The 56,677-nt window shown below is 72.0% G+C and carries 52 protein-coding genes (2 of these 52 running past the window's edge); 29 read left to right on the top strand and 23 right to left on the bottom strand.

The window, feature by feature from the left end:
- Together ACGFH8_RS24845 and ACGFH8_RS24840 are read right to left on the bottom strand one after the other, a co-directional pair.
- Positions 1-4,691, bottom strand: partial view of a collagen-binding domain-containing protein gene (locus ACGFH8_RS24845; RefSeq protein ID WP_393371219.1) — the 5' portion only. 103 nt of this gene lie to the left of the window's left edge; only the first 4,691 of its 4,794 coding nucleotides appear in the window; the start codon lies at positions 4,689-4,691; its stop codon lies beyond the left edge, outside the window.
- 215 nt (positions 4,692-4,906) lie between these two features.
- A complete protein-coding gene (locus tag ACGFH8_RS24840) occupies positions 4,907-5,236 on the bottom strand; it encodes a TraR/DksA family transcriptional regulator (protein WP_393371216.1) in 330 nt (109 codons plus the stop codon).
- 544 nt (positions 5,237-5,780) lie between these two features.
- On the opposite strand from ACGFH8_RS24840, the gene ACGFH8_RS24835 reads away from it, so the two are divergent.
- The 7 genes from ACGFH8_RS24835 to ACGFH8_RS24805 all read left to right on the top strand — a co-directional run bounded on the left by ACGFH8_RS24835 (position 5,781) and on the right by ACGFH8_RS24805 (position 11,479).
- Positions 5,781-6,764: a dehydrogenase gene (locus tag ACGFH8_RS24835; RefSeq protein WP_393371213.1), complete on the top strand. Its 984-nt coding sequence runs from the start codon at positions 5,781-5,783 to the stop codon at positions 6,762-6,764.
- Between the two features lie 2 nt (positions 6,765-6,766).
- Complete coding sequence (locus tag ACGFH8_RS24830; protein WP_393371210.1) at positions 6,767-7,165, top strand: 6-pyruvoyl tetrahydropterin synthase family protein; 399 nt, start codon at positions 6,767-6,769, stop codon at positions 7,163-7,165.
- Positions 7,162-8,232: a glycosyltransferase family 4 protein gene (locus ACGFH8_RS24825; protein ID WP_393371207.1), complete on the top strand. Its 1,071-nt coding sequence runs from the start codon at positions 7,162-7,164 to the stop codon at positions 8,230-8,232. The genes ACGFH8_RS24830 and ACGFH8_RS24825 overlap by 4 nt, the downstream gene beginning before the upstream one ends.
- Positions 8,229-9,047, top strand: a complete 819-nt coding sequence (locus tag ACGFH8_RS24820; RefSeq protein ID WP_393371204.1) for a class I SAM-dependent methyltransferase — start codon at positions 8,229-8,231, stop codon at positions 9,045-9,047. Before ACGFH8_RS24825 ends, ACGFH8_RS24820 begins: the two co-directional genes overlap by 4 nt.
- 66 nt (positions 9,048-9,113) lie before the next feature.
- Positions 9,114-10,052, top strand: coding sequence for a lysylphosphatidylglycerol synthase transmembrane domain-containing protein (locus ACGFH8_RS24815; RefSeq protein ID WP_393371201.1), 939 nt, complete (start codon positions 9,114-9,116; stop codon positions 10,050-10,052).
- 57 nt (positions 10,053-10,109) lie between these two features.
- Positions 10,110-10,775, top strand: coding sequence for a GTP cyclohydrolase II (gene ribA, locus ACGFH8_RS24810; protein WP_393371198.1), 666 nt, complete (start codon positions 10,110-10,112; stop codon positions 10,773-10,775).
- Positions 10,772-11,479: a RibD family protein gene (locus tag ACGFH8_RS24805; protein WP_393371196.1), complete on the top strand. Its 708-nt coding sequence runs from the start codon at positions 10,772-10,774 to the stop codon at positions 11,477-11,479. The genes ribA and ACGFH8_RS24805 overlap by 4 nt, the downstream gene beginning before the upstream one ends.
- A 26-nt stretch (positions 11,480-11,505) precedes the next feature.
- On the opposite strand, the gene soxR is transcribed toward ACGFH8_RS24805, so the two are convergent.
- Positions 11,506-11,964, bottom strand: a complete 459-nt coding sequence (gene soxR, locus ACGFH8_RS24800) for a redox-sensitive transcriptional activator SoxR (RefSeq protein ID WP_393371193.1) — start codon at positions 11,962-11,964, stop codon at positions 11,506-11,508.
- An 85-nt stretch (positions 11,965-12,049) separates the two neighbouring features.
- Between soxR and ACGFH8_RS24795 the strand changes: the two genes are divergently transcribed.
- From ACGFH8_RS24795 to ACGFH8_RS24780, 4 genes are all read left to right on the top strand, one after another.
- Positions 12,050-12,937: an NmrA/HSCARG family protein gene (locus tag ACGFH8_RS24795; RefSeq protein WP_393371190.1), complete on the top strand. Its 888-nt coding sequence runs from the start codon at positions 12,050-12,052 to the stop codon at positions 12,935-12,937.
- A gap of 61 nt (positions 12,938-12,998) precedes the next feature.
- On the top strand, positions 12,999-13,460 hold the full coding sequence (locus ACGFH8_RS24790; RefSeq protein ID WP_393371187.1) for a GNAT family N-acetyltransferase: 462 nt from the start codon (positions 12,999-13,001) through the stop codon (positions 13,458-13,460).
- 71 nt (positions 13,461-13,531) lie between these two features.
- On the top strand, positions 13,532-16,243 hold the full coding sequence (locus ACGFH8_RS24785; RefSeq protein ID WP_393371185.1) for an Hsp70 family protein: 2,712 nt from the start codon (positions 13,532-13,534) through the stop codon (positions 16,241-16,243).
- 37 nt (positions 16,244-16,280) lie between these two features.
- Positions 16,281-16,853 carry a nucleosidase gene (locus ACGFH8_RS24780; RefSeq protein WP_393371184.1) on the top strand — a complete coding sequence of 191 codons (573 nt, stop codon included), beginning with the start codon at positions 16,281-16,283 and terminating at the stop codon, positions 16,851-16,853.
- Between the two features lie 3 nt (positions 16,854-16,856).
- Here ACGFH8_RS24780 and ACGFH8_RS24775 read toward each other — a convergent pair whose 3' ends face one another.
- A complete protein-coding gene (locus tag ACGFH8_RS24775) occupies positions 16,857-18,035 on the bottom strand; it encodes a low temperature requirement protein A (protein ID WP_393371181.1) in 1,179 nt (392 codons plus the stop codon).
- A gap of 124 nt (positions 18,036-18,159) precedes the next feature.
- Positions 18,160-19,344: a low temperature requirement protein A gene (locus ACGFH8_RS24770; RefSeq protein WP_393371179.1), complete on the bottom strand. Its 1,185-nt coding sequence runs from the start codon at positions 19,342-19,344 to the stop codon at positions 18,160-18,162.
- A 170-nt stretch (positions 19,345-19,514) separates the two neighbouring features.
- Between ACGFH8_RS24770 and ACGFH8_RS24765 the strand changes: the two genes are divergently transcribed.
- The 5 genes from ACGFH8_RS24765 to ACGFH8_RS24745 all read left to right on the top strand — a co-directional run bounded on the left by ACGFH8_RS24765 (position 19,515) and on the right by ACGFH8_RS24745 (position 26,881).
- Positions 19,515-20,363 carry a S1 family peptidase gene (locus tag ACGFH8_RS24765; RefSeq protein WP_393371176.1) on the top strand — a complete coding sequence of 283 codons (849 nt, stop codon included), beginning with the start codon at positions 19,515-19,517 and terminating at the stop codon, positions 20,361-20,363.
- A gap of 96 nt (positions 20,364-20,459) precedes the next feature.
- On the top strand, positions 20,460-21,485 hold the full coding sequence (locus ACGFH8_RS24760; RefSeq protein ID WP_393371174.1) for a sugar kinase: 1,026 nt from the start codon (positions 20,460-20,462) through the stop codon (positions 21,483-21,485).
- A gap of 110 nt (positions 21,486-21,595) precedes the next feature.
- Positions 21,596-22,204 carry a bifunctional 4-hydroxy-2-oxoglutarate aldolase/2-dehydro-3-deoxy-phosphogluconate aldolase gene (locus ACGFH8_RS24755; RefSeq protein ID WP_393371171.1) on the top strand — a complete coding sequence of 203 codons (609 nt, stop codon included), beginning with the start codon at positions 21,596-21,598 and terminating at the stop codon, positions 22,202-22,204.
- Positions 22,205-22,526: 322 nt separating this feature from the next.
- Entirely contained in the window at positions 22,527-26,240 is a 3,714-nt protein-coding gene (locus tag ACGFH8_RS24750; RefSeq protein WP_393371168.1) for a S8 family serine peptidase, read from the top strand.
- Positions 26,241-26,386: 146 nt separating this feature from the next.
- Entirely contained in the window at positions 26,387-26,881 is a 495-nt protein-coding gene (locus tag ACGFH8_RS24745; RefSeq protein ID WP_393371165.1) for a DUF1772 domain-containing protein, read from the top strand.
- 33 nt (positions 26,882-26,914) lie between these two features.
- Here the strand turns inward: ACGFH8_RS24745 and ACGFH8_RS24740 are convergent, their stop codons facing one another.
- The gene (locus tag ACGFH8_RS24740) at positions 26,915-27,397 is read right to left on the bottom strand and encodes a MarR family winged helix-turn-helix transcriptional regulator (protein WP_393371162.1); all 483 of its coding nucleotides are present in this window, start codon (positions 27,395-27,397) and stop codon (positions 26,915-26,917) included.
- A 136-nt stretch (positions 27,398-27,533) separates the two neighbouring features.
- Here ACGFH8_RS24740 and ACGFH8_RS24735 point away from each other — a divergent pair, with 136 nt between their 5' ends.
- Positions 27,534-28,094 carry an NADPH-dependent FMN reductase gene (locus ACGFH8_RS24735; protein ID WP_393371160.1) on the top strand — a complete coding sequence of 187 codons (561 nt, stop codon included), beginning with the start codon at positions 27,534-27,536 and terminating at the stop codon, positions 28,092-28,094.
- A 75-nt stretch (positions 28,095-28,169) separates the two neighbouring features.
- Here ACGFH8_RS24735 and ACGFH8_RS24730 read toward each other — a convergent pair whose 3' ends face one another.
- Complete coding sequence (locus ACGFH8_RS24730) at positions 28,170-29,108, bottom strand: SDR family NAD(P)-dependent oxidoreductase (protein WP_393371157.1); 939 nt, start codon at positions 29,106-29,108, stop codon at positions 28,170-28,172.
- Positions 29,109-29,226: 118 nt separating this feature from the next.
- On the opposite strand from ACGFH8_RS24730, the gene ACGFH8_RS24725 reads away from it, so the two are divergent.
- The gene (locus ACGFH8_RS24725; RefSeq protein WP_393371154.1) at positions 29,227-30,132 is read left to right on the top strand and encodes a LysR family transcriptional regulator; all 906 of its coding nucleotides are present in this window, start codon (positions 29,227-29,229) and stop codon (positions 30,130-30,132) included.
- A 25-nt stretch (positions 30,133-30,157) separates the two neighbouring features.
- Here ACGFH8_RS24725 and ACGFH8_RS24720 read toward each other — a convergent pair whose 3' ends face one another.
- Positions 30,158-31,075 (bottom strand): RNA polymerase sigma-70 factor, encoded by a 918-nt coding sequence (locus ACGFH8_RS24720; protein WP_393371153.1) that lies wholly within the window; start codon positions 31,073-31,075, stop codon positions 30,158-30,160.
- On the bottom strand, positions 31,072-32,277 hold the full coding sequence (locus ACGFH8_RS24715; protein WP_393371150.1) for an NAD(P)/FAD-dependent oxidoreductase: 1,206 nt from the start codon (positions 32,275-32,277) through the stop codon (positions 31,072-31,074). The genes ACGFH8_RS24720 and ACGFH8_RS24715 overlap by 4 nt, the downstream gene beginning before the upstream one ends.
- Before the next feature lie 124 nt (positions 32,278-32,401).
- On the opposite strand from ACGFH8_RS24715, the gene ACGFH8_RS24710 reads away from it, so the two are divergent.
- On the top strand, positions 32,402-33,706 hold the full coding sequence (locus ACGFH8_RS24710) for an MFS transporter (protein ID WP_393371148.1): 1,305 nt from the start codon (positions 32,402-32,404) through the stop codon (positions 33,704-33,706).
- A gap of 75 nt (positions 33,707-33,781) precedes the next feature.
- On the opposite strand, the gene ACGFH8_RS24705 is transcribed toward ACGFH8_RS24710, so the two are convergent.
- The 3 genes from ACGFH8_RS24705 to ACGFH8_RS24695 are packed head-to-tail and all read right to left on the bottom strand — an operon-like array spanning position 33,782 to position 36,402.
- Positions 33,782-34,267 (bottom strand): GNAT family N-acetyltransferase, encoded by a 486-nt coding sequence (locus ACGFH8_RS24705; protein ID WP_393371145.1) that lies wholly within the window; start codon positions 34,265-34,267, stop codon positions 33,782-33,784.
- Between the two features lie 48 nt (positions 34,268-34,315).
- Entirely contained in the window at positions 34,316-35,332 is a 1,017-nt protein-coding gene (locus tag ACGFH8_RS24700; protein ID WP_393371143.1) for a phosphotransferase family protein, read from the bottom strand.
- Entirely contained in the window at positions 35,329-36,402 is a 1,074-nt protein-coding gene (locus ACGFH8_RS24695) for a LacI family DNA-binding transcriptional regulator (RefSeq protein ID WP_393371141.1), read from the bottom strand. Before ACGFH8_RS24695 ends, ACGFH8_RS24700 begins: the two co-directional genes overlap by 4 nt.
- A gap of 113 nt (positions 36,403-36,515) precedes the next feature.
- Between ACGFH8_RS24695 and ACGFH8_RS24690 the strand changes: the two genes are divergently transcribed.
- The 3 genes from ACGFH8_RS24690 to ACGFH8_RS24680 are packed head-to-tail and all read left to right on the top strand — an operon-like array spanning position 36,516 to position 39,618.
- Entirely contained in the window at positions 36,516-37,670 is a 1,155-nt protein-coding gene (locus ACGFH8_RS24690) for a Gfo/Idh/MocA family protein (RefSeq protein ID WP_393371138.1), read from the top strand.
- Complete coding sequence (locus ACGFH8_RS24685; protein ID WP_393371136.1) at positions 37,667-38,818, top strand: dihydrodipicolinate synthase family protein; 1,152 nt, start codon at positions 37,667-37,669, stop codon at positions 38,816-38,818. The genes ACGFH8_RS24690 and ACGFH8_RS24685 overlap by 4 nt, the downstream gene beginning before the upstream one ends.
- A complete protein-coding gene (locus ACGFH8_RS24680) occupies positions 38,815-39,618 on the top strand; it encodes a sugar phosphate isomerase/epimerase family protein (RefSeq protein ID WP_393371134.1) in 804 nt (267 codons plus the stop codon). The genes ACGFH8_RS24685 and ACGFH8_RS24680 overlap by 4 nt, the downstream gene beginning before the upstream one ends.
- A 63-nt stretch (positions 39,619-39,681) precedes the next feature.
- On the opposite strand, the gene ACGFH8_RS24675 is transcribed toward ACGFH8_RS24680, so the two are convergent.
- Positions 39,682-41,241 (bottom strand): acetolactate synthase large subunit, encoded by a 1,560-nt coding sequence (locus tag ACGFH8_RS24675; RefSeq protein ID WP_393371131.1) that lies wholly within the window; start codon positions 41,239-41,241, stop codon positions 39,682-39,684.
- 107 nt (positions 41,242-41,348) lie between these two features.
- Between ACGFH8_RS24675 and ACGFH8_RS24670 the strand changes: the two genes are divergently transcribed.
- Positions 41,349-41,876, top strand: a complete 528-nt coding sequence (locus ACGFH8_RS24670; RefSeq protein WP_393371129.1) for a hypothetical protein — start codon at positions 41,349-41,351, stop codon at positions 41,874-41,876.
- Positions 41,877-42,005: 129 nt separating this feature from the next.
- Positions 42,006-42,635, top strand: coding sequence for a hypothetical protein (locus ACGFH8_RS24665; protein WP_393371127.1), 630 nt, complete (start codon positions 42,006-42,008; stop codon positions 42,633-42,635).
- 80 nt (positions 42,636-42,715) lie between these two features.
- Here ACGFH8_RS24665 and ACGFH8_RS24660 read toward each other — a convergent pair whose 3' ends face one another.
- From ACGFH8_RS24660 to ACGFH8_RS24650, 3 genes are all read right to left on the bottom strand, one after another.
- Positions 42,716-43,063, bottom strand: coding sequence for a cupin domain-containing protein (locus tag ACGFH8_RS24660; RefSeq protein WP_393371125.1), 348 nt, complete (start codon positions 43,061-43,063; stop codon positions 42,716-42,718).
- A gap of 63 nt (positions 43,064-43,126) precedes the next feature.
- Positions 43,127-43,864, bottom strand: a complete 738-nt coding sequence (locus ACGFH8_RS24655) for a PP2C family protein-serine/threonine phosphatase (RefSeq protein WP_393371776.1) — start codon at positions 43,862-43,864, stop codon at positions 43,127-43,129.
- Positions 43,865-43,866: 2 nt separating this feature from the next.
- Entirely contained in the window at positions 43,867-44,667 is an 801-nt protein-coding gene (locus ACGFH8_RS24650; RefSeq protein ID WP_393371773.1) for a GntR family transcriptional regulator, read from the bottom strand.
- A gap of 150 nt (positions 44,668-44,817) precedes the next feature.
- Here ACGFH8_RS24650 and ACGFH8_RS24645 point away from each other — a divergent pair, with 150 nt between their 5' ends.
- Positions 44,818-45,099, top strand: a complete 282-nt coding sequence (locus ACGFH8_RS24645) for a hypothetical protein (RefSeq protein ID WP_393371122.1) — start codon at positions 44,818-44,820, stop codon at positions 45,097-45,099.
- Between the two features lie 317 nt (positions 45,100-45,416).
- A complete protein-coding gene (locus tag ACGFH8_RS24640; RefSeq protein WP_393371119.1) occupies positions 45,417-48,491 on the top strand; it encodes a S8 family serine peptidase in 3,075 nt (1,024 codons plus the stop codon).
- A 60-nt stretch (positions 48,492-48,551) separates the two neighbouring features.
- On the opposite strand, the gene ACGFH8_RS24635 is transcribed toward ACGFH8_RS24640, so the two are convergent.
- Positions 48,552-49,325, bottom strand: a complete 774-nt coding sequence (locus ACGFH8_RS24635) for an SDR family NAD(P)-dependent oxidoreductase (RefSeq protein ID WP_393371117.1) — start codon at positions 49,323-49,325, stop codon at positions 48,552-48,554.
- A 251-nt stretch (positions 49,326-49,576) separates the two neighbouring features.
- Positions 49,577-50,221 carry an alpha/beta fold hydrolase gene (locus ACGFH8_RS24630; RefSeq protein ID WP_393371114.1) on the bottom strand — a complete coding sequence of 215 codons (645 nt, stop codon included), beginning with the start codon at positions 50,219-50,221 and terminating at the stop codon, positions 49,577-49,579.
- A 73-nt stretch (positions 50,222-50,294) separates the two neighbouring features.
- Here ACGFH8_RS24630 and ACGFH8_RS24625 point away from each other — a divergent pair, with 73 nt between their 5' ends.
- Both ACGFH8_RS24625 and ACGFH8_RS24620 read left to right on the top strand, forming a co-directional pair.
- Complete coding sequence (locus ACGFH8_RS24625; RefSeq protein ID WP_393371111.1) at positions 50,295-51,650, top strand: serine hydrolase domain-containing protein; 1,356 nt, start codon at positions 50,295-50,297, stop codon at positions 51,648-51,650.
- Between the two features lie 46 nt (positions 51,651-51,696).
- Entirely contained in the window at positions 51,697-52,332 is a 636-nt protein-coding gene (locus ACGFH8_RS24620) for a hypothetical protein (RefSeq protein WP_393371108.1), read from the top strand.
- Here ACGFH8_RS24620 and ACGFH8_RS24615 read toward each other — a convergent pair.
- The 4 genes from ACGFH8_RS24615 to ACGFH8_RS24600 form a co-directional block, all read right to left on the bottom strand.
- Positions 52,306-52,986 (bottom strand): hypothetical protein, encoded by a 681-nt coding sequence (locus ACGFH8_RS24615; RefSeq protein WP_393371106.1) that lies wholly within the window; start codon positions 52,984-52,986, stop codon positions 52,306-52,308. The genes ACGFH8_RS24620 and ACGFH8_RS24615 overlap by 27 nt on opposite strands.
- A 72-nt stretch (positions 52,987-53,058) precedes the next feature.
- On the bottom strand, positions 53,059-53,547 hold the full coding sequence (locus ACGFH8_RS24610) for a response regulator transcription factor (RefSeq protein ID WP_393371103.1): 489 nt from the start codon (positions 53,545-53,547) through the stop codon (positions 53,059-53,061).
- Between the two features lie 103 nt (positions 53,548-53,650).
- On the bottom strand, positions 53,651-54,046 hold the full coding sequence (locus tag ACGFH8_RS24605; protein ID WP_393371100.1) for a pyridoxamine 5'-phosphate oxidase family protein: 396 nt from the start codon (positions 54,044-54,046) through the stop codon (positions 53,651-53,653).
- A 45-nt stretch (positions 54,047-54,091) separates the two neighbouring features.
- Positions 54,092-55,024, bottom strand: a complete 933-nt coding sequence (locus ACGFH8_RS24600) for a LysR family transcriptional regulator (RefSeq protein ID WP_393371097.1) — start codon at positions 55,022-55,024, stop codon at positions 54,092-54,094.
- Between the two features lie 121 nt (positions 55,025-55,145).
- On the opposite strand from ACGFH8_RS24600, the gene ACGFH8_RS24595 reads away from it, so the two are divergent.
- Positions 55,146-56,393, top strand: coding sequence for an MFS transporter (locus tag ACGFH8_RS24595; protein ID WP_393371094.1), 1,248 nt, complete (start codon positions 55,146-55,148; stop codon positions 56,391-56,393).
- A gap of 23 nt (positions 56,394-56,416) precedes the next feature.
- Here ACGFH8_RS24595 and ACGFH8_RS24590 read toward each other — a convergent pair whose 3' ends face one another.
- Positions 56,417-56,677, bottom strand: partial view of a hypothetical protein gene (locus tag ACGFH8_RS24590; RefSeq protein ID WP_393371091.1) — the final stretch only. The gene runs 642 nt beyond the window's last position; the window shows 261 of its 903 coding nt (coding positions 643-903); the start codon falls outside the window, past its right edge; it ends in the stop codon at positions 56,417-56,419.

Below are 56,677 nucleotides of genomic sequence, written 5' to 3'. Positions count from 1 at the left end.
CCGGTCACCGGGAGCTTTCCCTTCACCGGGATGGTGATGGTGGACTCGGGGGAGAGCGGCGCCGGACCGTCCGGCGGGGTGCCGGTGGCCGTCGCGGTGTTGCGCAGCGAGCCGTGGTGGTAGTCGGCCTTGCTGACCGTGTACGTCGCCGTGCAGGTCACGGCAGCGCCGGCGGCCAGCGTTACGGAACCGTTCGGGGTCCGTTCCGGACCGCAGGTGATCGGCCCCAGGTTGGCCGCAGCGGCCGGGGCGGTCAGCGTGTCGGTGACCGTCACACCGGTCAGCGCCACCTGGCCGGTGTTCGTCACCACGAACCGGAACGGCACGTGCTGGCCCGGTCGGCTGATCTTGTCGGTGCTGCTCGACTTCACCACCGTGATCGCCGCACCCCGAGTGGCCGTCACCTCGGCGGTGGCCGGTCCGGAGCGTACCGGGGTCGGCGGTTGCTGACCGGGAATGGTCGGCGGCGTGCCGACGGCGACGGCGGTGTTGGTGACCCTGCCGGCCTCGATGTCCGCCGCAGTCACGGTGTAGGTCGACGTGCAGGTGGTGCTTCCCCCGGCCGGCAGGGTGACGTCGCCGTTGGCCACCGGCGGCGTGCCGCAGGTGATCGTCCCGGGTGTGCCGGTGCCGGAGAACGCGGTCTCGTCGACCGTCACCGCGCTGAGCGAGGTGTTGCCGGTGTTGGTCACCACGAACTGGTACGTGACCGTGTCACCGGCCGCGGAGACCACCGTGGGCGTGACCGCCTTGGTGATGGCGATCTCCGGGTGCGGGATCGGAATGTCCAGCGACGACGGCGGGGAGACCGGCGGCGGTCCGGTCGGTGGTGTGCCGGTGGCCGTGGCGACGTTGACAAGCGCCGTGCCGGCGAAGTCCTCCGCGGTCACCGTGTAGGTCGCCCGGCACTGGATGTCGGCGCCCGGCGCCAGGGTCACCTCGCCGTTCGGGATGTTCTCTGGACCGCAGGTGATCGGCCCGAGCCCGTTGCCCACCGACGGCGGCAGCACGGTGTCGGTGACGCTCACGCGGGTGAGCGTGAGGCCACCGGTGTTGACCACCAGGAAGGTGAACGGCACCTGCTGCCCCGCCGCGGTGATCGCCGCAGTCGTCGACGACTTGATCACGTCGATGGCGGCGACGAGCCCCGCCTCGGGGATGGTCAGCGTCGAGGGCGGCGAGTTCACCGGCGTCCCGCCGGGCGGCGTCCCGTGTGCGGTGGCGGTGTCGGTGACGCCGCCGTTGTCGAGGTCGGCCTGCGTGACGGTGTACGTCGCGGTGCAGCCGGTGGCCTCACCCGGCGCGAGCGTGGTCGTCGCGCAGGTGATCGGCCCGAGGTTGGCGTTCGACGACGGTGGTGTCTGGACGTCGGTCACGTTGACGGTGGTCAGGGTGAGGCCGCCGGTGTTGACCACGTGGAACCGGTAGGGCACCTGCTGTCCGACGGTGGTGATCGCGGTGGTTTCGGAGACCTTGATGACCGAGATCGCGGCGACCAGTCCGGTCTCCGGGATGGTCAGCGTGGACGGCGGTGAGTCGATGGGAGTGTCACTGCCCGGCGGGTTGCCGTGTGCGGTGGCGACGTCGACGACCGCGTTGTTGTCCAGGTCGGCCTGGGTGACGGTGTAGGTGGCGGTGCAGGCGGTCACCGCACCGGGCGCGAGCGTGGTCTGCGGGCAGGTGATCGGCCCGAGGTTCGCGTTCGACGAGGGTGGGGTCTGCGCGTCGGTGACGGTGACGTTCGTCAGCGTGACGCCGCCGTTGTTGATCGCGAGGAACTGGTAGGGCACCTGCTGCCCGACCGTCGTGATCGACGTGGTGGTGGACGACTTGACCACCGCGATCGACGGGGTGACGTCGGCCGCCGGAATGGTCAGCACCGACTGGTCCGAGTCGACCGGTTCCTCCGTGCCCGTCGGGGTGCCGTGCGCGGTGGCGATGTCGGTCACCTCGTCGTGGTCCAGGTCGGCCTGGGTCACGGTGTAGGTGGCGGTGCACGTCGTGGTCTGGCCGGGCCCGAGCGTGGTCTGCGGGCAGGTGATCGGCCCGAGGTTCGCGTTCGACGACGGGGGATCCTGCACGTCCGTGACGTTGACGCCGTTCAGGGTCAGGCCGCCGCTGTTCGCCACGAGGAACTGGTAGAGCACCTGTTGACCCACCGAGCTGATCGCCGCGGTGGTGGAGAACTTCACAAGCGCGATGGCCGGGGCCACCTCACCGTTCGGGATGATCAGCGTCGACGGCGGCGACTGCACGGGTGGGCCGCTGGGCGGGGTGCCGTGCGCGGTGGCGGTGTCGCGTACCGCGCCGAAGTCCAGGTCGGCCTGGGTGACCAGGTACGTGGCGGTGCAGGCGGTCCGCGCGCCGGGGGCGAGGGTGGTGGCGGCGCAGGTGATCGGGCCGAGGTTCGCGTTGGACGACGGCGGCGTCTGCACGTCGGTGACGCCGACGTTGGTCAGGGTGAACCCGCCGGTGTTGACCACGTGGAACGAGTAGGGCACCTGCTGCCCGATGGTGGTGATCGTGGTGGTGGTGGACGTCTTCAGCACCGCGATCGAGGCGACCAGGCCGGTCTCCGGCAGGGTCAGCGTCGAGGGCGGCGAGTCCACCGGCGTGCCGCCGCCGGGCGGGGTGCCATGGGCGGTGGCGGTGTTGGTGACCTGGTCGTTGTCGAGGTCGGCCTGGGTGACGGTGTAGGTGGCGGTGCACCCGGTCCGCGCGCCGGGCGCGAGGGTGGTGACGGGACAGGTGATCGGGCCGAGGTTCGCGTTCGACGACGGCGGCGCCTGTACGTCCGTGACGTTGATGTTGGTCAGGGTGAGACCGCCGGTGTTGACCACGTGGAACGAGTACGGCACCTGCTGTCCGACGGTGGTGATCGACGCGGTGGTGGAGGTCTTCGTCACCGTGATCGACGGGGTCAGCCCCGACTCGGGAATGGTGAGTGTCGAGGGTGGCGAGGTGACCGGCGTGCCACTGGGCGGCGTGCCCTGTGCGGTGGCGGTGTCGGTGACCCCGTTGTTGTCGAGGTCGGCCTGGGTGACGGTGTAGGTGGCGGTGCAGGTGGTGGTCTGGCCGGGCGTGAGGGTGGTCACCGGGCAGGTGATCGGGCCGAGGTTGGCGTTCAACGACGGCGGCGCCTGCACGTCCGTGATGCCGATGGTGGTCAGGGTGAGACCGCCGGTGTTGGCGACCAGGTAGCGGTAGGGGACCTGCTGCCCGACTGAGGTGATCGACGCGGTGGTGGAGGACTTGACGACCGTGATGGCGGCGGTGAGCCCCTGCGCCGGGATGGTCAGGGTGCTCGGGTCGGAGACGACAGGTGGACCGGTGGGTGGGGTGCCCTGGGCGGTGGCGACGTTCGTGACACCGCCGTTGTCCAGGTCGGCCTGGGTGACGGTGTAGGTGGCGGTGCACGCGGTCCGCGCGCCGGGGGCGAGTGTGGTGGCGAGGCAGGTGATCGGCCCGAGGTTGGCGTTCGACGACGGCGGGGTCTGCGTGTCGGTGACCGAGATGGTGGTGAGCGGGACGCCGCCGGTGTTGACCACGTGGAACGAGTACGGGACCTGCTGGCCGACGCTCGTGATCACCGTGGTGGTCGACGACTTGATCAGGTCGATGCCCGCCGGCGTGCCGCCCGCGCAGGAGAGCGTGGTGCTGAACGGGAAGTAGTGGATCTCGCCGCCGCGGTGCTCCAGCGTACGGGTGATGACGCTGCCCTCGGTGTTGCTGGCCGAGAGGTCGGTGAGGCTGGCGTTGGGGGCGTAGATGGTGCCCTCGACCGTGGCCGCACCCGGGGTGAGGGTGAGCGCGGTGGCGGTCGGGAAGTTGAACAGGATGTAGCGCGCCTGCGGGCCGCCGATGCCGGCGAAGTTCGGGGCGGTCCAGGCGAAGTCGTTGCCGACGCCGCTGGTGTCCACGTTGACCAGCAGCGGGGTGTCCGCGGTGGGCTGGCTGGCGAAGGTAAGCGTCTGGATGTTGTTCAGGTCGTTCGCGCTGAGGTTGAGCACGTTCGTCACGCCGGGGGTCAGGGTGACCACGGCGTTGCTGCCCGCCGGGATCGGCCGGGGCAGCACGTCACCGTTCGGTGTGCGCAGCACCACCGTGTTGTCGCAGGTGGCCAGCCCGGCGGTGGTGTCGCGGAAACTCGCGAAGGCGCCGACGAAGTTGATCGGGGAGGCGGGTCCGACGCTGGCGACCGGCTGCCGGGTGACCAACTCGACGCGAGGTGCGGCGTCGTAGTTGTCCGACGGCAGGATCCGGGTGTTGACCTGGGCGCCGTTGTTGTCGGTGTCGCGGACGAACGTGCCGGTCAGGTCGCCGACCTTCGCGTATCCGCTGCTGAGCACCTGGAGGCGGCTGCCGCCGACGCTGCCGGCGAAGTTCACCCGTCCACCCACGACGAGAGCGGTCGGGTTGGCGTCACCGGGTACGACGAACGACCCCGCGGTCGCGCCGGCCACCTGGTAGGTGCCGAAGGTGAGGTCGCCGCCGACGGCGAGGGTGCCCTCGTTCTCGTTGTCGAACACACCGGCGTTGCCCTCGGTCATCACTCCGAAGCTCAGCGCCTCGGCGACCGGGTTGACCGGCCCGATGGCCTCGGCCGCGACAAGTCGTTGGTTCGGCGGGGGTTCGGCCGGCGTCGGGGCCAGCAAACCGTTGACCGCGAGCACGCCCGCCACGGCGACCATGGCCGCCGCCTGTGACCTGCGGCTACCCCACCACGAAATCCTCATCACGCCCCCGTTGGTTCGAATGTGCCAGGGGAGCGTATAGGGGCAAAAGAGCATTTGATGGGCTTTTGTCCGTTTTGCGGGTCGAGCGGCCGCAGACGAGATCAGGCCGCGCGGGCCGGACCGGTTTCACCTCCGGTCCGGCCCGCACGCGTTTCACACCAGCCCAGGTGTCAGCCCTTGTGCTTCTCCTGGCACGGCACGCAGAAGCGGACATGCGGGAGGACTTCGAGGCGTTCGGCCGGGATGCTCTTGCGGCACCTCTCGCAGGCGCCGTAGGTACCATCCGCGATCCGGCCCAGCGCGCCGGTGATCTGCTCGAGGTGGCGGCGGGTGGCCACCAGCAGAGCGGCCTGGTTGTGGGCCTCGCCCGGGTCGCCGGTGTCCGCGTTGAGTTCGGTCAGTTCCCGTAGCCGAGCCGTCTGCGTCGCGAACTCGTCCGCCAGGGACGCTCGTAGATCAGCCAACCAGCCGTGCTCGACAGCGCGTTGATCGATGCTCATGGTCTGCCCTTCAGAAGAACGAGGAAAAAGAAAAAGGGCCGAAGCTTGAGTAGCTTCGCCCTGCGGTCGTTTCGGGATGCAACGATTCCGCGGGAGGGCCTCGGCCGGTGCGCGCCAGGCTCGACGCCCCGCGCGTGGGCACGATGTACAAGGCGCCGACGACCGGCACTCCCATGCAGGCCTTGCCGCGCGGAACTGTCACGACGCGGGCAGCACTGCCAGCCGTCACGTCAGTGACGGCTGGCGAGCGGAAGGTCACCCACGGCATGCCCCCACCATAGGGCGGCGGATGCCCTAAAGCCAACGTCCCTTGATCCATGATCGACGCATCGGGACAGGCGATGGCACCCCGGGCGGGATCGGACTTCTGAGCACGGTCGAGGCACGACACCGGTGACGCGTCACCAGCACGGCGAGCAGCGTCCTCGGCCGATCACCGGAGAACGTCGAACTGTGGACGCGGTACCTCCGTGTTTATGATCGACGACCCCGACCGGGGACGGCCGCGCTGTTCGGCCGGGAGTAAGAGGTGAGGTGCGCGACGGTGATCCGCGAGGCGTACGCCTGCTGGGTGCGCGAGCCCGGCACGGCGGAGATCCGGCCGGTGTCGCTCCCGACGCCAGGCCCCGACGAGGTGCTGGTCCGGGCCCGCTACTCCGGGGTCAGCCGGGGCACCGAGACGCTTGTCTTCGCCGGCCGGGTGCCCACCGACCAGTACGCGGCGATGCGCGCGCCCTTTCAGGAGGGTGACTTCCCCGGCCCGGTGAAGTACGGCTACCTCAGCGTCGGCGAGGTCGAGCACGGCCCGCCGGAACTGCTCGGCTGCACGGTGTTCTGCCTGCACCCGCACCAGAGCGCGTACGTCGTGCCGGCCACCGCGGTGGTGCCCGTACCGGACGGGGTGCCACCCGCCCGCGCGGTGCTCGCCGGCACGGTGGAGACCGCGATCAACGCGCTCTGGGACGCCGCGCCCCTGGTCGGCGACCGGGTCACCGTGATCGGCGCGGGCATGGTGGGCTGCTGCGTCGCCGCCCTGCTCGCCCGGTTTCCCGGTGTGCAGGTCGAACTCGTCGACACCGATGCCCGCCGGGCCGGGGTGGCCGGCGCGCTCGGCGTCGAGTTCGCCCAACCGGCCGACGCGAGCGGCGACCGGGACCTCGTCGTGCACGCCAGCGCCACCGGCGCCGGCCTGCAACAGGCCCTGGACCTGCTCGCGCCGGAGGGCACTGTCATCGAGCTGAGCTGGTACGGCGACCGCCCGGTGCAGGTGTCGCTGGGCGGGTCGTTCCACTCCGGTCGGCTCACCGTACGCAGCAGTCAGGTCGGCATGGTCGCTCCCGCCCGGCGGGGACGGCGCAGTTACGCCGACCGGCTGGCGCTCGCCCTGGACCTGCTCGACGATCCGGCCTTCGACGCGCTGATCACCGGCGCGTCCCGGTTCGCGGAGCTGCCCGACGTGCTCGCCAGCCTGAGCGCGGGCGACCTGCCCGCGCTCTGCCACCTCATCACCTACGACGACGGGGAGTGACCGTGTTCAGCGTGACCGTTCGGGATCACATGATGATCGCCCACAGTTTCCAGGGCGAGGTGTTCGGTCCCGCCCAACGCCTGCACGGGGCGACGTTCGTGGTGGACGCGACGTTCCGCCGCACCGACCTGGACGCCGACGGCATCGTGGTCGACATCGGCCTGGCCACCGAGCAGCTGCGGGCCGTACTCGGCGAGCTGACTTACCGCAACCTCGACGACGAGCCGGCCTTCGCGGGGGTGAACACCACCACCGAGGTGCTGGCCCGTACGGTCGCGGATCGGCTGGCCGAGCGGGTGCACGCCGGCCAACTGGGCGCCGGCGCCCGCGAGCTGGCGGGCATCACCGTCACCCTGCACGAGTCGCACGTCGCCTGGGCCAGCTACGAGCGGTCACTGTGACAGACGCGGGCCGGACGACGCCCGCCACCGGCCGTACGGTGCACGTCGTCCTGCCCGGCGACATCGACGACCCGGCCACACCCAGTGGCGGCAACACCTACGACAGGCGCGTCTGCGCGGGGCTCGGCGACCGGGCCTGGGCGGTGCACGAGCACGCGGTGCCCGGAGCCTGGCCGAGCCCCGAGCCCGCCGAACGGGCGGCGCTGGCCGCGGTGCTCGCCGGCGCGCCGGACGACGCCGTGGTGCTGCTCGACGGTCTGGTCGCCTCGACCGTGCCGGACCTGCTCGCCCCGCACGCCGACCGGTTGCGCCTGGTCGTCCTCGTGCACATGCCGTTCGACGACGAGGCGGAGGGCCGGGCGTTGGCCGCCGCGCGGGCCATCGTCACCACGAGCGAGTGGACCCGCCGCCGCCTGCTGCTGCGCCACCCGCTGCGCCGCGACCGGATCCGGGTCGTGCCGCCGGGCGTCACGGCCGCTCCGCTGGGGCCCTCCGGCTCGACCGCCGGGGACCGGTTGCTCTGCGTGGCCCCGGTCACCCGGCACAAGGGCCACGACGTGCTTGTCGACGCGTTGACGGTGCTGGCCGAGGTGCCCTGGACGCTCGTCTGCGCCGGCGCGCTGACCCGGGAGCCCGATCTGGTGCGCCGGCTGCGCGACCAGCTCGCCGACGTGGGCCTCGCCGACCGGGTGCGGTTGGCCGGGCCGCTGACCGGGGCGGCACTCGACGCCGCGTACGCCGCCGCCGACCTGCTGGTGCTGCCCTCGCGGGGCGAGACGTACGGCATGGTCGTCACCGAGGCGTTGGCCCGGGGCCTGCCCGTGCTGACCACCCGGGTGGGTGGCCTGCCCGAGGCGCTCGGCCGGACCGCCGACGGTGACCTGCCGGGACTGCTGGTGCCACCTGACGATCCGGCCGCCCTGGCCGGCGCGCTGAGCTGGTGGTTGGGCGACGACCTGCTGCGGGCCAAGCTGCGGTCGGCGGCTGTCGGCCGGCGGCACACCCTGACCGACTGGTCGGTGACGACCGCGTCGCTGGCCACCGTGCTGGAGGAGGTGGCGGGATGACCGTCGAGGAGACCCTGCCGTTCGCCGACTGGTTGCGCCTGCGGGAACCGGCCGACGCGGCGGCGCGCGCCGAGGATCTGCTGGACGTCGTACGCCCCCGGCTGACGGGTGCCACGCCGACGGTGATCCACGACCTGGGCAGCGGCACCGGTTCGATGAGTCGCTGGCTGGCCACCCGGCTGCCCGGCCCGCAGCACTGGGTGCTGCACGACCGCGACGCCGACCTGCTGGCCCGCGCCGCCGAGGGCATGACCGGGGTGGTCGCCGCCGACGGCGCGCCGGTCACCGTACGCACCCGGTGCGGCGACCTCACCCGGCTCGGCGCCACCGATCTGGCCGACGGTTCCCTGGTCACCGCGTCCGCGCTGCTGGACATGCTGACCGCCGAGGAGATCGAACGCGTGGTGGCTGCCTGCGTCGGCCGACCCACCCTGTTCGCCGTCTCGGTGACCGGGCGGGTTCGACTCACCCCGGCCGACCCGCTGGACGCGGCGGTCGAGGCAGCGTTCAACGACCACCAACGACGTACCGTCGACGGCCGACGACTGCTCGGCCCGGACGCCGTCGCCGCCACCACCGCCGCGTTCGCCCGGCGCGGCGTCGACGTGCGGGAACGGCCCAGCCCGTGGCGGCTCGGCCCGGAGCAGGCCGACCTGGCCGCCGAGTGGTTCCGGGGTTGGCTGGCCGCGGCCCGCGCGCAGCGTCCGGACCTGGCCGGCCCGACCGAGGAGTACGCCCGGCGTCGGCTGGCCGACGCGGCGGCCGGCCGGCTCACCGTCCAGGTCGAACACACCGACCTCCTCGCGGGCGGATGAACCGTTCACACCCTGGGTACGTGGACTAGAACAAATGAACGATCTTCAAGGGGAGGGCCGGCGTCGATGTTCTGGGCCTGGGCACGAGTGGTCGGCGGGGTGGGTCTGCTCGCCGTCCTGCTGTGGCAGGTGGGCAGCGGCCCGTTCCTCGCCGGGGTGCGGCTGATCGACGTGCCGGCGTTGGCCGCCGCGCTTGTCATCGGGGTGCTCACCACGGTCTGCGCGGCGTGGCGGTGGAGCCTGGTCGCCGGTGGCCTGGGCGTGCGGCTGCCGCTGGCGACCGCGGTGGCGCACTGCTACCGGGCGGTCTTCCTCAACGCCACCCTGCCCGGCGGAGTGCTCGGCGACGTGCACCGGGCGGTCCGCCACGGCCGGGACGCCGGTGACGTCAGCCGGGGCATCCGCGCGGTGGTCTGGGAACGTACCGCCGGGCAGGTGGTGCTCGTCGGCGTCGCGCTCGTGGTGCTCGCCGCCTTCCCGTCCCCGGTGCGGTCGTATCTGCCGGTCGCCGCCGCGCTGCTGGTCGCGGCCGGGCTGGTCGCCGTGCTGCTGGCTCGGGCCGTGCCGAACGCCGGCCCCTCGCGCTGGGCGCGGGCGCTGCGCACCGCGGGGGCGGACGTGCGATCCGGGCTGCTGTCCCGGCGCACCTGGCTCGGCGTGCTGATCGCCTCCGCGGTGATGGTCGCCGGTCACCTGGCCACCTTCCTGGTGGCGGCCCGCACCGCCGGCTCCGACGCCCCGCTGTCGCGGCTGCTGCCACTGACGCTGCTCGCCCTGCTCGCCATGGGCCTACCGCTGAACGTCGCCGGCTTCGGCCCCCGGGAGGGGGTGGCCGCCTGGGTGTTCGGCGCGGCCGGCCTCAGCGCGGCCGAGGGCGTCGCCACCGCCACCGTCTACGGTGCACTGATCCTCGTCGCCAGCCTGCCCGGAGCCGCGGTGCTGCTGGTGCGACGGAACCGACACCCGGTCGCCGCCCGGGAAGCCGCCCCCGTCGGCGGCTGTTGAGTCGGTGGTGAGGAACACGCGTCGCCGCCCGTCGGTGGCGCCGGACAGAGGAGTCCCATGCCCGAATCATTGCCGGTCGCCACGATCCGTACGCAGGTCACGGTGCCGTTGACGTTTCCCGACGGCTACGCCACGACGGTCCGGGTGTTCTCGTTCAAGGGCCTGGTCGACGGCCGGGAGCACCTCGCGCTCGGCCTGGGTGACTGGGCGGGCGCGCTGGACCGGCTCGCCGCCGGGGGAGAGCCGCCGCTGGTCCGCCCGCACAGCGAGTGCCTGACCGGCGACGTGTTCGGCAGCCAACGCTGCGACTGCGGGCCGCAACTGCGCGAGGCGGTGCAGCGGATCGCCGAGGCCGGTGGTTTCCTGCTCTACCTGCGGCAGGAGGGGCGGGGCATCGGCCTGTACGCCAAACTCGACGCGTACGCGTTGCAGGACGCCGGGCTGGACACCTACCAGGCGAACGTCGCGCTGGGCCGTGGTGAGGACGAGCGGGACTACAGCGCCGCCGCGCAGATGCTCACCGCGTTGGGGGTGCCGCGGATCCGACTGCTGAGCAGCAACCCGGACAAGGCCGTGCAGCTGACCCGCCTCGGCGTGGACGTCGTCGAACAGGTGCCCACGAGCGTCTTCCTCTCGCCGGCCAACGCCGACTACCTGGCGGCGAAGGCCGCCAAGGCGGCGGAGATCGTCTCGGCCGCGCCCGACCTGCCTGTCGACAAGTGAGCGGCACACCGGCGCCGACGCGGCCGTACGTGCTGCTCAGCTGCGCCACCTCGATCGACGGGTACATCGACGACGCGTCCGACAAGCGGTTGCTGCTGTCCAACGACGACGACCTGGACCGGGTCGACGCGGTCCGGGCCAGCTGCGACGCGATACTTGTCGGCGCCGGCACCGTCCGCCGCGACGATCCCCGGCTGCTGGTGCGTTCGGCGAGCCGCCGGGCCGAACGGGTGGCGTGCGGGCGGCCCGCCTCGCCCACGAGGGTCACCCTGACCGCCCATGGTGACCTCGACCCGACCGCCCGGTTCTTCACCGCCGGTGACCCCACCCGGCTCGTCTACTGCGCCACGAGCGTGCGGGAGAAGACCGAGGAACGCATCGGTCGACTGGCCACGGTGGTGGACGCGGGGGAGCCGGTCGACCCGGCCTGGCTGCTGACCGACCTGTACGCGCGGGGCGTACGGCGGCTGATGGTGGAGGGCGGCGGGACGGTGCACGCCCAGTTCCTCGCCGCCGGTCTCGCCGACGAGCTGCACCTGGTGGTCGCCCCGTTCTTCGTCGGCGACGGCCGGGCGCCCCGGTTCGTCGGCGAGGGGCGCTTCCCCTGGCACCCGGGCCGGCGCGCCCGGCTGGCCGAGGCCCGCCAGATCGGCGACGTGGTGCTGCTGCGCTACGCCCTGTCCGACCGCTGCACCGAAGGCTGACACCGTCTGCCCGTGCCGGAGGCGCGTCACCGCGGCGTCGGCAGGCGGCGGGCGCCGGGGCCCTCGCGGCCCAACACGTCGCGGGGGTTTGTCAGGTGGCAGGCCCGCAGGGACAGGCAGCCGCACCCGATGCACGCGCTGAGGTCGTCCCGAAGTGCCCGCAGGTGCGCGATCCGCGCGTCGAGGACGCCGCGCCAGTCGGCGGACAGGCGAGCCCAGTCGTCGCGGGTCGGGGTGCGCTCGCTCGGCAGCCGGTCGAGGGCCTCCCGGATCACCGTGAGCGAGATGCCGACGTGTTGGGAGGCCCGGATGAACGCCACCCGGCGCAACGTGTCGCGGCTGTACCTGCGCTGGTTGCTCGCCGTCCGGCTGCTGCGGATCAGGCCCTTGCGCTCGTAGAAGTGCAGCGCGGAGATCGCGACGCCGCTGCGGTCGGCGACCTGGCCGACGGTGAGTTCGTGAAACGTGATGCGAGCCCTGGGCATGGGACCAAGCCTAGGGCTTGACCTCAATCGAGGTTGAGGCCAGAGAATCGGCGGCGTCCAGAACCGCGAATCAGGGAGCACCCTCATGGCACACGTTCTCGTCATCGGCGCCACCGGCAAACAGGGCGGTGCCGTCGCCGAGCTGCTGCTCGAGCACGGCCACGACGTCGTCGCCTACGTGCGGTCGCCCGAGTCGCCCGCCGCGGTGACGCTGTCCACCGCCGGAGTCCGGCTGGTCACCGGCGACCTGGCCCACCCCGAGGGCCTGGCCGACGCCGCCAAGGGCGTCGACGCGATCTTCGGTCTGTCCGTACCGTTCGGGGCCGGCGGTAGGGACGAGGAGGTCGCCCAGGGCCGCCACCTGGTCGACGTCGCGGCCCGCGCCGACGCGCACCTCGTCTACTCGTCCGTCCGCGGCGCCGGCCGGTCGACGCCCACCGACCTCGACCACGCCGACAGCAAGCAGCTCGTCGAGGCGTACCTGCGGGACCAGCGGGTCCGGGCGACGGTCCTCGGGCCGGTGTACTTCATGGAGAACGCGCTCAACGTCGGGTTCAGCCGCCTGACCGACGGTGTCCTGGCCAACCCGCTCACCGCCGGCAAGCCCCTGGACCAGGTGACCGTCCGCGACATCGCCGGCCTCGCGGTGCACGCCGTCGAGCACCCGGACCTGTTCGTCGGCGAACGGATCGACGTCGCCTCCGACCGGGTCACCGGCGACGAGGCCGCCCGCATTCTCGGCGACGTGCTCGGCCGCGAGATCCCGTACCAGCAGATGCCGTTGGACCAGGTCCGGCAGTGGGCCGGCGACGAGATCGCCGACATGTTCCAGCGGTTCGAGGAAAACACCGACTTCGTCGACATCGACGGGCTGCGCGCCAGGTACCCGGAGGTGACCTGGCACCGCTACGCCGAGTGGGCCCGGACCGTCGACTGGGACCGCGTCCTGGCCGCCCGGCCGAGCTGGCAGTAGTCCGCCCGGCCGAGCTGGCAGTAGTCCGCCCGGCCCGGCCACGACCGATAGGGTGGCCGGCGTGCCGCGACTCGTGCAGATCACCCCGGACAACGTGGAAGCCGCCTGCCGCGTGAGCGTGCGACCGGACCAGGAGAAGTTCTCGTCCCCGGTCGCCTGGTCTCTCGCCGAGGCGTACGCGCAGCCCGACGTCGCGTGGCCACGGCTGATCGTCGAGGGTGACGACATCGTCGGCTTCCTGATGGGTTTCTTCGACATCGTGTGGAACCCGGACAGCCCGGACGACAGGCGCTCGGGCCTGTGGCGGCTGAACATCGCCGCCGAGCACCAGGGTCGCGGGTACGGCCGCTTCGCGGTGCGGGCCGTCTGCGCCGAGGCGCGCGAACGCGGGCACGACCGCGTGTTCACGACGTGGGAACCGGGGGCGGACGGCCCGGAGCGGTTCTACCTCAAGCTCGGCTTCCGCCCCACCGGGGAGACCAGCGGCGGGGAGGTCGTCGGGGTACGGCACCTGACCGACTGATCAGCGGTGCGGCGTTGCCTGCGTACGATGCGGGGTCGAGTTCCCCTCGTCACGGCGGAGGTATCGGGCAGATGGCAGGCCAGCACGAGGGTTTCGCCCTCGGCGTCGACCTCGGTACGTCCAACACGGTCGCGGTGCTGCGCTGGCCCGACGGGCGGACCCGACCGCTGCTGATGGACGGTCAACCGCTCAGCCCCTCCGCCGTGTACGCCGACCCGGACGGCACCCTGCACACCGGGTGGGACGCCCGGCGGTTGGCGCAGACGGACCCGGCCCGGTTCGAGGCGAACCCGAAGCGTCGGGTGGACGAGCCGACGGTGGTGCTCGGCGACCGCTCGTACCCGCCGGCCGACCTGCTCGCCGCGGTGCTGGCGGCGGTCGCGCGGGCCGCGGTGGGTGCCGTGGGGTTTCTGCCCCCGGCCGTGCTGACCTGCCCGGCCGCCTGGGACGAGACGCGTCGGCAGGTGCTCGCCGACGCCCTGCTGCTGGCGGGCTGGCCGCAGGTGGCCGAGCACACCCTGGCCGGGCCGACACCGCCGGGCACCCGGCTGCTGCGCGAACCGGTGGCCGCCGCCCGCTACTACACGCAGGTGCTGCATCGGCCGGTGCCGGTCGGCGACGCGATAGCGGTGTTCGACTTCGGCGGCGGGACGCTCGACGTGGCGGTGCTGCGCAACGAGGGCGCGGACCCGTGGGGTGACTCCGGCTTCAGCGTGGTCGCCGACGGTGGCCTGCCGGACCTGGGCGGCCTGGACCTCGACGCCGCGTTGGTGCAGCGGGTCGGCGAGCTGCTCGGGGAACGGCACGCCGCGCAGTGGGCCCGGCTGATCCGGCCGGAGGACCCGGCGCAGCGCCGTGACCAGGTGCGGCTCTGGGACGAGGTACGAGGTGCGAAGGAGACGCTGTCCCGCTCGACGGTGGCGCCCGTCGCGGTGCCGGGGGTGGCCGAAGCCGTCCAGCTCACCCGGGCCGACGTCGAGCGGGTGGCCACTCCGCTGCTGCGCCGCGCCGTGGAGCGGGCCCGGGAGGTGATCGCCGCCGCCGGGCTCAGCCCCGACCAACTCGCCGGGCTGTTCCTCGTCGGTGGCTCGTCGCGGATCCCGCTGGTGGCCCGGATGCTGCACACCGAACTGGGGGTCGCGCCGACGGTGCTCGACCAGCCCGAGCTGCCGGTGGCCGAGGGCGCGCTGACCGACCTGCCGCTGCGCCGACCGCTGCCGGCGTACGCCGGGCCGCAGCTCGCCCCGCCCGCACCGGCTCCGGTGAGTCCGCCCGCGCCGTCGGCCGGGCCGACCGTACCGTCGCAGCCCTGGCCGGGCTCGGCCGCGCCGGCGGGTCCGGGTTGGGCCGGTCCCCCCGCGCCGCCGGCGGGTCCGCCCGCACCGGGAGGGGCGGGTGCCGCGCCTGCGGGTCCGCCCGGCGCGGCGCGCTGGCGGCGGGCGCGCTGGGTGGTGCTGGGCGCGGTGCTGGCCCTGCTCGGGGTGGGCGCCGCCGCGACGCTGTACCTGACCCGGGACCGCTACCCCGATCTGGAATTCGCGGCGCTGCGCGAACTGTCCCGGCCGAAGGCCGGCGGCGAGCGACCGGCCGACATGTGGACGGCCGTGCTCGACGACCGGGCCTACCTCGGGTTCCCCCTGCCGGACGACCGGCTGGAGGTGGTGGCCGTCGACACCGGCACCGGCGACGAGCTGTGGCGCAGGGCGACCGACGTGCGGGCCGACGACTGGGAGGCGATCATCGCCGTCCCCGGGGCGGTCATGGTCCTCGCCGACGCACCCGGCGACAGCACGCCGCGCCCACTGGCCGTCCTGGACGGTCGTTCGGGCGCCCAGCGCTGGCAGCGCACGGTCCGCGGTGACGACGACATCTACGTCGCCGACGACACGGCGGTGCTCGTGGATCGTGGCGCGGCCCAACTGGTCGGCCTGCGCCTGAGCGACGGCACCCAGAAGTGGACCAAGCCGAACCCCCGCGACCAGTACGACGGCAGCCGCACAGTGGTCCGGCCGGTGGGCAGCGACGAGGCGGCGGGCGGACCGGCCTTCCTCGACGGCACGCCCCGCGACCCGTGGACGGGCAAGGGGCGGCGACTCGTCCAGGTGGGTGCGGACCGGTCCGTGCGGCTGCTCGACCTGGCATCCGGCGCCGTGCTGCGCCAGTGGGGCAACGTCGCCGACCTCGACGATCTGGTGGTCGCCCACGAGGACCGCCTGTTCGTGGCCGCCAGCGAGGGCGGGTACCAACTGCTGGCGTACGACCTGGGGTCCGACGCGGAACCTGTGGTGCTCTACCGCTCCGGGAACGACGAGCAGCGCGCGAAGGCACTCGTGGCGTGCGGTGAGCGGCGGGCCTGCCTGTTGCAGGTGCCGAACAACGACGCCCAGCGCACCGAGGTGGTGGCGGCCACCGAGGGCGAACAGGCGGCGCACTGGCCCGCGCCGGGCGTGACCGACCTGGTGCCGGTGGGGGAGCAGGTGCTCGCCCAGCGGGAGTACCCGGAACCGGCGGTCACCCTCTTCGACGCCGCCGGCAAGCCGGTGTTGCGGAACCGGGGCGGTGTGGGGGTCCGGCTGGACGAGGGCAACCTGCTGGTCTTCGCCAAGGCGCCCAGCACGTTCGCCGACAACCGCGTGCTCGCCGGGGTGTGGACCGAATCCGGTGAGGTCGACGAGTTGGGCGAGCTGAAGGACGTCCGCAGCGCGTCCTGCTCGTGGAACACCCACGTGATCGCCTGCGGGGCGGAGAAGGACTTCGTCCTCTACCGCTTCACCAAGGACTGAACCCACCCCTGCGGAGCTGACCTCGTACGATGCTCCGGTGAATCTTCGGGGTACGGTCCGCGCCGATCGTCCGCTCGTGGTGCTCGCCGTCGGGGAGGAGGCCCGTTACCTCCCTCCCGAGCTGCCGGTGCTGCTGACCGGCATGGGCAAGGTGAACGCCGCCAGCGCGGTGGCCGCGGTGCTGGCCGCCGGGCCGCGCCCCGCCCTGCTGCTCAACCTGGGTACGGCGGGCGCGTTGCGCCCCGGGTGGGCCGGCATCCACGAGGTCGCCACCGTGCTCCAGCACGACCTGGACACCGACCTGCTGCGCACGCTCACCGGCGAGACCTACGGGGCGCCGCTGACCCTGGCCGCCGAGGGCGCGGTGCTGGCCACCGGTGACACGTTCGTGGCCGACGACGCGGCGCGGGACCGGTTGGCGCGGCGCGCCGACCTGGTCGACATGGAGGGGTACGCGGTGGCGTGGGCCGCCGCGCAGGCGGGTGTGCCCTGCCGACTCGTCAAGCAGGTGAGCGACGAGGCGGGGGACGGCGCGGCGCGCACGTGGCGGGAGTCGGTGGACGCGTGCGCCCGGGACCTCGCCGAGTGGGCCGGCCAGCGCTTCGGCTGACCGTCAGTCGTCGGGTTGCCGTACCCGCAGACCGGGCGTCGTCTCCCGGGCGGCTCCCGGTATCAGGATGTGCGCCGCCAGCCCGAGCGCCACGAACGTGGTGACGAGCAGCGGCGGCCACTGGCCGGCCCAGGGCAGGGTCAGCAGCGGCACCGGCAGGCAGAGCATTCGCCGCCACGGCACGATCATCGACACCAGCAGGGTGAACAGGACGCGACCGATCACGAACAGCGCCGGGCCACCCAGGATCAGGAGGAGCCACCCCACCGGTGTCCGGCCGGTCGGCCGGGTGACGACCAGGTCGAACGAGGCCGCCGTGGCGACCACGCCGGCCAGCATCACCAGATGGGTGTACGGAGCCACCCGCGCCGGACGGCCCGCCCGCGCCCCGGCCTCCAGCAACTCGCCGGCCCGGAACACGTAGACCTGCCACAGCAGAAGCATGATGGCGAACGCGCAGAACAGCGCGGCGACCCGGAGTCCGGCGAACTCGCCCCGGCTGACCTGCAGGGTGGGCACCAGGATGATGTCGCCGAGGGCCAGGATGACGAACTGTTGATACCGCTCGCCCAGGTGCGCCGTGGTCCGTTCGTACTGGTCGAAGGGCACCCGGCCCAGCCCGGGCGTGGGATAGCGGGCCGCCGCGGAGACCAGGTCGATCGTGACGGCGACGACCCAGAGGGTCCAGTTCACCTCGCCGGACAGCGCACCGGTGATCCAGAAGACGCCGGACACCAGGAACCAGAACAGGAACCGGGTCGCGCGGATCATGGCCGACCGGTGTCGCTGCTGGTACAACCTCGTGATCAGGATGATGCCGCGAATCACGTGCGTGCCGACGTACGCCATGGCGAAGACCAGCGCGTGCCCACTGGTGATCTTCGGCAGCGACGCGCCCATCCCCACCGCCCCGACCATGGCGACCATCAGGATGACCTGGATCGGGCGCTGCTGCGGGTCGTAGAACTCGGTGGTGGTGGAGGTGACCGACCAGGTCCACCAGATCGCCGTCAGCATCAGCAGCACCGTCGCCGCGCCGGACCAGGTGTGGCGTCCCGCAAGCAGCGTCGAGGTCAGCGCGAGGGAAGCCACGAAGACCACGTCGAACAGCAATTCCAGCAGCGTGGCCCGGGTCGACCCGTCCGGCCGGCGTACCAGTGCCGCGGTGCCTCCGGTGGTCATGCCCGGCCTCCCGCCGTGTCTTCGGAGAATTATCGGCGGCCCCGGCGCGGACGTCCCCGGATCGGCGATTCCCGCCGGTCGGGGGAGGAGGGCGGCCTGGTGGGCTCGCGCACCTCGCCCGAGGTCAGGCGTCCTCGGCCCGCCGGACGTTCAACCCGGGCGCGGTCTCCCGGTCTCCGGCGGGGACGAAGATGTGACCGGCCAGCGCGAGCGCCACGACGGCGGCGACCAGCAGCGGCGGCCAACCGCCGGCCCACGGCAGCACGAGCAGTGGCGTGAGCTGCCAGGCCACTCGCCGCCACGGCACGCTCCAGCCCACCAGCAGGGCGAGCAGGACGCGGCCGAGCACGAACAGCGTCGGACCGCCGAGGATCAACACGAGCCACCGCACAGGTGTCGTCCCGGTCGGATGGTGGACGACCATCTCGAACGAGGCCGCCGTGGCGACCACACCGCCCAGCAGCACCAGATGGGTGTACGGAGCCAGCCGCACCGGTCGGTGCGCCCTGGCCTCGGCCGCCACCATCAACTCGCTGGCGCGGAAGACGTAGATCTGCCAGAGCAGCAGCATGGTGGCGAACGCGCAGAGCAGGGCGAGGACCCGGAAGAACTCGAGTTCGCCGCGGCTGACCTGCAGGGTCGGCAACAGCACGATGTCGCCGAGGGCCAGGATGACGAACTGCTGGTACCTCTCGCCCAGGTGCCCGGTGATCCGCTTGTACTGGTCGATGGGCACCTTGCCCAGCCGGGGCGTGGGGTAGCGGGCCGCCGAGGCGACCAGGTCGATCGTGATGGCGATGGTCCAGAGCCCCCAGTTCGGACTGTGCGACAGCGCGCCGGTGACCCAGAAGACACCGGACACCGTGAACCAGAAGAGGAACCGGGTGGCCCGCTCCCTGGCCGTCTGGTGTCCCTGCCGGTGCAGGGCGACGACCAGGATCACGCAGCGACTCACGTGCGTGCCGACGTACGAGATCACGAAGAGCAGCAGGTGCGCGACGCTGACCATCGGCAGCGCTACCGCCATCCCCACCGAACCGACCATGGCGATCATCAGGACGGCCTGGATCGGGCGCTGCCGCGGGTTGTAGAACTCGGTGGTGGTCGCGGTGAGCGACCAGGTCCACCAGATGGCCGTCAGCATCAGCAGCACCTTGGCGCTGCCGGACCAGGTGTGCTCCTCGGTCAACAGTGTCGACAGCAGCGCGAGGGCGGCCACGAAGACCACGTCGAAGAGCAACTCCAGCAGCGTGGCCCGGGTCGACCCCTCCATCCGACGTACCAGCGCCGCATCTTCTCCGGTGGTCATGCCCGGCCTCCCGCCGTGTTCCCGAGGATTATCGGCGGCGTCGACGGGGCCCGTCCGCGGATCGGCGATTCCGCACCGGCCGGTGCGGGGACGGCCCGAGGTTGCCACGGCGTCGGACCCGGGGCGATGCTTGAGGGCATCCATCATGCTCGATCCTCGCGGAGGTTCGGATGCGCCGCTCCCCGCTCGTCGCCCTCGTCCTGACCACCCTCCTGCTCGTCGCGCCCAGCACGGCGCGCGCCGCCGCCCCCGACCGGGCCGCCGACGCGGCGGCCACGCTCGCCGGGGTACGCACCGCGGGCACCGCCTGGGGCCTCGACCCCGCCACCGGCCGGATGACCCTCACCGTCGACGACACCGTGGCCCCCGCCGAGCTGGCGACGCTGCGGGCGACCGCCGACCGGGCCGGCGTGCTACTGCGCCGCGAACCCGGAACGTTGCGCCCGCTGATCGCCGCCGGCCAGGGCATCTACGGCGGTGGGGCGCGCTGCTCGCTCGGCGCGAACGCGCGCAGCGGCAGCACCTACTACGTGATCACCGCCGGGCACTGCACCACCGCCGCGGCCACCTGGTACGCCGACAGCGCCCAGACCACGGTGCTCGGCACCCGGACCGCCACCAGCTATCCCACGAACGACTACGGGCTGATCCGCTACACCGGCCGGATCGCCCATCCCAGCGCGGTCTACACCTACCCCGGTCTGCTGACCATCCAACGGCCCGGCACCGCGTACGTCGGTCAGGCGGTCTGTCGCAGTGGCGTCACCACAGGCGTGCGGTGCGGCACCGTCACCGGCCTCAACCAGACGGTCAACTACGCCACCGGCGTGATCTACGGCCTGATCCGCACCAACATCTGCGCCGAGCCGGGCGACAGCGGCGGACCGCTCTACGTGGCATCGACAGGCACCATTCTCGGCATCCTCTCCGGTGGCAGCGGCAACTGCACCGCCGGCGGCACCACCTACTACCAGCCGATCGGGGAGGTGCTGGCCGCGTACGGGTTGACGGTGCCCTGATCGTCGAGGTGTGACGTATGACGGGTTGCCCGTCTCGCGCCCGAACACCTAGGCTCGGCGGCGCCCAGGATCCCCGCCGCGAGGACGTGTGCCCCGATGCCTACCGACTCCCCACCCGACGACGCGACCGTCCCGGCGGGCCCCGCGCCGATCGAGGTTGCCGCGGTCGGGGAGACGATGGTGGTGCTCTGCCCCGCGCCCGGCGAGCCGTTGGAACACGCCGGACAGGTCGCCGTCTCGGTCGGCGGCGCCGAGTCCAACGTGGCCGGCTACCTGGCCCGGCTGGGGCACCGGGCGGCCTGGGTGAGCCGGGTCGGCGACGACCCCTTCGGCCGGGCCGTCGTCCGGCACGTCGCCGCGACAGGCGTCCGCGTCGACCACGTCAGCGTGGACCCGACCGCCCCCACCGGCCTCTACGTCAAGGACCCCGGCCCGGAGGGCACCGCCGTGCACTACTACCGGGCGGGCTCGGCGGCCTCCCGGATGGACCCCGGCACGCTGGCCGCGCCGGGTCTGGCCGGCGCCCGTGTGCTGCACCTGTCCGGGATCACGCCGGTGCTCTCCGCCTCCTGCCGCGAGCTTGTCGAGCACGCCGTGGCGGATCGGCCACTGGCCGGTGCGCTTGTCAGCTTCGACGTCAACCACCGGGGTCGGTTGTGGCCCGCCGAGCAGGCCGCCGACGTGCTGCGCGACCTGGCCGACCGCAGCGACCTGGTCTTCGTCGGTCAGGACGAGGCGGAGACGCTGTGGGGCACCGCCGACCCGGCGGCCGTACGCCGGCTGTTGCCCGGCCCGGAGACGGTGGTGGTCAAGGACGGCGCGGTGGGTGCCACCGCGCTGCGCCGAGACGCCGAGCCGGTCTTCGTCCGCGCGCCCCTGGTGGCGGTTGTGGAACCGGTCGGCGCCGGAGACGCGTTCGCGGCCGGCTACCTGGCGGGGCTGCTGCGCGGCCTCGACCCCGTGCGCCGCCTGCGCCTCGGTCACCTCGTCGCCGCGCAGGCGTTGACCAGCAGCGGCGACAACGCCCCGGTCCCGCCGTGGGCCTGGTTCGAGCGGCTGATCGACGCCCCCGTCGAGGCCTGGTCGCCACTCGACCTGACCGGCGCGCTGGCGGCGGCCTGAGGGGCGCCCTCGGCTCCCGACCGGGCCAGGTCGGCGTTCGACCGGGCCAGGTCGGCGTTCGACCGGGCCAGCAGGCAACAGATTCACCGCGATCTCGGATGGAGTGCACCATGACCACAGCGGATTTCGAGCACATCTTCGGCGGCGCCCGGGTGATGGCGATCCTGCGCGGCCTGCCGGTCGCCGAGACCGTTCGGCTCGCCGAGCGCGCCTGGGACCTCGGCATCGACGTGGTGGAGGTCCCGGTGGCCACCCCGGACGCCGTACCGTCGCTGCGCGCCGCCGTCGAGGCGGGCGCCGAGCGGGGCCGGATCGTCGGCGCGGGCACCGTGCTCGACGCCGAGCAGGTCGCCGCGGCCGCCGACGCGGGCGCCAGGTTCACCGTGGCGCCCGGCCTCGACCTCACGATCGCCGACGCGGCCGCCGCGCGTGGCCTGCCGCACCTGCCCGGCGTGGCCACTCCCACCGAGGCCCAGCAGGCGCTGCGGCACGGCCTCACCTGGCTCAAGGCGTTTCCCGCGATCACGCTCGGGCCGGCCTGGTTCAAGGCGATGGCCGGCCCGCTGCCGCAGTTGCGCTTCGTCGCGACCGGCGGCCTGGACGCCAGCAACGCCGGCGCGTTCCTCCAGGCCGGCGTACGGGTGGCAGCCGTCGGCTCGGCCCTCTCCGACCCCACCCAACTCGACGCCCTCGCCAAGCTGACCAGCCCGTCCCTCTAACCCTCCCGCCCACCCCGCCCCCGCCCCCGCCGTCCCGCCCCCGCCCCGCCGCCCCGCCGCTGGGCGGCGGGCGGCAGGCGGCAGGCGGCAGGCGGTTGATCATGAGGTTGTTGTCACGACACGCCGCGACGGTCGGCTATAACTCCATGATCAACGGTGCGGGAAGGGTGGGAGGGCGGGACGCGGGCGCGGGCGGGGGGAGTGGGTGGGTTGGTGGCGGGGTTGTGACATGGCGTATGTGCGTCGGGGTGCGGGGCGCGGTGGGGGTGGGTGATGCGTCGATGCTGTGCTGCGTACCACTTCTCGACGCAAAGAGGTCATCTTGGCTCTGTCTCGCCGGCGTCGCCGATCCGGGCTGATCGCCCTCGGCACCGCCCTCACCCTGGCGGCCGGGTTTACCCCACCCGCCGCGGGGGCGTCCGCCGCCCCGCCGACCATCCCCGACCACCCGACCGGCCTTCCCCCGGCCGCTGCCGGACGGGCGTCCACCGTCACGTTGATCACCGGTGACACGGTCACGGTGACGACCGCCGCGGACGGCAGCACCGTGTCGACAGTGCGCCGCCCGGACGGCAGCACGCCGACCTTCCACCGCACCGTGCTCGACGGCGACACGTACGTCTACCCGGACGCCGCGCTGCCGTACGTCACAAGCGGCGTGCTGGACCGCCAACTGTTCAACGTCACCGAGCTGATCGCCGACGGCTACGACGACGCCCACACGGACAAGCTGCCGCTGATCGTCACCATGACCGACGCGGCGGCCCGCGCCCGCACCCGTCCCACAGTGGACGGTGGCGAGCTGGTCCGTCCGCTCGACAGCGTGCGGGGCGCCGCGCTGACTCGCCAGCGCGCCACCGCCGACCGGTTCTGGACCGCCCTCACCGCCGGCGCGGCCCGGCGTACGGGTGCCGCGCCGACTCTCGCCAACGGCATCGCCAAGGTCTGGCTGGACGGACGGGTGCGCGCCGACCTGGCCGACTCCACCGCGCAGATCGGCGCCCCGGACGTCTGGGCCGGGGGCAACACCGCCGCCGGTGTCGACGTCGCGGTCCTCGACTCCGGTGCCGACGCCGAGCACCCGGACCTCGCCGGTCAGATCGCCGAGTCCAGCAGCTTCGTGCCCACGGAGCCGGACATCCTCGACTACAAGGGCCACGGGACGCACGTCGCCTCGACGATCGCCGGCAGCGGCGCCGCGTCCGGCGGAGTCGAACGGGGTGTTGCCCCCGGCGCCCGCCTGCACATCGGCAAGGTGCTCAACAGCGAGGGCAGCGGGCAGGATTCATGGATCATCGCCGGTATGGAGTGGGCGGCCCGCGAGCAGAAGGCCCGGGTCGTCAGCATGAGCCTGGGCGGTGAGGCCACCGACGGCAGTGACCCGATGAGCCAGGCCGTCGAGCGGCTCAGCGCCGAGACCGGCGCCCTGTTCGTGATCGCCGCCGGCAACGGCGGGCCGAACAGCATCGGCAGCCCCGGTGCGGCGAACTCCGCGCTCACGGTGGGCGCCGTCGACTCGACCGACCACCTCGCCGAGTTCTCCAGTCAGGGGCCCCGGGCCGGCGACGGTGGGCTCAAGCCCGAGATCACCGCGCCGGGCGTGGACATCCTCGCGGCCCGCTCCCACTACGTACGCGGTGGGTCGGGGGACTACACGCTGATGAGCGGCACCTCGATGGCCACCCCGCACGTGGCCGGCACGGCGGCGCTTGTCGCCGCCGCGCACCCGGACTGGACCGGTCAGCGCATCAAGGAGGCGCTTGTCAGCACGGTCAAGGCCACCCCCGGGTACACCCCGTACCAGGCGGGTGCCGGCCGGGTCGACGCGGTTGCCGCCACCCGGGCCACCGTCTTCGCCACCCCGAGCGCCTACTCCGGCTTCCAGGCCTGGCCGCAACAGCCGGGGATGACCGTCGACCGGACGGTCACCTACACGAACCTCGGCAGCGCCCCGATCACGTTGAAGCTGGCTCTCGACGCGGCCGCCGCGCCGGCCGGCCTCTTCGCCCTCTCCGCCGACACGGTCACCGTGCCCGCCGGCGGCACCGCCACGGTGAAGCTGACCGCGGCGTACGACAAGCTGCCGGTGGAGAAGCAGGTCAGCGGCATGATCGTCGCCACCGACGACGCTGGCACGGTCCGTGGTCGGACGCTGATCGGCGCCGGCAAGGAGGGCCAGCGGCAGAACCTGACGCTCGTCGCCAAGGACCGGGACGGCAAACCGCTCGTCGGCAAGGTCATCCTCACCACCGACGGGCTGTTCACCGCCGTGGACCTGCCCGAGAGCGGCACCGCCACGCTGCGGCTGCCGGTGGCGAGTTGGACCGGCTGGATCACGGCGGACGTGCGCGGCGTGAACGGCCCGCGCTCCCGGGGCATGGCGATGCTCAGCTTCACCGACGTCAACCTGGACCGCGACCGCACCGTCACCCTGGACGCGCGGGCCGCCCGGCAGGTACGGGCCATGGTGCCGCAGCAGGTCACCGCCACCTCGCTGCGGATGGACATCCACCGGTCCACCGCGAACGGTCTCACCGAGAGTCAGGTGCTGCCCAACGACTCGTACGACAGCATGTGGGCGTTGCCGACGAGCCGCAAGGTCACCGACGGCGAGTTCGAGTTCGGCGCCCGGTGGCGGCTCGAACAGCCGGCGTTGACGATCTCCGCCGCCGGCCGCTCGTACGACGATCTGCTGGTGAAGCGGGCGAGCCCCGCGCTGCCGGCCGGTCGTCGCCAGGTGGACGCGGTCTACGTCGCCGACGCGTCGGCGGCCGGGCTGGCCAAGCGTCCGGTCCGGGACCGGGCGGTGGTGGTGCGGCGCAGTGACACCGTGGACATCGCCACCCAGGCGCGGCTCGTCGCGGCGGCCGGCGCGACGCTGCTGCTGGTGGTCAACGACGGCGGCGGTCGGCTCGACCCGTGGGACGAGACGCCGTGGAGCCCGCAGAGCCCGGCCCCGGTGACCGTGGCGACGCTGACCGCCGACGAGGGTGACCAGCTCATCGCGGCGCTGGGCCACGGCCCGGTGCGGCTGGCCGTCGAGTCGCACCCGGAGACCACCTACCTGTACGACGTGGCGCACCACTGGACGGGCACCGTGCCGGCCGACCCGACCTACCGGCCCGCCAAGCGGGAGCTGGCCCGGGTCGACGTGGAGTTCCGCAACTACCGGCCGGGCAAGGCGCTGGAGTTCCGCACCGACGTCTGGAAGGGCCTGGCCTCGGGCAACCAGGAGACCGTCCCGGCCCAGGGCCGGCGCACCGACTGGGTGACCGCCGGCGAGCGGTGGGTCGACGACGCGTACATCGTCGGCGAGACGGGCCAGCACCTGATGGAGGTGGCCACCTACCCGGCCGGTCGGCCGAGCGCCGTCGAGTGGTTCGTGCCGATCCAGCGACCCCGGATGGGTGGGGGTTACGTGCCGGTACGCTACCTGGACACCGTCTACCTGCCCGCGCCCGGCTGGGGCGACGGGGGTGGGCACATCGGTGAGGCGCGGGCCAACTACGACATGGTCAACCGGACCACCCTGTACCAGGGGGACCGGGAGCTGAACTGGGGCAACGCCGAGTATCTCCAGGTCTCCGGTCTGGCCGCGCAGCGTCTGCCGTACCGGCTGGTGGTGGAGAACGACAGGGCCGCCTGGACCAACCCGTACTCCCGGCAGACCCGCACCGAGTGGGGCTTCACCTCGGCCGCCACCGGGGAGGAGTCGTCGTCGGTGCTGCCGATGATCCAGCTGGACTACCGGGTGGCCCTCGACTCCGCCGGGACGGCGTCGCGGCGGGCGCCGCTGACGGTGGTCGCCGGCCACCTGCCCGGCGTCTCGGGCACGGTCGGCACGGTGACCGTCGAGGTGTCCTACGACGACGGGGCGACCTGGCGCAAGCAGCGCCTGAGCCGGCACGGGGACGCCTGGCGTACCTCGTTGGCGGCGCCGGCCGGCGCCGGTTTCGTGAGCCTGCGCACCACCGCGCGGGACGCTGCCGGCAACACCGTGAGCCAGCGCATCACGCGGGCGTTCGGCCTGCGCTGACGGTGCGGTCGGCCGTCGGTCGGGGTGCCTCGCCCAGCCCGACCGGCGGCCGGTCCGCGCGGGTCGCGGATTCTCGGCGTACCGGTCGAGTCGGTGCCGGGGCCCGCGTCTGGTCAGGACGCGCGCCAGCGGGTGCAATGGGGCGCATGGGATTCCTGAGTACCGCGAGTCTGTTCGTCGCCACGGTGACCACCGGTCTGACCGCCGGGCTGTTCGCCGCCTTCGCGTACGCGGTCATGCCGGGCCTGGGCCGCACCGACGACCGGACGCTCGTGCTCGCCATGCGACGGATCAACGAGTCCATCCTCAACGTCTGGTTCGCCGCCTGTTTCGGCGGCGCGCTCGTGTGCACGCTGCTGGCGGCGGCGCTGCACCTGGACGCGGGGCGCCGGGCGGTGCTGCCGTGGATCGTGGCCGGGCTGCTGCTCTACCTGGTGGTGCTCGGTGTGACGGCCGCGGTGAACGTGCCGCTCAACAACGTGCTGGCCCGGGCCGGTGACACCGACACCGACCTCGCGGCTCTGCGGCACCGCTTCGAGGCGAGTTGGGTACGCGCCAACGTGGTCCGCGCGGTCGCGTCGACAGGCGCGTTCGGGCTGCTGGCGTGGGCGCTTGTCGAGGCGGGGCGGCTGCCCGGCTGAGTCGCCGGGTGACCGACCGCGGCGGTTCCGGGCTCAGTCGGTCGTCTCGGCGTTCTCGGCGGTGCCGGCCCGCTGGAAGGCGCGGGCCAACTCGGCGAGGTCGTAGCCCTCGAAGTGCTGCAGGAAGCGGCGGCGTACGGCGGCCAGGTGGCTGGGCCAGGACTCCGTCAGGCGGGCGAATCCCGCGTCGGTGAGGACGGCGTTCCAGCCGCGCGCGTCCTCCTCGCAGCGCTCCCGCGTGACCAGGCCCTGCGTCTCCAGCCGGATGATGGTGCGGGTCATGCCGCTCAGCGAGAGGTAGCAGGCCGAGGCGAGCTCGTTCATCCGCATCCGCCGGCCCGGTGCCTCGGATAGGTTCATCAGGGCGGTGTATTCCGTGAGCGGTAGCTGACGGTCACCGACCATGTCGGCGTCGATCGCGCGGGGCAGCACGTGCATCACCTGGCCCAGGGCACGGACCAGGGCCTCCTCGTCGGGGTTGAGGGGTTGCCGAGGTTCTGCCGCGGGGTTGGACATTCTCACAGCGTACTTGCTTGATTGAGCAATTGCTTACTCAGCGTGTGATCGCGACCATAGGGGCAACATTTGCTTGACCAAGCAATCACCGGCTAGCGTCGGGCCGTCAGCGCAAGTACCGAGGAAAGGCGCCACCATGACCAGGATCGGGATCATTCTCGGCAGCACCCGCCCGGGGCGTAACGGTGAAGCCGTTGCCCGCTGGGTGCTCGAGATCGCCAAGCAGCGCACCGACGCGGAGTACGAGCTGGTCGACCTGCTCGACTACCAGCTGCCGCACCTCGACGAGGCGTACCCGCCGTCGATGGGCCAGTACTCCCAGCCGCACACGCTGCGGTGGGCCGAGACGATCGCCTCCTACGACGGGTTCATCATCGTCACCCCCGAGTACAACCACTCGACCTCGGGTGCCCTGAAGAACGCGATCGACTTCCTGTACGCCGAGTGGAACAACAAGGCCGTGGGCTTCGTCAGCTACGGCTCGGTCGGCGGCGCGCGGGCCGTGGAGCACCTGCGGTTGATCTCCGGTGAGCTGCAGATGGCCGACGTGCGGTCGCAGGTCGCGCTGTCGCTCTTCACCGACTTCGAGAACTTCAGCGTCTTCAAGCCCAACGAGTTCCAGCGGGACGCGCTGACCACCACCCTCGACCAGGTGGTCGCCTGGAGCACCGCGCTCGCGCCGCTGCGCCAGGCCTGATCGTTTCGCGCACGTCCGCAGACGGCCGCGGGGGATCCTCCCGCGGCCGTCCGCGTCTGTCCGTCTCCCGGGCGGTCAGGCCCGCCGGCCGTCGGCGAGCAGGTCGAGCGAGACCTGCCACAGCCGCTCCGCCGCCGCGGGATCGGTCGCGTGGTCGGCGACGCCCTGCAGCGGCGTCTCCGGGCGGTGGCGCGCGGCCTGGTCGCAGTCCTCGAAGTAGCGGCCGCCGACGCCGTCGAGCTGCGGCCAGGCGGCGAGCAGCACCGACGTCGCCGCCCCCTGCTCCGGAGTCTTGAAGTCGTACGCCGGCAGCCCCGCGTAGTCCTCCTCGGTGAGATGCCGTCCCAGGTTCGTGGCGACCGCGCCCGGGTTGGCCGCGTTGACAGTGATGCCGTCGTCGGCCCAGCGCCGGTCCGCCTCGACCGCGAACAGCGCGGTGGCGGTCTTCGACTCGCCGTAGGCGAGCAACCGGTCATAGGGGCGGGCGCGGAAGGTGACGTCCTCGAAGACCATCGGCGCCTGCACGTGGGCGATCGAGCTGAGCGACACCACGCGGGCCCGACCGGCCGCCGCGAGCGCCCGGTGCAGCCCGGTGGTGAGCGTGAAGTGGCCGAGGTGGTTCGTGGCGAACTGCAACTCCCAGCCCTCCGGCGTGCGCGTCTCGGGGGTCGCCGACACCCCGGCGTTGTTGACCAGGATGTGCAGGGGACCCGCCCAGGCCGCGACGAAGGCCGCGATCGACGTCTGGTCGGAAAGATCCAACGGTACGACCCGAATCGACGGGTTTGTCGTGCTGTCCCGGATGTCCCGCGCTGTCCGCTCCCCGGCACGTACGTCCCGTACCGCCAGGGTCACCTCGGCGCCTGCGGTGGCGAGGGCCCGGGCCGTCTCCACGCCAATGCCCGACGAGGCGCCGGTGACGATGGCGCGCTGCCCGCCGAGGTCGACACCGGCCACCACCTCACTGGCGGTGGACCGGCCGTCGAACGGCGTGGTGACACGTGTTGCAGTCATGATCGGCTTCCTTCGGTGGGTGTCGTCGGGAGGCCGTTACCGCCTCCCGGACGATCGTGCGCGGAGGTCCGGCGAGACGGCCAACACACGCTTCCTGACCTGGCTACAGTCTGTCTCTGTGGCCACCCCTGAGCTGCGGCAACTGCGCTACTTCCGGGTCCTCGCGGAGGAGCTGAGCTACACCCGTGCCGCCGCCCGGCTGATGATCGCCCAGCAGTCGCTGTCCCAACAGATCACCGCACTCGAACGCACCCTCGGGGCGAAGCTCTTCGACCGCGACTCCCGCGGCACCACCCTGACCGACATCGGCGTCCTGTTCCTGCCCGAGGCGCGCGCCGTGATCGACCGCGCCGACGAGGCCGTGGCCGTCGTGGGGCGGGCCCTGCGGGGCGAGGTCGGCAGCCTTCGACTCGCCTTCCTGACCACTGTCGCCAACCACCTCCTGCCCCCGGTGGTCCGGGCCGTGCACCAGCAACTTCCCGATCTCCACCTGGCCACCGAGTCCACCGGCATCACGCCGCTGGTGCGGGGCGTGCTCGACGGTCACTACGACGTCGCCTTCACCCGGACCCCGCTGGTCCCCGGCCTGGCGTCCAGGAGGCTGACGACCGAACCGGTGTGCGCGGTGCTGCCCGAGGGCCACCCGCTCGCCGACCGCGCCGAGTTGACGCTCGCCGACCTGGCGGACGAACCGTGGGTGACGACGCCGCGCAGTTCCTGGGAACCCTGGCACCGCACCTTCGACGAGCAGTTCCGGGAGGCGGGGTTCGTGCCGCACGTCGTCCAGGAGGAGGCCAGCGTGCAGAGTCTCCTCGGCCTGGTCGCCGCCGGAGTCGGTGTCACCAGGCTCGCCAGCTCGGCGGCCAGCCTTCGCCGCACCGGCGTGGTGTTCGTCCCGCTGACCGGCGCCTACACCCACACCGAGATGGTCTGGCTGCCGGGCAGCACCGCGCCCGCCCTGCGCCGGCTCCTGGACGTGGTAGCCGACCTCGCGGCCACGACCGACCTCACCAGGACCGGCTGACGCCCCGCCCGCCGGCGGGGTCGACTCAGCTCGTCCGAAGGTGGTGGGTGGCGCCGTCGGCGACCGCGCCGAGCTTGTCGGGGTTGGCCACGTTGTGGATCGCGGCGACGCGTCCGCCGGCGTCGAGGTCGAGACAGATGGTGGCCACCACCCGGCCCCCACCGCTGAACACCAGGCCCGGACCTCCGTTGATCTCGACCAGGGCGGCGTGCATGTCGTGCGGCTCGACGCCCTGGTAGGTGACGGTGCCGATGGCCGCGAACCAGGCGGCGACCGACGCCGCGCCTCGGACCGGACGCCGGGCCTGGCGGACCTTACCGCCACCGTCGGTCCACAGCGTGACGTCCGGGGACAACAGCTCCAGCAGGGTGTTGATGTCACCGCCGGTCGCGGCGGCGAGGAACCGCTCGGTCACACCGCGCTGCTGCGAGCGGTCCACAGTGAAGCGTGGTCGCTGGGCCCGCACGTGCTCGCGAGCCCGGTGCGCGGTCTGGCGGACCGCGGCCTCGGAGCGTTCCACCGCGACCGCGATCTCCGCGTGACTGAACTCGAACACCTCCCGCAGGACGAACACCGCACGTTCCAGCGGGCTGAGCGTCTCCAGCACCACGAGCATCGCCATCGACACCGACTCGGCGTCGGTGACGGCGTCGGCGGTGTCCCCACCGGTCAGGACTGGTTCGGGCAGCCACGGTCCCGGATAGGTCTCGCGTTGCCATCGGGACGAGCGCAGACGGTGCATCGCGAGGTTCGCCACGATGCGGGCCAGGTACGCCTTGGGGTCGGCGACCTGGGCGCGGTCGGCCGAGGACCACCTGATCCAGGCGTCCTGCACCGCGTCCTCGGCGTCGGCCGCGGTGCCGAGGATGCGGTAGGCCACCGAGAACAACAGGTTGCGATGACGATGGAAGACCTGCTCGTCCGGGTCGGGCGGGTGCGTCACCGCGCGTCGTCCCGCCGACGGGTGCGGCGGCCGCCGCGCGGCCAGAAGACGCCGGAGGAGGGCATCGTCGTCATGCGGCGGTACGTCGGCCAGGGTGAGGCGCTCACGGTCTCCTTGTACCAGACCGCCGGACGCCCGGTCAGGCAGCCACGGCGGGGGCTGTCGTCGGGACGGGTGAACTGCACGACCGCATCGTTTCGGCCCAGGCTCACGGGCGTGTGGTAGTAACCGAAGCGGAACCGCCTGGGTTGCCTGCCCCGCAACGTCCGGGCGATCGACACCGCCGCGTGCACTCCGGTCGGCATGCCGCTCTGGCAGGTCCCGTGCAGCACGCCGTAGCCCTGCCGGACCGCCGCCGCGTCGCCGATCGCGTACACGTCGGGGTGCGACACCGACCGCAACGTGGCGTCGGTGACGACGCGCCCGCGCTCGTCCACCGTCAGGCCCGCGGCGGCGGCCAGCGGCGACACCCGCGTACCGGCCGTCCAGAGGACGACGTCGGCCGCCACCGTCCGCGCGCCGGCCAGTTCGACCCCGTCGGGCTGCACCTTCGTGACCGTGGTCCCGCTGATCACCTGGACACCGAGGCGGGCGAGCGCGGCCCGCAGGTGTGACCGGGCCCTCGCGGACATCCTCGCCCCGGGATCCTGCCGACCCACAAGCACGACGTCGAGATCCGGGCGCTGTTCGGCGATCTCCGCGGCCGTCTCGACGCCGGTCAGCCCGCTGCCGACCACGACGACGGTGCCGCCGCCGAGCCGCGCCAGCCGGTCCGCAAGCGCCGTCGCCTCGCCCGCACCGTCCAGGGTGTACGCGTGCTCCTCGACACCCGGCACCGCCGCCGTGTCGGTCACGCTGCCCAACCCGTACACCAGGGTGTCGTAGCGCAGCACCCGACTGTCGTCGATCCGGACGGTCTTCGCGTCGGCGTCGACCGCCGTCACCCAGCCGCGGACGAAGTGTGCGCCGGTGTTCGCCAGCAGCGTCGGGATGTCCAACTCGGCGACGCGTTGCCCGGTCGCCGTCCGGTGCAGCCGGAGGCGCTCGGTGAACCGCTCCTGCGCGTTCACCACCGTCACCCGCACGTCGGCCTTCCTGGTCCGGGCCGCGAGCTGGGTCGCCGCGGCCATGCCGGCGTAGCCCGCGCCGAGGATCAGGACGTGGTGCGGGCCCGCCGGGCCGGTGGAATGCGCTGTGCTCATCGTGTGCCTCCCTGCTCGGATTGACGCCCACGAGATGCGCGGCGCCCGCCGCTTCGTGACATCGGGCCGCTGTGACGCCCGCCACGGTCAGCCCCGGGTGGCCGCGCCCACTACCCTCGTCGCGATGAGCCGATCTGCCGCCGCCACCCGGCCTCCGCTGTGGCGGGACCGCACCTTCGGCACCTACTGGGTCGCCCAGTCGCTCTCCGCGGCCGGTGACTCGTTCGCCTACCTGGCGGTGCCGCTGTTGGTGCTCCAGGCGACCGGGTCGGTGGCGCGGATGGGCCTGCTCACCGCCGTCGCGGGGGCGGCGTCCGTCGGCGCCGGGATCTTCGGCGGGGTGCTCGTCGACAGGTACGACCGCCGCACCCTGATGATCGTGGCGGACCTGGCCCGGTTGGTGCTCTACGGCCTGGTGCCACTGGCCTGGCTCGCCGGCCCACAGGTCTGGCTGCTCTTCGTCGTGCTGCCGATCTGCGAGGCGGCCGGCATGGTGTTCCAGGTCGCCGCGGTGACCGCGGTCCGCAACCTCGTCGACGCCGACCGGATCACCGAGGCCAACGGCCGGTTGCAGGCGACGTACGCGGCGGCGGCCGTCCTGGGGCCGCTGCTCGCCGGTGTGGTGTCGGCCCGCTTCGGCCCGGCGCTCGCCATCGCCGTCAACGCGGCGAGCTTCGCCCTCTCGGCAACCGGTCTGTGGCTGATCCGGCTGCGACCCGCGCGGGCCGACGCCACCGCACCGGCGACCCGGGAGCGGCCGGTTGCCGAGTTCCTGGCCGGTGCGCGGTTCCTGTGGCGGCAGCCCGTGCTGCGCGCGCTGACCGTGCTGCTGTCGGTGTTCATCTTCCTGACCTACGGCTTCACCGACGTGCTCATCTACCACATCACCCACGACCTCGGCGGCTCCGAGGGCACCGTCGGCACGGTGCTCGGCCTGGCCGCGCTGGGCACGGTCGCCGGCGCGTTGCTGGTGGCCCCGCTGCGCCGCCGCCGTGGCTTCGGCGCGACCTGGATCGGCGCGCACTCGGTCTGCGGTTTCGCGGTGGCGGGCGTCGGCCTCGCGACGAGCGTGCCGGCGGTCACCGCGCTGACCGCCGTGTACCTGTGCTGCCTGAGCGTCGGCGGGATCTGCTCGATGTCGCTGCGTCAGGAGATCACCCCCGATCACCTGCTCGGCCGGGTCACCTCGGCGTTCTGGAGCACGCACTACGCCCTCGGGCCGATCGGCGCCGCCACGCTGACCTGGGCCGCCGGCCGGTACGGCGTCCAGGCGGTCACGCTCGCTGCCGGAGCGGGATGCCTGCTGGTCGCGATCGGCGGCCTCTTCACCCCGGTCCGCCGCGCCGGCTCCGAAGAGCGTCGTCCGCCGGCCACAGTCGTGCCGGGCACGGCCGGTCAGCCACCGGCGGACCAGCACTCGACGGCGTGAGCTGGAGGGGCACGGTGGCTTGTCGCGTGCCGTGCTCGGTCAGCCGCGGTGCGGGCGTCGGCGAGACGCCGCCGGTCAGAACTCCTGGTACATGACGTGCAGACCGACCCGGCCGAGGGTGGGGTGGCGGAACGCGCCGGGCACCGTGCCGACCACCGCGAAGCCCTCCCGCCGGTACAGCCCGACCGCCGAGCTGTTGCTCTCCACCACGGCGTTGAACTGCATGCCGTCGTACCCCCGCTGGCGGGCCCACCGCAGGGCGTCGCGGCACAGCGCGGTGCCCACACCCCGGCCCCGCGCCTCGGCGGCGACCATGAAGCTCGCGGTGGACACGTGCGCGCCCGGTCCGGGCCGATTCGTGCCCATCTTCGCGGTGCCGAGCACCCGCCCGCCGTCGACCGCGACGACGGTCCGGCCCGGCGGCGCCTCCGCCCACATGCCGTACGCCTGCTCGGCGGTCATCGCCGGGTCGTAGGGGAACGTCTCCCGGGCCCGGACCACCTCCTCGACGATCGGCCACACCTGGGACCAGTCCTCCGCCACGAACTCCCGAATCCGCACGCCGAGCAGGGTACGAGCGGCGAACCGTCCGGACAACGGGAAATCGGGTCAGGCCGCGAGCGCGTCGAGTTCCGCGGCCAGCAGTGCCGCGAGCCGGGCGTGCCGCTGCGGGTGGCTGCGCGGAGTCATGCCACGGCTGGGCATCTCCACGGTCATCAGCAGGTATAGGTGCAGTCGGTAGAGACCGAGTCGGCGGCGCGCCGAGCCGTCCAGCACCAGGGGAGCGCCGACGGCGCTGCGATAGCCGCGCAGCAGCGGATGCTCCGGCTCGTCCTCGACGCGCCGGAAGAGCAGCGGCGAGACCAGGTCCAGCAGCGGGTCGCCGTAGAGGAACCGTTCGCCGTCGACCAGGCCGCGCAGCCGAAGCCGACCCTCCGGATCGGGCGCGGCCAGCACGTTGCCGTCCCAGCAGTCGAAGTGCAGCAGCGCCGGTCGGCGTACCTCGTCCAGCGTGTCGGCGTGCCGTTCCACGAGCGTGTGCAGGCGATCCGGGGTCACCGGCAGCGGCACGTGCCAGTCGGTCGCGTCGGCGAGCAGCGCGTCGAGCATCGCCGTGAACGCCACCCGCCAGGTCGGCCCGCCGGCCCGGTCGCCGTCGTACCCGAACCGGTCGCCGGTGACCCGGTGCAACGCGGCGAGGGCGACGCCGAGGTCGTGGCGCGCCGGGCCGTCGTCGACCGCGACGCCGGCCCCGGCCAGCTCGGACAGGGACCGGCCGGGCAGCATCGTGGTGACCAACCACTCGCCGTACGCGGGGTCGGTGCCGTGTCGCAACACCTGGGGTACGGGCACCTGCGGGGCGTGTGCGGCGACGAGGCGGAAGTATCGCGCCTCGGCGGCGCAGAGTCCGCGTTCGTAGCGCAGCAGCGGCGTCCCGGCCGGCGGGGCGAGTTTCAGCACCACCCGGCGGTCGTCGTCGAGGCGTGCCCACCAGACCGTCGCGTATCCGCCGCCGGCCAGCGGCCCGGCGTCCCGGACCCGGGTGTGCGGGCCGAACGACGCGCGGACCAGGTACGCGACGTCGTCGCCGGTGAGCGGACGCTGCGTCGGGCTGACGCCGGTCACGAGGCCGCGTCGCCCCGTCGGGCGCGCGGCGCGGAGCCGGCGGTCACGCGGGCGGCGCTCGGAACGGGACCGGCGGTGTCCCTGCGGACCAGCTCGGCGGGGATCACCTCGACCCGCGCGACGGGGACCTCCGCGCCGAGCACCAGGGACATCGCCCGGACTCCCAGGTGGACGAGCGGCAGCCGCACCGTGGTCAGCGCCGGGGTCACGTCCCGGGCGATCGGCATGTCGTCGAACCCCACCACGGAGATCCGCTGCGGCACGGCCATCCCACGGGCCCGCAGGGTGGCGAGCGCCCCGATGGCCATCGAGTCGTTGAGGGCCACGATCGCGGTCAGCTCCGGGTCGGTGTCGAGCAGTCGCCCGGCCGCCTCGGCGCCGCCGTCGCGGTCGAACTCGGCGTAGCGGATGAGCCGTTCCGGCAGGTCCCGGCCCTGCTCGGTGAGGGCCTGCCGCAGGCCGGCCAGGCGGTCGGTCGTGGTGGTCAGGATGCGCGGGCCGGCGATCACACCGATCACCCGGTGTCCCAGCTCGCACAGCTCCCGTCCGGCGAGGTAGCCGCCGGCCCGGTTGTCCGGCATCACCGCGTCGCCGGAGTGTTCGTGGCGACCGATCACCGCCACCCGCCCGCCGGTGGCCTCGTACGCGGCGAGCTTCTCGTTGAGCTGCCGGGTGAACGCCTGGTCGTGGTAACCGGACCCGGCCAGGATCAGCGCCGCCACCTGGTGGCCGCGCAGCAGCTCCACGTACTCCAACTCGCGGTCCGGGTCCCGATAGCTGTTGCAGATCATCAGCAGCCGGCCCTGGTCCGAGGCGACGCGTTGCAGGCCCCGGGTGATCTCGGCGAAGTACGGGTCGGAGACGTCGTGCACGATCACGCCCACCGCGCTGCGGTGCGAGCGGGCCAACAGTTGGGCGTGGGCGTTCGGCACGTACTGCAACTCGGCGACGGCGGCGCGGACCCGCTCACGTAGCTCGTCGGTCACCGGCTTGCTGCTGCCGTTGATCACTCGGGAGGCGGTGGCGGGTGAGACGCCCGCTCGGCGGGCCACATCGGACAGGGTCGCCATGGCCCGCCCTCTCGGTCTGTTGACGGCGTTTCACCGTGCCGGCTAGCGTCACGGTACCGCAGAGAAAGCCCTTTCCCGCAGGGAGGCCCGGCCAGCACGACGGAAGGAACTCCATGACCCACAGGTCGATCGGCATCATCGTCAACGGCGTCACCGGCCGGATGGGCTACCGACAACACCTCGTCCGCTCGCTGCTGGCCATCCGCGAGGCCGGTGGTGTGACGGTGGCCGACGGCACGACCATCTGGCCGGAACCGATCCTGGTCGGGCGTACCGAGACGAAGCTCCGGGACCTCGCCGCACGGCACGGGCTGACCGACTGGACGACCGACCTGGCCTCGGCGCTGGCCCGCGACGACGTCGAGATCTACTTCGACGCCCAGGTCACCCAGCAGCGGGAGAAGGCGATCCGGCAGGCCATCGAGGCCGGCAAGCACATCTACACGGAGAAGCCCCTCGCCGAGGACACCGCCGCCGCACTCGACCTGGCGCGGGCCGCGGACGCCGCCGGCGTCCGCACCGGCGTCGTACAGGACAAGCTCTTCCTGCCCGGTCTGCGCAAGCTCAAGCGCCTGGTCGACGGCGGCTTCTTCGGCCGGATCCTCTCGGTGCGTGGCGAGTTCGGCTACTGGGTCTTCGAGGGTGACTGGCAGCCCGCCCAGCGCCCGTCGTGGAACTACCGGGCCGAGGACGGCGGGGGCATCACCTCCGACATGTTCCCGCACTGGCACTACGTGTTGGAGGAGCTGTTCGGTCGGGTCGCCGCCGTCACCTGCGTGACCGCCACCCACGTTCCCGAGCGCGTCGACGAGGTCGGCCGCCCGTACCAGGCCACCGCCGACGACGCCGCGTACGCCGTCTTCGAACTCGACGGCGGGATCATCGCGCAGATCAACTCGTCCTGGGGCGTGCGGGTGTACCGCGACGAGCTGGTGGAGTTCCAGGTCGACGGCACCGAGGGCAGCGCGGTGGCCGGGTTGCGCACCTGCCGGGTGCAGCACCGGGCGGTCACGCCGAAGCCGGTGTGGAACCCGGACCTGCCGGCCACCGAGGACTTCCGGGCCCAGTGGGCCGAGGTGCCCGACAACGAGGAGTTCGACAACGGGTTCAAGGCGCAGTGGGAGGCGTACCTGCGGCACGTCGTGGCCGGTGAGCCGTTCCGGTGGGACTTCCTGGCCGGCGCGCGCGGCGTCCAACTCGCCGAGCTGGGGCTGCGCTCGGCCCGCGAGGGCCGCCGCGTCGAGGTCCCGGAGCTGGTGGCTCGGTGAGTGTCGAGGTGGAGCTGCCGGGCGGGCGACGGCACCGGCTGGCCGGGGGGAGTGGCTTCGCCCGGCCGGCCGCGCCGGCGAGCACCCGGATCGCGTACGCCGCCGCCCACGTGGTCGCCGACCCGAACGCGGAGAACGTGCCGGGCGCCCCGGCCGCTGTGGACTGGCACACCACGCTCGCGTTCCGGCGGCACCTCTGGTCGTACGGGCTGGGGGTCGCCGAGGCGATGGACACCGCCCAGCGGGGGATGGGGCTGGACTATCCGGCCACCCGGGAGCTGATCCGTCGCAGCGCCGCCGAGGCCCGCGCGGTGGGCGGGCGGATCGTCGCCGGCGTCGGCACGGATCAGCTGCCACCCGGGCCGGCCACCCTGGCGGCGGTCACCGCCGCGTACATCGAACAGCTCGGCGACGTCCGCGCGGCCGGCGCCCGGCCGGTGTTGATGTGCAGCCGGCACCTGGCCGCCGCCGCCCGCGGCCCGCAGGACTACCTCCGGGTGTACGACGAGCTGCTGACCGTCGCCGACGGGCCGGTGGTGCTGCACTGGCTGGGCCCGATGTTCGACCCGGCGTTGACCGGCTACTGGGGTGCGGTCGACCTGGACGTGGCCGCCGACACGGTCACCGAGCTGATCAAAGCACACGCGTCCAAGGTGGACGGCATCAAGGTGTCACTGCTGGACGCCGGCCGGGAGATCGCGCTGCGCCGCAGGTTGCCGGCCGGGGTGCGCCTCTACACAGGTGACGACTTCCACTATCCGGAGCTGATCCGGGGTGACGAGCAGGGCCACTCCGACGCGCTGCTCGGGGTGTTCGCGGCCATCGCGCCGGCCGCCGCCGCCGCGTTGGCCGCACTGGACCGGGGGGACCTGGCGGCGTACGCCGAGATCTTCGCGCCGACGGTGCCGCTGGCCCGGCACCTGTTCGCGGCGCCGACCTGGCACTACAAGACCGGGATCGTGTTCCTGGCCTGGCTGGCCGGGCACCAGGACCACTTCACGATGGTCGGTGGCGCGCAGTCCGGCCGGTCCGCCGCGCACCTGGCGACCCTGCTCGTCCTGGCCGACCGGGCCGGGTTGCTGCCGGACGCCGACCTGGCCGCCGCCCGGGCGCGCGCGTTCTTCACGGTGGCGGGCGTGGTGCGGTGAGCCTCGCGCGGTTCTCGTTCAACCAGGCCACCGCCCAGCGCTGGCCGCTGCCCGACGTCGTGGCCGGCTGCGTCACCGCCGGGGTTCCGGGCATCGGGCTGTGGCGGGAGCCGGTGGCGGAGTACGGGCTGGCCCGCTCGGCGAAGCTGGTCCGCGACGCCGGTCTGGCCGTCACGTCGCTGTGCCGGGGCGGCTTCTTCGCCTCCGACGACTGGCGGACGGACAACCTGCGGGCCATCGAGGAGGCGGCCACCCTCGGCGCCCCCGAGTTGGTGCTGGTCTCCGGCGGGTTGCCGGCCGGCGGCCGGGACCTCGACGGCGCGCGTCGTCGGGTCGCCGACGCGATCGGGGAGCTGGCCCCACACGCGGCGGCGGCCGGGGTGCGGCTGGCGATCGAGCCGCTGCACCCGATGTTCGCCGCCGACCGCTGCGTGGTCACCACCCTCGGCCAGGCGCTGGACATCGCCGAGCGGTTCGCGCCGACGGTGGTCGGCGTGGTCGTCGACGCGTACCACGTCTGGTGGGACGACACGGTGTACGCGCAGATCGAGCGGGCCGGCGCACGGATCGCCGCGTTCCAGGTCTGCGACTGGGTGACACCGCTGCCGGCGGGGGTGCTGCTCGGTCGGGCAATGCCCGGCGACGGCTGCATCGAGTTGCGGCGGCTGCGCGAGGCGGTGGACGCGGCCGGTTACACCGGCCCGATCGAGGTGGAGGTCTTCTCCGCGGAGGTGTGGGCGCGACCGGGCGCGGAGGTGCTGGACGCGGCGATCACCGGCTACCTGGGTCACGTCATCTGAACCGCTCGAACGAGGGTGGACGCCACCGCGCCACTCGACGACGGGTCGGGGCGGACCGGCGACCTAGGCGGCGGGCGGGATGCTGGCGTCGATGAGGTGGGGGCCGGTCCGGGTCAGGGCCTGGGAGAACTGCTCCGCGAGCTGCTCGGCGGTGGTGGCGCGGGTGGCGGGCATCCCGAACGCGTTCGCCAGCCCGACGAAGTCGATCTGAGGATTGGTCAGGTCGAACATCGGGTTGGTGTCAGGATCGGCGCGGCCCGGACGGTCGCTGAAGTATCCCCACTCCTGGCGCAGGATGGCGTACGCCTGGTTGTTGAGGATCACGTTCGTGATGTTCAACTGCTCGCGGACCTGGGTCCAGAGCGCCGTGGCGGTGTACATGACGCAGCCGTCGGCCACAAGCGCCACCACCGGCCGGTCGGGCGCGGCCACGGCGGCGCCGACGGCCAGGGGCAGGCCGTCGCCCATGGCGCCCCCGGTCTGCATGAGCACGTCGTGGCGGGGAGCGCCGGCGGTGGCGGCGGCGAGGGCGATGCCCGAGCTGACCGACTCGTCGATGACGATGGCCCGCTCGGGCAGCAGCGCCGCGATGACCTCGACCCAGTTCTGCAGGGTGAGCGCGCCCGTGGGCAGCGCCGGTCGGTGCGGGTCGGTGACCTGGGCGGCGGTGTCCGGGGCCACCAGGTCGGCGAGTCGGACCAGCGCGGCGACGGCGTCCTGACCGACCTCGGCCAGCACGTGCGTCTGGGCGCCCTCGGGCACGAGGAGACTCGGCTGGTCGGGATAGGCGAAGAACGACACCGGGGCCTTGGTGCCCGCGACGACGAGGTGCCGCGCCCCGTGCAGTTGGTCGAGCACCTGGTCGGGATAGAAGCCGAGCCGGGGGAACGCGGGTAGGCCCGCTCCGCGTTCGACCCGGTTGGAGTAGAGCTCCGAGAAGACCCGGGCACCGGTCGCGGCGGCGATGCGCCCGGCGGCCAGCAGGCCCGCCTCTCGCAGCGCGGCTCCACCGATCACCAGCGCGGTCGGTTCGCCGCCGCGAAGAGCCGCCGCGACCTGCGTGATCACCTCCTGGTCGACGGTCGGTGCCGGCCGAGCCCGCACGGGCGCACCGGCCGCCCCTCCGTCGGACCAGGACACGTCCGCCGGCATGATCACGGTGGCGATCTGCCCCGGTGGCTCCAGGACGGCGGCAAGGGCGGCCGCGGCGTCCGGGCCGGCGCCGGCCGCGTCCTCGGGGCGGCGGACGGGACCGCGTAACCATCCCGCCAACGCGGCGATGTCCGAGTTCAACGGTGGGTCGAAGGCGGTGTGGAACGTCGCGTGGTCGCCGACGATGTTCACCACCGGCGAGTTGGCGCGTCGGCTGTTGTGCAGGTTCGTCAGGCCGTACGCGAGCCCGGGCCCGAGATGCAGCAGCGTCGCGGCGGGCTTGCCCGCGATCCGGGCGTAACCGTCGGCCGCACCGCTGACCACACCCTCGAAGAGAGCGAGGACGCCGCGCAGCTCGGGGACGGATTCCAGCGCTCCGACCAGGTGCAGTTCGGTGGTGCCGGGATTCGTGAAGAGCACCTCGACCCCGCCGTCGACAAGCGTCCGCAGCAGTGCTTCTGCGCCGTTCACACGTCACCCCAACGCCGGTCGGATCATCAGTGCTCAGATACTAAGCTCGCATTTCGGACTATTACTGCTAGGTTCCAGTAAATAGCCCAGGAGGTGAAGGGGGTCCGATGGGGCAGGGATGGACCGAACGTGGCTACCAGGCCCGGTGCCTGGATATCACCATCGATGCGTCCTTCGAGGACTTCCGGCGGACGTACGAGCAGGCCGTCCCGCCCTACGACGCGGCAGCGTTCAACGCGCTGGTGACCCGCGACGCGCCCTGGGGCGATGTGCTCGCCCTCATGCGTGACCGGGCGCCACACGACTTCCTCATCTACTGGAGCAGCGGCGACCTGCGACCGATGATGAATCTCGCGGGCGACCCCAGGCACTGCGTCGAATACCTGATGGGCAACCACACCACGGCTGAGCGGATGTTCCGCCACGACCCGGCGGCCATGCTGTACGCGCCACTGCGCACGTTGATCAGCGACAGACCCGACGGCGGAGCGCGGTTCGTCATCGAGCAACCCAGTCGCGCGTTCGGCTCGTTGGGAGTGGACGCGATCCACGAGGTGGGCCGGGAACTCGACAGTGAGGTCGCCGCCCTCCTGACGCACCTCAAGGTGCCCGTGCCGGCGGGCCTGTCCGGATAGCTGTTCTGTCCGAGGGGTTGGGGAACGCGGCTGGCGGGTGGGCCGCCGAGTGCGGTGTGGGGCCGGGGGTCACTCTGCGACGAGTGGTGTGCGATATCTTGCGCGCGGACACGACGCGGGATGGAACTCATGACACGCACCAAGCCGGCTGCCTCAGCAATCATTGGCGCCCTGACTGCGACCCTCGTGGCCGCTGCCGGGTGTGCGGGGCAGTCCGGCACCCCTGCGCCGGCCGAGCCAACACCTCCCGCCGCGTCGATGCGCATCGACAAGCCAGCCAAGCTTTTGGGCACCTGGACCGAGTCCGTGAATCGGGGCTTCCACGAACAAGCCGAGCAGAACATGGGCAACTTCAAGAAGCTGCTCAGCTCCGAAGCCAACAGCGCGATGGGCACCGCCTACGTGCAAGCCGAAGAGGTGTACTCCCGCGAGCACGGGCTACACATTCCCGGCGACGACCAGCGGGTCATCCTGATCAGCGCGGTGTCCGGCAGGATCACCGACCCGACCGCGGCGCTGGACAAGACCTTCGCCGGGCTGCCGAAGGTGACCGATGTGGCGCCGATCCAACCGGGCCCTCTGGGCGGCATGGCCGGCTGCGGCACCGGTCCGGGCGGGGCGAGCACCTCCGTCAATGTCTGCGTCTGGAGTGATCAGCACACGCTCGGCATGGTGACCTTCGTCGGGTTCGCGAAGACGGACGACCCGCAGGGTGTGTTCAGCCGGATCCGCGCCGAGCTGGAGCAGCCCGCTCGGTGACTGAAAGCCCTCGGTTCGGAGGTCGCTAGGGAGCGAGGATCCGGGCCGGCGTCCCCTGGCGGGACGCGACCTCGGTTGTCCTACTCGGCTCGCCGATCTTCCGGAGCGCGCGAGCCGTACGCCGGGCCGAACACCACGAGCAGCGTCAGGTCCTCGGTCACCTCGTCGAAGCGGTGCTCCTCGCCGGCCGGCACGAAGATCACCGAACCCGGGCCCACCTCGGCCGCGCCGTCCGGCGTCACGATCCGGGCTCGCCCCGTCGTGACCATGTAGATCTCGTCCTCGGTGTGCGGGCTCTGGTCGTCGCGACCACCGGCCGGGATGCAGTACGTCCCCACCGACAGGTCCGGCACTCTCAGCTGTTCGACCCAGTCGTTGCCAGCCCCGGCGGGTGCGGTCCACCGGCCCGCGCCTTCGATGATCAGCATGGCGGAAGCCTAGTAGCTGCCGCCGAATTCGAGGTTCCGGATTTACTGGGTCGACTCGACGAACTAATAACGAACTGATCCGGGTGTCGATGTCACGTCAACGACGATGACGGTGACGTTGTCGTGCCCACCCTGGTCGATGGCCAAGGCCACGAGTTTGTCGGCGATGTCCCCTGGGCTTGCGTCGGAGTCGAGCGTGGCTCGTATCTGTTCGTGTGGCACGTACGAACTCAGCCCGTCAGAGCACAACAGGACTCGGTCGCCGGGATGGAGGTGCAGAGGCGTCAGGTCGGCCGACCGACCGTCGTCCCGTCCGTCGAGGAACCGGGCCAGCCTCTCGGAAAGGTTCGGCACCTCCTCAGCGCCGGCCACGAGGTGTTCGTAGGTGTGATCCTCACTGACCTGGACCATGGCGTTGTCGTGGGCCCCGTGGCGTCGGATCAGGTAGGCGCGGGAGTCCCCGACGTTCGCCACGACCGCATGACTGCCGGACCGCAGCAGCGCGACGAACGTGGTTCCCATCCCCGCCAGCTTCGGGTCCTCGCGGACTTTGCGGCGTAACGCCTCGCTCGCTTGGTTGACGGCCCGTCCCAGGACGCCAGCAAGATCCTCCGGATCCACCGGGCGGTCGTACGGCTGCACGGCAGCGATGGCTGTGCTGCTCGCGATGTCACCGGCGACGTGGCCGCCGAGACCGTCGGCAACGACGTAGAGCCATTGCCCTTGGCTGTGGGAGTCCTCGTTACGTTTGCGGACGAGGCCCTGGTGGGTCCGGCCGGCGGCTTCGATGGTGAGGGCCACCGTCATGACCCCTGCCTCGGTCCGGCGTCCGGCCACGGCTCCTTGGCGTTCGCGTCGCGGTGCAGGACGTGGACCGTTTCGACACGGTCGCTCGCCACGACGTACTCGGTCACCTCGACCGGCTTCTGGTCGCCTCCCGAGGTGCCGACCCGCACGATCTCCAGCACGGGCAGGTTGGTGGGGATCTCCAGGAGGGCTGCTTCGTCTTTGCTGGGCATCCGGGCGCGGTGAATCTCCATCCAACTGATGGGCCAGTGTCCGGCGTTCTCGAGGTGGTGCAGCCACTCGCCCGCTGCCGGGTTCGCGTCCAGGTCGGCGACGACGTCGGCGACGCGTGGGTGAATCCACGAGATGTTGATCTGGAATGGGGCTTCGGACGCTGGTCCGGTAACCCGAAACCGGCGAAGCACTTCGGTGCCGGGCTCCACACGAAGAAGCTTGGCGATGCGGGGATCGTCAAGTGGGGCTGGCGCGCTGACGGCCTTGCCGTGACGAACCCATAGCTCCTGGCTGCTCGCTGACGGGAACGAGTAGCCGGTTGCTTGCTCGTTGCGCTTGACCAGATCGCCGCGGGGTCGACGTGGGCGCATCGTGCCGTAGCGAACGGCAATGCCGCGTCCCTGGACAGCCCACACGTAGCCCTCCGTTTCCAGCAGGGCGATGGCCCGCCCGATGGTGTCGCGGTTGGCGTCGTACTCGGCGGCGAGGTCGTTGAGGGTCGGAAGGCGCGCACCCGGCTCCCACTCTCCGGCTTCGATCCGCTCTCGGATCCTGGACGCGATGTTCAGGTAACGCGAGTGCACCGGCACGTCCACACCTCCCCGCTTGTCCCGTGACGATCCTTGACTCTGGGCCAGATTGTCCCCAGACTATCTCGTATCAATTGTCCCAAGACAATCCGATGTCGAGGGTCGCCCCACGGGGCCGGCGCACCGGGGTGCCTCAGGAGGCGGGTGGACGTGACTGGAAAACGTGGCGAGCCTGAAGAGCAGCGGCCCGCGAGCAAGCCGGCGATGCCCGATATCCCGACGGTTGTCGTGGCGGAAGTGCCGCAGGTCTTCCTCCTCATCAGGGAAGAGGAGGTTGTCGGCTACCTCTTCGACCTTCCATCCGGAGTGGTTGCCATCCTCGATGGCGCACGGGAGATCTTCCGATCCGACTTTCTGGAGGACTTCACGAGGTTCTTCGGCCCCCGGCTGGACCTGGACATCGCGAAGGTTCGACAGGGCTCCTGAACGCGCGTCTCCGGCCCTTGCGCGGCCCGGGCTGTCCACTGCGTACTCTCGGGTCCCGTTTCCGGTGTTGCCCCTCGCCCCTCGGCCCCTCGCACCACCGCGCCGACGAGAGCTTGCCGGGGTGTTCACCCTGCTCCGACGGCATCGGGAAAACTTGATCTAGGCGCGGCCGGCGGAACGTGATCTTATACGCACCGGCGATCCGTAACACCGCGCAAACCGACGATTAACCGTCGGCGGCTTAGGTGGGGGAGCGCTCCCATGAGCGGATCGTGATCGAGGAACAGCTCCACAAGGGAGCCATCGAAAGGAGCCTCGTGGCTACAGGCACGAGCGGAAACAGGCTGCGACGACTAGCGATACCGACGCTTGTCGTCGCCCTGATCACCGGCATCACCGGGGTTGCGGGATCGGCGTCGGCGGCCCCCGGAGGGGCCTCGGGCAGCGGCACCACCAGCTACTTCACCGCCGGGCAGGACAAGAAGGTCACCCTGACCGACGGGGCCGACCGTCGACCCGACGGCCGCAACGAGGCCAGCCCGCGGGCCGCGACGGACGCCGGTTCGGGCAGGTACGTCGTCGAGTTGGCCGAGGACCCGCTGACCGCGTACGCCGGAGGTGTGTCCGGGTTGGCGCGGACCCGTCCGGAGGCGGGCAGCCGACTGGACGTGACGTCGGCACCGTCGCGGGCGTACCGGGGACACCTCGACGCGCAGCGTAGCGCCGTCGCCGCCGCCGCCGGGGTCACCGTCGACGCGGCGTACACCGCCGCCTTCAACGGGTTCTCCGCCAAGCTGACCGCCCAGCAGGTGACCACCTTGCGGGCGGACAAGCGCGTCCGCGCGGTGACCGCCTCGCGGGCCCTCGGCACCCCGACGCCGCCGCCCACCGCGCCGTCACCGGCGACCCCGGCCCCCGGCGCTCCGCCGGTCACGGCCCCGGCCACGCCGGCGCAACCCCCGGCGGGAGGCCCCGCCGGCAAGCCGGTCAAGCCCGGCCCCGGCACGGGCGCGGGCATGGTCATCGGCGTTCTGGACACCGGTATCTGGCCGGAGAGCGCGTCGTTCGCCAAGAAGATGACGGCCCCCTCGACCTGGCACGGCACCTGCCAAACCGGTGTGGCCTTCGTGGCCGAGCACTGCAATGGCAAGATCGTCGGCGCCCGGTACTTCGCCGACTCGTGGCTCGCGGACGGCGGCTCGTTGCCCGAGGGCGAGGTGCTGTCTCCCCGCGACATGAACGGGCACGGCACGCACACCGCGTCCACGGCGGCCGGTCTGCCGATCCCGGACGTCACCATCGACGGTCGGCACTTCGGTCCCGTCTCCGGGGTGGCGCCGGACGCCCAGATCGCCGTCTACAAGGTGCTCTGGAACGGCATGGGCTACGACGCCGACATCATCGCCGGCATCGACGCCGCCGTCGCCGACGGCGTGCAGGTCCTGAACTTCTCCATCGGTAGCGACCTCGGCGACTGGGAGGCCAACACCCCCATCGGCACCGCCTTCCTCAACGCCACGCTGGCCGGAGTCTTCGTGGCGGCCTCGGCCGGCAACACCGGCATCGTGAGCGGGGCGATCAGCAACGCGGCACCGTGGGTGACCACTGTCGGCGCGGCGGTGACCAAACTCGACGAGGCGACCGTCAGGCTGGGCGACGGCACGAAGCTCGTGGGCGGCTCGCTGGACGCGCTGCCCGCCGGCGACGCGACGATGGTCTTCGGCGACCAGGCCGGTACGCCCGATCTCGGTGCGGTCTACTGCGAACCGGGCAGCCTCGACCCCGCCAAGATCAAGGGCAAGGTGGTCGCCTGCGCGCTGTCCAACATGTTCGCCTCGGCTGCCGAGATCAAGGCCAAGGGCGGCGCGGCGATGGTGGTGTTCGACCCGGTCGGCAACTATCGGATCAACTCGATCTTCAACTTCCCGGTCGTCTACCTGCCGACCGAGAAGCAGGCCGGCACGCTGTTCAACTACCTGATGCGCCACCCGACCGACGCGAAGGCGTCCCTGCGCAGCGGCGGTGACGGCTCCAGCGTCCCCGGCCTGCCCAGCGTCGCGGACTTCTCCTCCACCGGCCCGTCCAGTGTGGCCGTCGGCGTCCTCAAGCCGGACCTGGTCGCGCCGGGTTCGGACATCATCGCCGCGGTCTCGCCGGCGGGCAACTTCGGGCGCGCGTACGACGCGTACTCGGGCACCTCGATGGCCTCGCCGTACGTGGCCGGCGCGGCCGCGGTGTTGCGTGCCGCGCATCCGACCTGGTCACCGGGCCGGGTCGCCTCCGCGCTGCGGACCACCGCCACCGACACGGTCGGCACCAGCAGTCCCCTCGACCAGGGCAGTGGCTTCGTCAACCTGGCCGGGGCCACCGACCCCGGACTGGTCATCGAGCCCACCGCTGCGGACCTGATCGCCTTCAGCGAGACGGCCGCGCCGGACGGCAAGGAACTCAACCTGCCGGCCATCTCGTTGCGCGAGTACGACGGGACCCGCCCGGTGACACTCACCCGCACCCTGACCAACGTGGGCAAGGCGCGGGAGACCTACCGCTCGTCGGTGTCCGGGTTGGCCGGCATGAAGGTCACCGTGACGCCGTCGTCGGTGACGCTGGCGCCGGGCAAGTCCGCGACGGTGACCATCACGCTGCGCCGGGGCAGCGCGCCCTGGGACCGGTACGTGACCGGGTCGATCGGCTGGCGCGGCAAGGCCCACAGCGCCCGCATCCCGGTCACCGCCCGTCCGTGGGGCATCATGCCCCGTCCGTACGCTGACGACGGCGAGGAATTCGGCCGGATGACCAGCGGATCGTTCGGCTTCGTCCAGCCCGGCTTCACCGGACCGCTCGCCGGTCGCAGCACCGGCTACACGCCGATGCAGCGGGCGTCGTACTCGATCCCGGCGGGTGTCTACGGCGGCGTGTTCGACCCGAAGGCCGCTGGCGTGAAGAAGTTCGACTTCACCGTGCCGGCGAACACCGCGGGCATCATGGTCGAGACCAACACCGACGACCCGAACACGAACCTGGACCTCTACCTTTACAAGGGCGACGAACTGATCTACAGCAGTGACAGGTACTGGACCAGCACCGAGCAGGCGTACAAGTTCCTGCCCGAGCCGGGGCGCTACACGGCGTACGTGTTCGCGCAGTTCCCGGGCGGCCCGGTCGTCGACTTCCAGTTCGGCCACGCCATCATCGGCCGCAACGCGAAGTACACGGGCGCCACGCTGACGCTTCCCCGCACGGTGGAGCGCGGTTCGTCGCAGCAGTTCACGCTGAAGCCGAACAAGCCGCTGCCCGCTGGCGACTTCTGGGCGTACACCGAGTACAGCACCAACGGCACCACCATCCCCGGCAACCTCGTCTACACCCAGCAGAGTGCCTGGGAGCAGTAGCCCGTAGACGGTGGGGCGGTGCCGATGTGCGCCGTCCCACCGTCGCTCCGCCAGCTGCGGCTATCTGTCGTACCTGCCACCGTCCATCCGGAGGGTGGCGCCGGTCAGGTAGCCGGAGACCGGGCTGGCGAGGTACGCGACGAGATCGGCGTACTCGCGGGGATTTCCGATGCGGCCGACGTCGGTGCCAGCGCGAATCGGGGCGGCGTTGCGCTCGACCTCCTCCCACGTCTCACCCCACCCGTTCTCGCGGCCGAGTTCCATGAGGTACTTGCGGGTGGCGGGGACCAGGATGGCCCCGGCCGCGATGGCGTTGGAGGTCACTCCGGTGTGCTTGAGGTCACGGGACAATGACCGGGCGAGGTTGAGCCGGGCAGCGTTGCTGGCCGCGTAGTGCGGCTGCCCCGCCGACGGCGTCTCACCTGTCACACTGCCGATCTGGATGACACGGCCCCATCCCTTGGCCCGCATCGCGGGGACCAGGTGTCGGATGAGACGGACCGAGCTGAGCACGTTGAGGTTGTACATGTCGGCCCACGCGTCCGCGTCCAGGTCGGACCACAGTGATTCGGGGTCGTAGCTGCCGGCGTTGTTGACCAGGATGTCGACCTCTCCGGCCTGGGTAGCCACGGCCTCGGCGCCGACATCAGTGGCGAGGTCTCCGATCACGGCCTGACCGCCTACCTTCTGGGCGATCTGCTCGGTACGGGTCCGGTCTCGGCCGTGAACGACCACGGCAACGCCCTCGGCGGCCAGGGCCGCCGCGATCTCCGCGCCGAGGCCGCTGCTCGCGCCGGTCACCAGAGCGCGCTTGCCGGCTAGCTGCAAATCCATCGTCTTCCCCCGTTGCCTCCGAAACGGCCGGGCCAGTGCTCGGCGCCGTATCGGACTGTGACTCGCAAATAATGGACCCGCAAGTCCAGAATCGGGATCGACAATCCACGCGACCGAAAGCCCCGCCGGTCTGCACCCCTCGGCCGAGCCTGGTCGAACGGTGGGGCGATCGTGGCGATATCGACCGATTGGGGCGGACGGGAAGGTGTCCCGATCGTCCAGGGCAGCGTTGCAGCTCGTGGTCCCGCCCTTCAGCGCAGCGGGTACGCGGTGAGGCGATCGGCGAGTTGCTTCGGGTGGCTGAGCGGCACGCAGTGGCCGCCGCCGATTTCATCCGGGACGACGCCGAGTCGGTCGGCGGCCACCCGGCGCTGGAAGTCCGCCGGGAAAAACTGGTCCTCGCGTGCGAGGAGCACAGTCGTCGGCACATCAGGCCAGGAGTCCAGGGGCCACGGCTCGTTCCCCTCCGCGCTGACCTGGTCCCGGCTGCGTGCCGCTGCTTCCGCGATGACCTCGGCCGGGACACCGTTGTAGAACTGCTCCTCCGCACTGAGCCCTTCGGCGCTGCGGTAACCGGTGTTGGCCCACCAGTCACCGGGTTTCTCACCGGGCTTGGGGATCATCGGTGTGAGCAGGACGAGCAGCCGCACCGGCAGCTTGTCGGCGATGAGCGGCGCGGTGAACGCACCGTACGAGTGCCCGACGACCACGAGGTCGCTCCGGTCGCCGATCGCGTCGACGACCGTCTGGCCGAACTCGGCGAACCCGGCGGACCTGTCCTCGATCGGCAGCTCTGGTGTCACCACGTCGTGGCCGCGGCTGGTCAGCTCGGGAACAAGGAGATGCCAGTCCCAGGCGCTGCCCCCGCCGCCGTGGATCAGAACGAAAGTCGCCATGCCCCGAAGCCTCACACGCGGGTGTGACAGCCACCGCTTGAACCACCCGCGCGTCTGGTCGAGAATCGGCGCGGTGGATGACGGGGACTTCTCTCTGGACTGGGTCCGGTTGCTGGGCCACCTCGACCGGCAGGTGTCGTCCGGGCTGCTGTCGCCGGACACGGCGACGTTGCCCGACCTGATGAGCAGCTACCAGGTGCCGGGGGTCGGCATCGCCGTCGGGCACCTGGGCGGGCAGGTGTGGGCGGCGGGGTACGGCGTCACGGGTGGCGAGACGGCGACGCCGGTGACCGAGCGCACGACGTTCGCGGCCTGTTCGATAAGCAAGCACGTGGCCGCGTTCGGCGCACTGCGACTGGTCCAGGACGGTGTCCTGGACCTGGACACCGACATCCGTGAGTACCTCACCTCGTGGCAACTGCTCGACCGCGCCGGCCGGCAACCGACGGTCACCGTACGACAGCTGCTGGCGCACACGGCGGGCCTGTCCGACACCTGGTACCGGGGCTATCCCGCGGACCGCGTCCCCTCGCTGTCGCAGGTCCTGGACGGTAGCGGCCCGACGACCACCGCGCCGGTACGGGCGACCCTGTTGCCGGGCAGCCGTTTCCGATACTCGGGCAGCCACTACTGCGTGCTCCAGCAGTTGCTCGTGGATGCGACAGGTACGCCGTTCGAGGAGCTGATGCGCGCATCGGTGCTGGACCCGGTGGCGATGGTCGACAGCAGCTTCGACGAGCGGTTTCCGCACCAGCGGTCGCATCTGGTGGCGCGGGGCCACCACCTGGGCGGCACCGCGATCCCCGGCGGGTGGCGTACGCAACCGGAGCTGGCCGCGGCTGGACTGTGGAGCACCCCGACCGACCTGCTCCGGCTCGACCTGGAGATCGCCCGAGCGGCCTCGGGGCATTCGGAGCTGCTCGGCCGCGACCTGGCCACCGAGATGTGGACGCCGCAGATTCCGGGCGGCTCCTACGGGCTCGGCACCGAGATCGGCGACCGCGCCGGGTGTCGACGTTTCGGGCACACCGGGTTGAACGTCGGCTATACCTGCTTCTCGTACGTGTGGCCCGACAGCGGCTTCGCGGTCGCGGCGATGACCAACTCCGAGGACGGCTGGGAGATGCTCGCCAGCCTCCGCGCCGCGGCGGACCGTCGGTACGCCACACGTGTCACCACCGCACCGCTTGGCGACGTGTCGGGCCGCTACGCCCTGCGCGACGACTATCCGATCGACATCGCGGTCACCGACGGTCACCTGACCTTCGCCGCTGGCGGCCAGCAACCGGTGGTGCTGCGGGCAGACCAGGACGGTCGCTACCTCCACCCGGGACTCGATCTGGAGATCCGGTTCCTACCGGCCAACGGCCAGCCCGACATCGTGGAACTGCGGCAGGAAGGGGTGACCCAGACCGCGAGACGGTCGTGATGGCGACGGGCACCGAAAGGATCTTGGTTGTACTAGTCTTCCCGCCATGGCTTTGCGACCCGACCAGTTCTACGACCACGCGATGGCCGTCGCCGACGGCGAGCGGCGGCTACCGCTGGCAGACATGACCGGATGGGACATCAGCCCGTTCGACCAGGATGGGTTACGCGTCGCGCCGCTGCGCCCCCCGGTGGTGCCCGACCCCCCTCGACACGGCGAGGACCCGGCCGAGTGCCGCAACTGCCAGGAGCGCGACGAGGGAATCTGGTTCAACGATCACTGGCGGCTGGCCCGGGTCACGGGTGTGGGTGTGCCGTTGGCGCTGATGCTGTATCCGCGCGACCACTACGACATGGCCGACCTCCCCGACGATCTCGCCGCGGAGTTGGGGTTGCTGACCACGCGAGTCGTCCGCCACGTGCAGGCCCTGCCGCACATCTCGCGCGCCCACGTCTACCGCATCGGTGACGGTGCCGCCCACCTGCACGTCTGGTTCTTCGCGCGGCCCGAGGGCCAGGCGCAGCTCTTCGGATCGTGGCTGGTCGTCTGGGACGACCTCCTGCCGGAGTATCCCGCCGACATCGCCGAGGCCGACGCCGCGGTCGTGGCCGACGCCCTGGTCGCCTCGCACGGGGGCCGCCGAACGGCCGCCTCCTCACCGCCTGCCCGACCTGCTGTCTAACTCCCGTACGCGGGAGAAGAACGCCGACAGCAGGAGCATTGCGAATATCACCAGGTTGATGATCCACCGAGGATCGTCGACGTGCAGCGCCGCAGCGAACTGGTCCCTTTCCGCCGCGGTCAACACCGCTGTCGACCGCTGCGCGGCGGCGAAGTCCAGGCGATCAGGGGCGAACACGAGATAGGTCCAGATCCGGTGGACGAAATACAGCGCGGCCGAGGCGACGAAGAGGACCCGACGGGTGCCGGGATGCCAACCGAGCACCAGCAGACCCGGGAGGACGACGAGCTCGGTGGGCACGTTCGCGGCGATCGCGATAGGAATGCTGGGCACGAACATCGTCACCACCGTCTCCCCGGTGACCGAGGAACTGTCCAGCGCGGTGCCCACCATCATCAGCCCGACGGCACCGCCGAACGCCAACAGCGCCATCGTGACACCGCCCAGCGCGACGAGGCCGTCTTCCACCCAGGCACTGAGCGGCGGTCTCCGGCGGACCCAGCGCGCCGCGAGCCCGATCGAGACCGCCCATCCGCCTCCGATCAGCAGCGCGATCGGAAGCGGTAGGAACTCCATCAGGGACAGACCCTGCACCACCACCGTGAATACCGTGACGAGGGCGAACGGTGCGACCTGAGCAAGACGTTGCTTCATGCGTCCGGACGTTAGGAGGGACCGGCCGGGTACCGCATCTGCCAATCGGCCTAGCGGTGGTTTACACCGGGTTTATTCGAGTAGACCGGCTTCGCGGGCGTGCGCGACGGCCTGCAGACGGCTCCCCGCCTCGAGCTTGCGGAAGATGTGGTTGAGGTGCGCCTTCACTGTGCCGGGCGCGACGAAGAGCACCTTGGCGATCTCCGCGTTGGTGCGGCCGGTCGCCAACTGGTGCAGCACCTCCAACTCGCGCGAGCTGAGCGCCTCGGCGGGCTTGCGCAGCCCCGCGACCGGCTCAGCGGCGACGGGTACGGGCAGCTGCGCCGGAGCCGTGTCGGCCACGGACGGGGTGACGGAGAGCCAGCGGACGGCCAACACCGCGATCGCCAACACGAATGCGCCGAAGAGCGGGATCACCCACCACTCGCCGGTGCCACGCTCCACCATCGCGAACGACAGCCCAACGGTGACCATCGCCCACACGAAACAGCCGATCAGGACTGCCGCGATGAACAGGCGTCTGCGGTTGGGCGATGACCGCAGCCATGCGGTGACGTGCATCGACAACTCCCCGAGATCAGAAACCGTGCCGAGCCTAACCCGAGAACTCGTGGGCGCGTGGAGCAGCGACGCGGGACATGAATCGCCACCGGTTCAGGGATAGCTACTGCGCGGTGCCGGCGAGCAGCCACCGCCGGACGGGAATCTCCAGAAGCACCCGGTCGCTTCCCGCGCCGACGTCCCAACCGCCGTATTTGCCGGCGAACGCGGTGACGATCGCGCTCGGGAACGCATCGCGGTGCACCTGGGCGACGCCCTCGGCCACGACGGGAGCGTCACCGTCCTCCAGGGCCAGGGACACCCGTGGGTCGGCCAGGATGCTGCGGACCTTGACGCTGCGGCTGTCGCAGCCGATCCACCAGGTCGCGGCGGCGTAGACGAACCAGACCGGGGTCAGGTGCGGGGAGCCGTCGCGCCGCAACGTACACAGCCAGACGTTTCGATCCCGGGACAGGCGTAGCTCGACGTCCGCCGATGGTGTGGTGCGGGGCTCGGTCACCTGGCAAGTCGATCACAACGCCCGGGGTACCGGGCACCCGCGCCGTCAGGTGGCCGGCGCCCAGGATGGGCGCCAGGTCGGCGTGGGGAGCGGCGCCAGGCTCGCGACGTGGTCGAGGACCGCCCGCAGGCCCGGGTGCGGGTTCGCCCGGGGGAGCAGGAGCGACAGCGGGTACGCGAGCGTCGGGCGCACGATCGGGATGCGGCGTAGGTCGTGGTTCGCCGGCCAGAGGTACCTGTCCCGCGAGCCGACCACTGTTGCCACGTCGGCGGAGTCCGCGAGGATGTCCAGGAGGACCTCGTCGCCGAAGTGTGGGCCCGCCGCGTCGATGCGTAGGTCGAAGTCGGTCGCGAGCTGGTCGTAGAAGTCCGCCCATTCGCTGCGCGGCGCGATGCCCGGCACCCAGATCCGGTGACCGCGCAGCCGCGCCGGGGTCAGTGTTCGGGCGCCGGCGAGCGGGTGTCTCGGGCCGACGAGGAGTTCCAGCGGGGAGTCGAACGCGTGGATCATCCGCACGTCGCGCGGCAGCGTGGTCGGGTCGGTGACCGAGCGGAACGAGGCGTCGACGTCGCCGGCCTGGACGGCGGCGACCGCCGCACGCGGATCGTCGACCCGCAGGGTCACCACGTCGAGGGTGATCTCCGGATGCGACCGCCAGTAGTCGTGCAGGACCACGGCCTGCGCGGTTCGCAGGCCGAGCACGTCGATCCGCAGGGCCCGCGAGCCCGGCCTGATCGCGGCGACGGCACGGTCGACACCGGCCACGACGTCCCGGGCGTGCGGGAGGAAGGCCTGGCCGTCGAGTGTCAGCTCGACCCCTCGGGCGGTACGGGTGAACAACCGCACGTCGAGGTCACGTTCGAGGGCCGCGATCCGCTTCGACACGGCCTGTTGCGTCACGCCGAGCTCGTCGGCCGCCTGTTGCAGTTGGCCGAGCTCCGCCGCTCGGACGAACGATCGCACCGCCTCGGTATCCACTGACGAATTATGCCTGCCCACAACCAGTGGTTGTGACTCGCCCGTAAGGTGGTTGTTTGATTCCGCAGCGCCCTGTGCGGTGGGATGCCCGGACCGGAACGTCTGGTGTCACGGGGGTCGCATGCGTACACGGTTGGGGCCGAACTTCGGTTGGCTGTGGTCGGCCTACGGGGTCAGCACGTACGGCACGTGGCTCGCCTTCGGCGCGTTTCCACTGCTCGCGGTGCGGGTGCTGGACTCGTCGGCATTCGCCGTGTCGCTGCTGGAGGCGGCGGGGCTCGCCGTCGCGGCGATCGTCGCCCTCGCGCTCGGGCCGTGGGTCGAGCACCGGGCCAAGCGTCCGGTGATGATCGCGATGGACCTGGTCCGGTTCGCGGCGATGGCAAGTGTCCCGGTCGCGTACCTTCTCGGCGTGCTGTCGTACGGCCAACTGTTGGTTGTCTCGGTGGTCTGCGGGACCGCGAGCATCGCGTTCACCGCCGCCTCCGGCGCGTACCTGAAATATCTGGTCCGTGGTGAGCACCTCCTGGTGGCGAACGGGCGGTTCGAGGGCACGACCTGGACGGCGGTCGCGGTGGGCCCGCCCCTCGGTGGTGCGCTCGTCGGGTTGCTCGGCCCGGTCGTCACGGTCCTGGCCGACGCTCTCAGCTACCTGCTGTCCGCGTTCGCGGTCCTGCGCATCCGGGGCGGCGACGCCGCGGCGCCCCGCGACCGGGCCACCCGGCTGCGTCCGGCCGACCTGCCGCACGGCTGGCGACTCATCCTCGGCGACCGCGTCCTGCGGGCTCTGTTCCTCAACTCGGTGCTGGTCGGCGGCCTCATCATGGCCACCGCCCCGCTGCTGGCCGTTCTCCTGCTGGGCGAGTACCACATGCCGGCCTGGCAGTACGGTCTCGCGTTCGGCATCCCGGCGCTCGGCGGGTTCGTGGGTGCCCGCCTGTCCGCGCCTCTCGTGCACCGCCACGGCCGGTACCGGGTCATGGTCGTCTCCGGGTGGCTGCGGTCGGTGTTCCCACTCGGTCTCGCGTTCGTCCAGCCCGGCATCCCCGGGCTGGCCACCGTGATCGTGGTCGAGGGCCTGCTGATCACCTGCATGGGCGTCTTCAACCCGATCTACGCGACCGAACGCCTGCAACGGACTCCGGTGTCGCACACCGCCCGGGCGCTCAGCACCTGGACTGCCAGCAGCAGACTCCTCCAGGCCGTCCTGATGGTGATCTGGGGTGTGCTCGCCACTCTCACCAGCCCGCTCGCCGCGATCGCCGTATCCGGCGTCCTCCTGCTCGCCACCCCGCTGCTGCTGCCCCAGCGGGAAGACCTCTCGGCCCCGGAGCCGGTCCGGCCGGCCGAAGACGTCCGGGTGGCGTGACCACTGCGCGCTTCGACCCAGGATCACCGGTCCTTGCGGAGCAGGAAGGTCACCGCCTGCCCGTCGGCCCTGCCGAAGGTGCCGTCGGTGGGATGGCCCAGCGTGGCGCCGAGGGTGCGTACGTGCAGATCGACCACCGACTCCACCAGGTCGGCCAGCACGGACACCGTGGCGCGGCCGTGTCGCCACCCCGCCACGCACAGCCCGAGGCCGATGAGCGCCGCGGGCCACCACAGCAGGCCGAGCGCCAGATACAGCAGCCCCCAGCCCACCCGCCGGGCGGC

Origin of the sequence: Micromonospora sp. NPDC049175, assembly GCF_043197345.1 — a bacterium.
Lineage (GTDB): Bacteria > Actinomycetota > Actinomycetes > Mycobacteriales > Micromonosporaceae > Micromonospora.
The sequence above is the reverse complement of the archived record's forward strand: the minus strand, read 5'-3'. Positions and strand labels throughout refer to the sequence as shown.

Coding starts and splice junctions, on each gene's coding strand:
- ACGFH8_RS24620 (WP_393371108.1), top strand. CDS start 51,697: ATGGCTTTGCGACCCGACCAGTTCTACGACCACGCGATGGCCGTCGCC.
- ACGFH8_RS24795 (WP_393371190.1), top strand. CDS start 12,050: ATGGCACACGTTCTCGTCATCGGCGCCACCGGCAAACAGGGCGGTGCC.
- ACGFH8_RS24595 (WP_393371094.1), top strand. CDS start 55,146: ATGCGTACACGGTTGGGGCCGAACTTCGGTTGGCTGTGGTCGGCCTAC.
- ACGFH8_RS24695 (WP_393371141.1), bottom strand. CDS start 36,402: ATGGCGACCCTGTCCGATGTGGCCCGCCGAGCGGGCGTCTCACCCGCC.
- ACGFH8_RS24740 (WP_393371162.1), bottom strand. CDS start 27,397: ATGTCCAACCCCGCGGCAGAACCTCGGCAACCCCTCAACCCCGACGAG.
- ACGFH8_RS24755 (WP_393371171.1), top strand. CDS start 21,596: ATGACCACAGCGGATTTCGAGCACATCTTCGGCGGCGCCCGGGTGATG.
- ACGFH8_RS24840 (WP_393371216.1), bottom strand. CDS start 5,236: ATGAGCATCGATCAACGCGCTGTCGAGCACGGCTGGTTGGCTGATCTA.
- ACGFH8_RS24660 (WP_393371125.1), bottom strand. CDS start 43,063: ATGCTGATCATCGAAGGCGCGGGCCGGTGGACCGCACCCGCCGGGGCT.
- ACGFH8_RS24760 (WP_393371174.1), top strand. CDS start 20,460: ATGCCTACCGACTCCCCACCCGACGACGCGACCGTCCCGGCGGGCCCC.
- soxR (WP_393371193.1), bottom strand. CDS start 11,964: ATGCCCAGGGCTCGCATCACGTTTCACGAACTCACCGTCGGCCAGGTC.
- ACGFH8_RS24635 (WP_393371117.1), bottom strand. CDS start 49,325: ATGGATTTGCAGCTAGCCGGCAAGCGCGCTCTGGTGACCGGCGCGAGC.
- ACGFH8_RS24775 (WP_393371181.1), bottom strand. CDS start 18,035: ATGACCACCGGAGGCACCGCGGCACTGGTACGCCGGCCGGACGGGTCG.
- ACGFH8_RS24615 (WP_393371106.1), bottom strand. CDS start 52,986: ATGAAGCAACGTCTTGCTCAGGTCGCACCGTTCGCCCTCGTCACGGTA.
- ACGFH8_RS24630 (WP_393371114.1), bottom strand. CDS start 50,221: ATGGCGACTTTCGTTCTGATCCACGGCGGCGGGGGCAGCGCCTGGGAC.
- ACGFH8_RS24765 (WP_393371176.1), top strand. CDS start 19,515: ATGCGCCGCTCCCCGCTCGTCGCCCTCGTCCTGACCACCCTCCTGCTC.
- ACGFH8_RS24735 (WP_393371160.1), top strand. CDS start 27,534: ATGACCAGGATCGGGATCATTCTCGGCAGCACCCGCCCGGGGCGTAAC.
- ACGFH8_RS24730 (WP_393371157.1), bottom strand. CDS start 29,108: ATGACTGCAACACGTGTCACCACGCCGTTCGACGGCCGGTCCACCGCC.
- ribA (WP_393371198.1), top strand. CDS start 10,110: ATGCCCGAATCATTGCCGGTCGCCACGATCCGTACGCAGGTCACGGTG.
- ACGFH8_RS24745 (WP_393371165.1), top strand. CDS start 26,387: ATGGGATTCCTGAGTACCGCGAGTCTGTTCGTCGCCACGGTGACCACC.
- ACGFH8_RS24610 (WP_393371103.1), bottom strand. CDS start 53,547: ATGCACGTCACCGCATGGCTGCGGTCATCGCCCAACCGCAGACGCCTG.
- ACGFH8_RS24670 (WP_393371129.1), top strand. CDS start 41,349: ATGGGGCAGGGATGGACCGAACGTGGCTACCAGGCCCGGTGCCTGGAT.
- ACGFH8_RS24715 (WP_393371150.1), bottom strand. CDS start 32,277: ATGAGCACAGCGCATTCCACCGGCCCGGCGGGCCCGCACCACGTCCTG.
- ACGFH8_RS24785 (WP_393371185.1), top strand. CDS start 13,532: ATGGCAGGCCAGCACGAGGGTTTCGCCCTCGGCGTCGACCTCGGTACG.
- ACGFH8_RS24690 (WP_393371138.1), top strand. CDS start 36,516: ATGACCCACAGGTCGATCGGCATCATCGTCAACGGCGTCACCGGCCGG.
- ACGFH8_RS24815 (WP_393371201.1), top strand. CDS start 9,114: ATGTTCTGGGCCTGGGCACGAGTGGTCGGCGGGGTGGGTCTGCTCGCC.
- ACGFH8_RS24665 (WP_393371127.1), top strand. CDS start 42,006: ATGACACGCACCAAGCCGGCTGCCTCAGCAATCATTGGCGCCCTGACT.
- ACGFH8_RS24820 (WP_393371204.1), top strand. CDS start 8,229: ATGACCGTCGAGGAGACCCTGCCGTTCGCCGACTGGTTGCGCCTGCGG.
- ACGFH8_RS24770 (WP_393371179.1), bottom strand. CDS start 19,344: ATGACCACCGGAGAAGATGCGGCGCTGGTACGTCGGATGGAGGGGTCG.
- ACGFH8_RS24710 (WP_393371148.1), top strand. CDS start 32,402: ATGAGCCGATCTGCCGCCGCCACCCGGCCTCCGCTGTGGCGGGACCGC.